General features: G+C 32.2%; 63 protein-coding genes, 2 pseudogenes and 1 other annotated feature (1 of these 66 only partly in view). Of the genes and pseudogenes, 55 read left to right on the top strand and 10 right to left on the bottom strand.

What is annotated here, in order from left to right; genetic code table 11:
• The first annotated feature begins 244 nt into the window (after positions 1-244).
• Positions 245-598, top strand: coding sequence for an acetamidase/formamidase family protein (locus D2K62_RS19390; RefSeq protein WP_332871747.1), 354 nt, complete (start codon positions 245-247; stop codon positions 596-598).
• Between the two features lie 98 nt (positions 599-696).
• Positions 697-1179, top strand: a complete 483-nt coding sequence (locus tag D2K62_RS19385) for an acetamidase/formamidase family protein (protein WP_369974624.1) — start codon at positions 697-699, stop codon at positions 1177-1179.
• Positions 1180-1704: 525 nt separating this feature from the next.
• Here D2K62_RS19385 and D2K62_RS04660 read toward each other — a convergent pair.
• From D2K62_RS04660 to D2K62_RS18880, 4 genes are all read right to left on the bottom strand, one after another.
• Complete coding sequence (locus tag D2K62_RS04660; RefSeq protein ID WP_117149154.1) at positions 1705-2187, bottom strand: DUF4825 domain-containing protein; 483 nt, start codon at positions 2185-2187, stop codon at positions 1705-1707.
• A 212-nt stretch (positions 2188-2399) separates the two neighbouring features.
• Positions 2400-2639 carry a hypothetical protein gene (locus D2K62_RS04655; RefSeq protein WP_117149155.1) on the bottom strand — a complete coding sequence of 80 codons (240 nt, stop codon included), beginning with the start codon at positions 2637-2639 and terminating at the stop codon, positions 2400-2402.
• 125 nt (positions 2640-2764) lie between these two features.
• On the bottom strand, positions 2765-3244 hold the full coding sequence (locus D2K62_RS04650; protein ID WP_232827958.1) for a GNAT family N-acetyltransferase: 480 nt from the start codon (positions 3242-3244) through the stop codon (positions 2765-2767).
• A 131-nt stretch (positions 3245-3375) separates the two neighbouring features.
• The gene (locus D2K62_RS18880; RefSeq protein WP_198663151.1) at positions 3376-3537 is read right to left on the bottom strand and encodes a hypothetical protein; all 162 of its coding nucleotides are present in this window, start codon (positions 3535-3537) and stop codon (positions 3376-3378) included.
• A gap of 404 nt (positions 3538-3941) precedes the next feature.
• Between D2K62_RS18880 and D2K62_RS04645 the strand changes: the two genes are divergently transcribed.
• From D2K62_RS04645 to D2K62_RS19365, 40 genes and pseudogenes are all read left to right on the top strand, one after another.
• Positions 3942-4166: a hypothetical protein gene (locus D2K62_RS04645; protein WP_117149157.1), complete on the top strand. Its 225-nt coding sequence runs from the start codon at positions 3942-3944 to the stop codon at positions 4164-4166.
• Positions 4167-4392: 226 nt separating this feature from the next.
• Complete coding sequence (locus D2K62_RS04640; RefSeq protein WP_117149158.1) at positions 4393-5163, top strand: SDR family NAD(P)-dependent oxidoreductase; 771 nt, start codon at positions 4393-4395, stop codon at positions 5161-5163.
• Positions 5164-5768: 605 nt separating this feature from the next.
• Positions 5769-6227 (top strand): GNAT family N-acetyltransferase, encoded by a 459-nt coding sequence (locus D2K62_RS04635; RefSeq protein ID WP_112180443.1) that lies wholly within the window; start codon positions 5769-5771, stop codon positions 6225-6227.
• 129 nt (positions 6228-6356) lie between these two features.
• Entirely contained in the window at positions 6357-6800 is a 444-nt protein-coding gene (locus tag D2K62_RS04630; protein ID WP_117149159.1) for a GNAT family N-acetyltransferase, read from the top strand.
• A gap of 105 nt (positions 6801-6905) precedes the next feature.
• A complete protein-coding gene (locus D2K62_RS04625) occupies positions 6906-7397 on the top strand; it encodes a GNAT family N-acetyltransferase (protein WP_117160986.1) in 492 nt (163 codons plus the stop codon).
• Positions 7398-7850: 453 nt separating this feature from the next.
• On the top strand, positions 7851-8024 hold the full coding sequence (locus D2K62_RS04615) for a Fe3+ hydroxamate ABC transporter substrate-binding protein (protein WP_117149161.1): 174 nt from the start codon (positions 7851-7853) through the stop codon (positions 8022-8024).
• Between the two features lie 294 nt (positions 8025-8318).
• Positions 8319-8753, top strand: a complete 435-nt coding sequence (locus D2K62_RS04610) for a DUF4181 domain-containing protein (RefSeq protein WP_117149162.1) — start codon at positions 8319-8321, stop codon at positions 8751-8753.
• Between the two features lie 160 nt (positions 8754-8913).
• Positions 8914-9324 (top strand): hypothetical protein, encoded by a 411-nt coding sequence (locus D2K62_RS19055; RefSeq protein WP_232824185.1) that lies wholly within the window; start codon positions 8914-8916, stop codon positions 9322-9324.
• A gap of 160 nt (positions 9325-9484) precedes the next feature.
• Positions 9485-10039, top strand: a complete 555-nt coding sequence (locus D2K62_RS04600) for an NUDIX hydrolase (protein WP_117149163.1) — start codon at positions 9485-9487, stop codon at positions 10037-10039.
• Positions 10040-10074: 35 nt separating this feature from the next.
• Entirely contained in the window at positions 10075-10377 is a 303-nt protein-coding gene (locus D2K62_RS19380) for a TIGR04104 family putative zinc finger protein (RefSeq protein ID WP_112180452.1), read from the top strand.
• Between the two features lie 153 nt (positions 10378-10530).
• Positions 10531-10965, top strand: coding sequence for a hypothetical protein (locus D2K62_RS04590; protein ID WP_117149164.1), 435 nt, complete (start codon positions 10531-10533; stop codon positions 10963-10965).
• A gap of 51 nt (positions 10966-11016) precedes the next feature.
• The gene (locus tag D2K62_RS18690) at positions 11017-11190 is read left to right on the top strand and encodes a hypothetical protein (RefSeq protein WP_157967357.1); all 174 of its coding nucleotides are present in this window, start codon (positions 11017-11019) and stop codon (positions 11188-11190) included.
• A gap of 57 nt (positions 11191-11247) precedes the next feature.
• Positions 11248-11835, top strand: a complete 588-nt coding sequence (locus D2K62_RS19375) for a nucleoside 2-deoxyribosyltransferase (protein ID WP_117149165.1) — start codon at positions 11248-11250, stop codon at positions 11833-11835.
• Between the two features lie 118 nt (positions 11836-11953).
• Positions 11954-12463, top strand: coding sequence for a GNAT family N-acetyltransferase (locus tag D2K62_RS04580; RefSeq protein WP_198663152.1), 510 nt, complete (start codon positions 11954-11956; stop codon positions 12461-12463).
• 80 nt (positions 12464-12543) lie between these two features.
• Complete coding sequence (locus D2K62_RS04575; RefSeq protein WP_117149167.1) at positions 12544-13029, top strand: HIT family protein; 486 nt, start codon at positions 12544-12546, stop codon at positions 13027-13029.
• Between the two features lie 127 nt (positions 13030-13156).
• The gene (locus tag D2K62_RS04570; protein ID WP_117149168.1) at positions 13157-13621 is read left to right on the top strand and encodes a GNAT family N-acetyltransferase; all 465 of its coding nucleotides are present in this window, start codon (positions 13157-13159) and stop codon (positions 13619-13621) included.
• Positions 13622-13817: 196 nt separating this feature from the next.
• Positions 13818-14069, top strand: a complete 252-nt coding sequence (locus D2K62_RS04565) for a hypothetical protein (RefSeq protein ID WP_117149169.1) — start codon at positions 13818-13820, stop codon at positions 14067-14069.
• A 205-nt stretch (positions 14070-14274) separates the two neighbouring features.
• On the top strand, positions 14275-14781 hold the full coding sequence (locus D2K62_RS04560; protein WP_117149170.1) for an RNA polymerase sigma factor: 507 nt from the start codon (positions 14275-14277) through the stop codon (positions 14779-14781).
• Positions 14774-15715, top strand: a complete 942-nt coding sequence (locus D2K62_RS04555; protein ID WP_117160985.1) for an anti sigma factor C-terminal domain-containing protein — start codon at positions 14774-14776, stop codon at positions 15713-15715. Before D2K62_RS04560 ends, D2K62_RS04555 begins: the two co-directional genes overlap by 8 nt.
• A 105-nt stretch (positions 15716-15820) precedes the next feature.
• Positions 15821-16360: a GNAT family N-acetyltransferase gene (locus D2K62_RS04550; RefSeq protein ID WP_112180463.1), complete on the top strand. Its 540-nt coding sequence runs from the start codon at positions 15821-15823 to the stop codon at positions 16358-16360.
• A 106-nt stretch (positions 16361-16466) separates the two neighbouring features.
• Positions 16467-16811, top strand: a complete 345-nt coding sequence (locus D2K62_RS04545) for a DUF6176 family protein (RefSeq protein ID WP_117161000.1) — start codon at positions 16467-16469, stop codon at positions 16809-16811.
• 146 nt (positions 16812-16957) lie between these two features.
• Complete coding sequence (locus D2K62_RS04540; RefSeq protein WP_117160984.1) at positions 16958-17515, top strand: GNAT family N-acetyltransferase; 558 nt, start codon at positions 16958-16960, stop codon at positions 17513-17515.
• A 39-nt stretch (positions 17516-17554) separates the two neighbouring features.
• Positions 17555-18022: a GNAT family N-acetyltransferase gene (locus tag D2K62_RS04535; protein WP_117160983.1), complete on the top strand. Its 468-nt coding sequence runs from the start codon at positions 17555-17557 to the stop codon at positions 18020-18022.
• 249 nt (positions 18023-18271) lie between these two features.
• Entirely contained in the window at positions 18272-19054 is a 783-nt protein-coding gene (locus tag D2K62_RS04530; RefSeq protein ID WP_112180466.1) for a class I SAM-dependent methyltransferase, read from the top strand.
• A 347-nt stretch (positions 19055-19401) separates the two neighbouring features.
• Complete coding sequence (locus D2K62_RS04525) at positions 19402-19926, top strand: DinB family protein (protein WP_112180467.1); 525 nt, start codon at positions 19402-19404, stop codon at positions 19924-19926.
• A 201-nt stretch (positions 19927-20127) separates the two neighbouring features.
• Positions 20128-20469, top strand: coding sequence for a VOC family protein (locus D2K62_RS04520; protein ID WP_112180468.1), 342 nt, complete (start codon positions 20128-20130; stop codon positions 20467-20469).
• Positions 20470-20623: 154 nt separating this feature from the next.
• Complete coding sequence (locus tag D2K62_RS04515; RefSeq protein WP_112180469.1) at positions 20624-21298, top strand: HAD family hydrolase; 675 nt, start codon at positions 20624-20626, stop codon at positions 21296-21298.
• A gap of 526 nt (positions 21299-21824) precedes the next feature.
• Positions 21825-22319, top strand: coding sequence for a GNAT family N-acetyltransferase (locus D2K62_RS04510; protein ID WP_112180470.1), 495 nt, complete (start codon positions 21825-21827; stop codon positions 22317-22319).
• A gap of 201 nt (positions 22320-22520) precedes the next feature.
• Positions 22521-22820, top strand: a complete 300-nt coding sequence (locus tag D2K62_RS04505; RefSeq protein WP_232827963.1) for an NUDIX domain-containing protein — start codon at positions 22521-22523, stop codon at positions 22818-22820.
• A 1054-nt stretch (positions 22821-23874) separates the two neighbouring features.
• Positions 23875-24423 carry a chlorite dismutase family protein gene (locus D2K62_RS04495; protein ID WP_112180472.1) on the top strand — a complete coding sequence of 183 codons (549 nt, stop codon included), beginning with the start codon at positions 23875-23877 and terminating at the stop codon, positions 24421-24423.
• Between the two features lie 306 nt (positions 24424-24729).
• Positions 24730-25302 carry a glycerol-3-phosphate 1-O-acyltransferase PlsY gene (gene plsY / locus D2K62_RS04490; RefSeq protein ID WP_112180473.1) on the top strand — a complete coding sequence of 191 codons (573 nt, stop codon included), beginning with the start codon at positions 24730-24732 and terminating at the stop codon, positions 25300-25302.
• A gap of 329 nt (positions 25303-25631) precedes the next feature.
• Entirely contained in the window at positions 25632-26174 is a 543-nt protein-coding gene (locus tag D2K62_RS04485; RefSeq protein WP_117160982.1) for a GNAT family N-acetyltransferase, read from the top strand.
• A gap of 90 nt (positions 26175-26264) precedes the next feature.
• Positions 26265-26521 (top strand) — a binding site (T-box leader).
• Positions 26522-26603: 82 nt separating this feature from the next.
• Positions 26604-27860, top strand: a complete 1257-nt coding sequence (locus D2K62_RS04480) for an MFS transporter (protein ID WP_117160981.1) — start codon at positions 26604-26606, stop codon at positions 27858-27860.
• 257 nt (positions 27861-28117) lie between these two features.
• Positions 28118-28894, top strand: coding sequence for a class I SAM-dependent methyltransferase (locus D2K62_RS04475; RefSeq protein ID WP_117160980.1), 777 nt, complete (start codon positions 28118-28120; stop codon positions 28892-28894).
• A gap of 107 nt (positions 28895-29001) precedes the next feature.
• Positions 29002-29502 carry a GNAT family N-acetyltransferase gene (locus D2K62_RS04470; protein WP_117160979.1) on the top strand — a complete coding sequence of 167 codons (501 nt, stop codon included), beginning with the start codon at positions 29002-29004 and terminating at the stop codon, positions 29500-29502.
• 309 nt (positions 29503-29811) lie between these two features.
• Positions 29812-30272: pseudogene (locus D2K62_RS19370) on the top strand (GNAT family N-acetyltransferase).
• 98 nt (positions 30273-30370) lie between these two features.
• Positions 30371-30742 (top strand): hypothetical protein, encoded by a 372-nt coding sequence (locus D2K62_RS04460; RefSeq protein WP_117160978.1) that lies wholly within the window; start codon positions 30371-30373, stop codon positions 30740-30742.
• Between the two features lie 92 nt (positions 30743-30834).
• Complete coding sequence (locus tag D2K62_RS04455; RefSeq protein ID WP_117160977.1) at positions 30835-31302, top strand: GNAT family N-acetyltransferase; 468 nt, start codon at positions 30835-30837, stop codon at positions 31300-31302.
• A 182-nt stretch (positions 31303-31484) separates the two neighbouring features.
• Positions 31485-32213, top strand: coding sequence for a phosphatase PAP2 family protein (locus D2K62_RS04450; protein ID WP_117160976.1), 729 nt, complete (start codon positions 31485-31487; stop codon positions 32211-32213).
• A 63-nt stretch (positions 32214-32276) separates the two neighbouring features.
• Positions 32277-32555 carry a YetF domain-containing protein gene (locus tag D2K62_RS19365; protein ID WP_117160975.1) on the top strand — a complete coding sequence of 93 codons (279 nt, stop codon included), beginning with the start codon at positions 32277-32279 and terminating at the stop codon, positions 32553-32555.
• A 418-nt stretch (positions 32556-32973) separates the two neighbouring features.
• Here D2K62_RS19365 and D2K62_RS04440 read toward each other — a convergent pair whose 3' ends face one another.
• Together D2K62_RS04440 and D2K62_RS04435 are read right to left on the bottom strand one after the other, a co-directional pair.
• Positions 32974-33924 carry a calcium/sodium antiporter gene (locus tag D2K62_RS04440; protein ID WP_117160974.1) on the bottom strand — a complete coding sequence of 317 codons (951 nt, stop codon included), beginning with the start codon at positions 33922-33924 and terminating at the stop codon, positions 32974-32976.
• Positions 33925-34050: 126 nt separating this feature from the next.
• Entirely contained in the window at positions 34051-35031 is a 981-nt protein-coding gene (locus tag D2K62_RS04435) for a calcium/sodium antiporter (protein WP_117160973.1), read from the bottom strand.
• A gap of 1613 nt (positions 35032-36644) precedes the next feature.
• Between D2K62_RS04435 and D2K62_RS04425 the strand changes: the two genes are divergently transcribed.
• Positions 36645-37205 carry a GNAT family N-acetyltransferase gene (locus D2K62_RS04425; protein WP_117160972.1) on the top strand — a complete coding sequence of 187 codons (561 nt, stop codon included), beginning with the start codon at positions 36645-36647 and terminating at the stop codon, positions 37203-37205.
• Between the two features lie 79 nt (positions 37206-37284).
• Positions 37285-38151, top strand: a complete 867-nt coding sequence (locus D2K62_RS04420; RefSeq protein WP_117160971.1) for an MBL fold metallo-hydrolase — start codon at positions 37285-37287, stop codon at positions 38149-38151.
• Between the two features lie 107 nt (positions 38152-38258).
• On the opposite strand, the gene D2K62_RS04415 is transcribed toward D2K62_RS04420, so the two are convergent.
• Positions 38259-38861 carry a TetR/AcrR family transcriptional regulator gene (locus D2K62_RS04415; protein ID WP_117160970.1) on the bottom strand — a complete coding sequence of 201 codons (603 nt, stop codon included), beginning with the start codon at positions 38859-38861 and terminating at the stop codon, positions 38259-38261.
• 84 nt (positions 38862-38945) lie between these two features.
• On the opposite strand from D2K62_RS04415, the gene D2K62_RS04410 reads away from it, so the two are divergent.
• Positions 38946-39422 carry a hypothetical protein gene (locus D2K62_RS04410; protein ID WP_117160969.1) on the top strand — a complete coding sequence of 159 codons (477 nt, stop codon included), beginning with the start codon at positions 38946-38948 and terminating at the stop codon, positions 39420-39422.
• Between the two features lie 208 nt (positions 39423-39630).
• Here the strand turns inward: D2K62_RS04410 and D2K62_RS04405 are convergent, their stop codons facing one another.
• Positions 39631-39834: a helix-turn-helix transcriptional regulator gene (locus tag D2K62_RS04405; protein ID WP_112180491.1), complete on the bottom strand. Its 204-nt coding sequence runs from the start codon at positions 39832-39834 to the stop codon at positions 39631-39633.
• Positions 39835-40137 (bottom strand): hypothetical protein, encoded by a 303-nt coding sequence (locus D2K62_RS04400; RefSeq protein ID WP_117160968.1) that lies wholly within the window; start codon positions 40135-40137, stop codon positions 39835-39837.
• Between the two features lie 357 nt (positions 40138-40494).
• Here D2K62_RS04400 and D2K62_RS04395 point away from each other — a divergent pair, with 357 nt between their 5' ends.
• The 9 genes and pseudogenes from D2K62_RS04395 to D2K62_RS04355 form a co-directional block, all read left to right on the top strand.
• Positions 40495-41319 carry an alpha/beta fold hydrolase gene (locus D2K62_RS04395; RefSeq protein ID WP_117160967.1) on the top strand — a complete coding sequence of 275 codons (825 nt, stop codon included), beginning with the start codon at positions 40495-40497 and terminating at the stop codon, positions 41317-41319.
• Positions 41320-41519: 200 nt separating this feature from the next.
• Positions 41520-41957 carry a MarR family winged helix-turn-helix transcriptional regulator gene (locus tag D2K62_RS04390; RefSeq protein ID WP_117160966.1) on the top strand — a complete coding sequence of 146 codons (438 nt, stop codon included), beginning with the start codon at positions 41520-41522 and terminating at the stop codon, positions 41955-41957.
• A 93-nt stretch (positions 41958-42050) separates the two neighbouring features.
• Positions 42051-43142, top strand: coding sequence for a YhgE/Pip domain-containing protein (locus D2K62_RS04385; RefSeq protein ID WP_117160965.1), 1092 nt, complete (start codon positions 42051-42053; stop codon positions 43140-43142).
• 195 nt (positions 43143-43337) lie between these two features.
• Positions 43338-43865, top strand: coding sequence for a hypothetical protein (locus tag D2K62_RS04380; protein WP_117160964.1), 528 nt, complete (start codon positions 43338-43340; stop codon positions 43863-43865).
• A 194-nt stretch (positions 43866-44059) separates the two neighbouring features.
• The gene (locus D2K62_RS04375) at positions 44060-44335 is read left to right on the top strand and encodes a hypothetical protein (protein ID WP_117160963.1); all 276 of its coding nucleotides are present in this window, start codon (positions 44060-44062) and stop codon (positions 44333-44335) included.
• Between the two features lie 48 nt (positions 44336-44383).
• A complete protein-coding gene (locus D2K62_RS04370) occupies positions 44384-45163 on the top strand; it encodes a hypothetical protein (RefSeq protein WP_117160962.1) in 780 nt (259 codons plus the stop codon).
• 26 nt (positions 45164-45189) lie between these two features.
• Positions 45190-45693 (top strand): NUDIX hydrolase, encoded by a 504-nt coding sequence (locus D2K62_RS04365; RefSeq protein WP_117160961.1) that lies wholly within the window; start codon positions 45190-45192, stop codon positions 45691-45693.
• Between the two features lie 67 nt (positions 45694-45760).
• Positions 45761-45946, top strand: a complete 186-nt coding sequence (locus tag D2K62_RS19360; RefSeq protein WP_117160960.1) for a YetF domain-containing protein — start codon at positions 45761-45763, stop codon at positions 45944-45946.
• A 94-nt stretch (positions 45947-46040) separates the two neighbouring features.
• Positions 46041-46175 (top strand): annotated as a pseudogene (locus tag D2K62_RS04355) (MBL fold metallo-hydrolase); the annotation flags it as partial.
• 245 nt (positions 46176-46420) lie between these two features.
• Here the strand turns inward: D2K62_RS04355 and D2K62_RS04350 are convergent.
• Positions 46421-47428, bottom strand: coding sequence for a DUF3231 family protein (locus D2K62_RS04350; RefSeq protein ID WP_117160959.1), 1008 nt, complete (start codon positions 47426-47428; stop codon positions 46421-46423).
• 317 nt (positions 47429-47745) lie between these two features.
• Here D2K62_RS04350 and D2K62_RS04345 point away from each other — a divergent pair, with 317 nt between their 5' ends.
• Positions 47746-47851: the start of a hypothetical protein gene (locus D2K62_RS04345; protein ID WP_117160958.1), read on the top strand. The gene runs 416 nt beyond the window's last position; the window shows 106 of its 522 coding nt (coding positions 1-106); its start codon is at positions 47746-47748; the stop codon falls past the right edge of the window.

Genomic DNA, 47851 nt, shown 5'->3' with positions numbered 1-47851 from the left:
CAAATCTAATAATACATAGAATTGAATGAATTGGATTAGTTGGAACGCCGTATGCGGTGAAAGTCGCATGTACGGTGTGAACAGGGGGAAAAGGGAGCGATAACTTCAAACCCTTACCTATCTGTATACAAAAGAATAATCTGGTTTGAAAAGAAGGAAATAGAACATATTTAGAGAACTTATTAGAGATATAAAATATCAAAAATTGATTGTATTTTAACTATTCTATAAAAGGAGTTTTCTAGTGACTACATACCATGTAAAACCTGAAAAACAGACACTTCACGGTTCTTTTTCCAAAAGTTTCAAACCAATATTAACAATAAATTCTGGGGACTCTGTTCGTTATTCTATTCTCGATGCACTATGGGGCTTAGAACCTTTTAATACAACAGGTAATCGCAGCGTTTTTGAAACAAAAGAATTAAAAGAAAATAGTGGTCACGCCCTTTGTGGACCAATAGCCATTAACGGTGCTAAGCCAGGTATGGTTCTTATGATTAAAATCAATGAAATTCGTCCAGCTTGCTGGGGATGGAAGTTTTGCAGGTGGCACAAATCAATTCAAAAAGCGACTAGGATTAGAAGAAGAAGATAGGTATCACTTAAATTGGGAGTTAGATACAATAAATATGATTGGAGTAAGTCAATTTAATCATAAAGTTTCTTTATCTCCATTTATGGGGACTATGGGGGATGCCTCCTAATGAGCCTGGAATTCATTCAACTATCTCGCCAAGATTTTGTGGTGGGAACATTGATTGTAAAGAGCTAGTGGAAGGTAGTATCTTATATCTACCAATTCCTGTACCTGGAGGAATGTTCTCTGTTGGAGATGGACATGCATTACAAGGTGATGGTGAAGTTAGTACTCAAGCTATTGAATGCCCAATGGATGTTGTAGATTTAACTTTCACACTTATAGATGACCTGAATATATCAATGCCTCGTGCAAATACACCAGCTGGTTGGATTACATTTGGCTTTCACGAAGACCTTGATGAAGCTTGTTTTATTGCACTGGAAGGAATGTTAGACCTTGTGGAAGAACTATACGGATATAGTCGAAAAGAAGCTTATACTCTAGCTAGTTTAACAGTAAATATGAGGATTACTCAAATCGTTAATGGAACCAAAGGCGTACACGCAATACTACCTCACGATTCGTTTATTAACTAACCAAAAATAAAACGAATTAATTTTTTTCTTCTTACTAATACTTTAGTCTTGTCAAAATTAACTTCACCTAACGAATTTGCGAGTATGTAAAGGATTGCACTTAAAGTTACAGGTGCTTTAGCTAAAGAAGGAGTTGTCGCTTCAACAGCTCTTATATTCTTATTCAAATTAAGAGCAGTTTAGTGCAATTGGAAAGGAGAGTTTATGAGTAAATTAGGTTTATATTTTACTATTGGTATCCCAATTTTTTGCGTTATTCTCCTACTTGGATTTTCTGGAATGATTGGGAACCCAGCATTTCTAATATTAGTTACTATCTTTATTTTCTTTTTACACTTTCTAAGAGAAAAACTAAAAATCAATTTCAAATTGTAAAAAGCTTTTCAATTATCGGGTGCTTCCAACGTTAGGATACGCTGCTTATCAAGCCGCAGCGGCAGAGGTATTAACTAACCTGCTACTTTACTTGAATAAAAATATAGGAGCAATCAAAGCGACAAGTCCTTCTTTTACTAAAGCACCGGTTTAGTTCAATAAGTAATTTACTTTATTTCCATCTTCTAAAGATTCTTGTATTAGTTTTTTTAGTTCATCTTCACTTGAATACTCACTTAATTCTTTACCATACCAATCTTGTAGATTTTCTTTGGTTAGTTGGTGTTCCTGATGTTCAAAATTAAATGTTACCCATTCAGCGTTTTGAACTAAAGCAAGTATAAACGTAGCATTATAAATTGCCGTTTCTTCATACTTTTTTTCTATCTCCTCTGCTTCTATCCCTTTATAATTTAAAATCATTCCATAAGGTTCTTCTTTAGTTTTAAGTTCAAAGTCTTTAAAGTGTTCACCATTTGGTAATTGCTTGACGATGTTTCCTACCGCACTGTTATCTCCAATGTACGAACCTTTAAATTCAAATATATCTTCATTAGCATTATTTGAATTGCAACCATTCAAGAATAATAAAATCAATAATGAAAGGAAGAAAAATCTAAGTGTTTTTGTCACTCTTTATCCCTCTCCTAATGATTAAATATCTACATGATAAATACTATCATAAAATATAAATCCCTTACTGAATTCGTCTGCCTCTATAGTTGAACAAGGAGTGCAATCCGTTATTCAAGGAAAGCACCCGTTACTCTAAGTGTAAACATTCACAATCCATTTATAAACAAAAAATAAAGACTGAATGACACAAAACATCATTCAACCCTTTTTTAATTTGTGATAAATTTCTTAAGTAACTTAATATCCGTATCATGCTCGGCTACTTTTACAGCTACACTTTCAACACTGGTTTGTTTTTCGGTATTACTAGCAACTTGCTCAGATACGTTATTTAATTTTTCTATAATAACTTGTTGTCCACCTTCAAGTCTTTCCAGATGTTCATTTATAGGCTGTAGCTTCTCGTCTAACATAGATGAAAACATTTGTATTAGCTCTTTATTCTCCATATCCTCACCACCTAAAATTATTATACCAACTATTAATTAGTTTGTCGTAACTTTTTTAAGATAATTCATTATAACTTGTTGTGTTAATGCACCACGTTATTGAAAAAACACTACTACATTTCATGCTATAAATTTTTAACCATAATCAAACATGGGTTTTCTTTGCCCCAAATTTCATTGATTTCTTCTAATGGATAAAAACCAGTTTTATAATAGAATTCTCTTGTATTCTTATAATTTTTGTCTGGATGTGAGTCACCCAAAGTCTTGACCATAAAGAATTTAATATTATTCTTAATTAAAACTTCTTGTACAGTTTCTAACAACTTTTTTCCAATACCACGATTTTGATACTCTGTTAAGATTCCCATTACGTATATCTCTGAAGTGTACTTGTTAATAGATTTGACGCTTATAAATCCGACTGGCTTATCTGAGAGGTAATAAACATAAAAATCTGTATTTATTACTTCATTTTCGTAATTGACAATAGCTTCTTCAATACCAAACCATTCTAGTAGTTGCCTCAGTATATAATTTGTGATTTTAGACTTTTCTTCATGGTTTATCAGTTGTTTTATCTCTTTCATACTATTTCCCCTCATTTACTTAACTACTTCTAACTAATATTTGCTTCTCTAATTTTATAGAAAAAATCTTCTTGAACAATCCTGCCAGTTAATGAAACAAGTTTGCATTCGTCTTATCAAAGTAAAGCCACCCGTTAGCAAAAAATCTATTTCTTTCTAATTTCCTTGATTTCATTACGAATTTCTTTTAAATATTCATTTCTTTCTTTTGATCTTTTTAGTAAAGTAACTACAAAATATATCCCAAATCCTAAAATACCAACATAAAGAAGGATATATATATAGCTGAAAAAGACAACTTGTTCCATTTCAATCACCCTTTCCTGCCAGTATTATTTTATCATATAAATTTAATATTCTTATTCAACTTTTCTGCCAGTTAGTAAACAAGCACATCTTCGTTAATGTGGATAATTATTAATTCATATAAATTTTCTTGAGCATCAATTATACAAAGAAAAAGATGCTTTTATTATCGTTAAGACCATCATACACACTCTTCCATAAAAAAAGGGAAGTATTACTTAAAAAAGTGTTTATAGTATTATGATAACTAATACACTTAATAATCGGTTTAGTTAATTGCTTGTATGTATAGGAAGAAATTAATTTGATGAATGAATAAACGAGTTTGCTTATTCCATTCTGTTAAATAATGGTTTTAAATGTTATGATTATATTGGCTATAGAAAAGAGATATGGGGGGATGGAATTGGACGCAATATACCTTGTTCTTTTGATCGTATTTGTAATAGTAATTGCTATTATAAGTTATCGTTTATATAAAAACACGAATAAAAAGAATGAAAATAATATATTAATTTTTATTAGTATCATTCTGTTGACTATTACCGATATCTTTTATTTAATTAAAATTATTGGTTTCATTGTTGTTCTATTATTAATTCTCATAAATAACAAAAAAAGAGTCAAATAAAGAATGTGTTAGTTTAAAATATAAATAGTTAAATGGGCCAAAATACAATGTGTATTTTGGCCTTTTCGTTATTGGTTTTTTATTCTATTATAATTAACTATTAATCAAATTTTACAAAATATAAAGTTTATCTGTAAATACACGTGGAATACATAGAGTGTAGATAAATATTTAATCTAATTAGATAAACTAAATCAATCATAATTCAGAAAGGATGTAAATTTCAATGGCTAAATTAGAAGGAAAAGCAGCACTAATAACAGGTGGAGCAGGTGGAATCGGTGTGGCGACTGCTGAAACATTTCTTAAAGAAGGCGCTAGTGTTTCCTTAGTCGATTTAGACCAAGCGGCATTAGATGAAGCACAAAAATCTTTACAACAGTATGGAAAAGTAATCACCATTAAGGCTAACGTGACGGATGAAGAAGATGTGAAAAGGTATGTGAAGGAAACGGTTGATACATTAGGTAGTATCGATATATTCTTTAATAATGCCGGAATTGAAGGAAAAGTGAAACCTATTGTTGATCAAACATTAGAAGATTTTAATAAAGTACTCAATATAAATGTAAGTGGTATGTTCTTAGGTTTAAAACACGTACTACCTATTATGTCAAAACAAGAGAGTGGTAGTGTCATTAATACCTCTTCTGTAGCTGGTTTGATGGGAACGCCAGGAGTAGCACCATATGTCACTTCTAAACATGCCGTAATTGGTTTGACAAAAACCGCAGCATTAGAAGCGGCAAGTTATAATGTCCGCGTTAATTCTATTCATCCTTCCCCAGTGAATACACGGATGATGCGTTCATTAGAAAAAGGATTTAATCCGGAAGATGCAGAGCAAGCAAAAGAAGACCAAGAAAAACAAATTCCATTAGGCAGATATGGCGAATCACAAGATATCGCAAACCTTGTGCTTTTCCTAGCTTCTGATGATAGTAGCTTTATCAGCGGTTCACAATACCGTATTGATGGCGGAATGGCTGCTTCATAAATTTAGTAACATTGAAGCTCATCAAATTAGTAAATATATAAGATATCAAAAGAAATAGCTATCCTACAGGTTGTGTAGGATAGCTATTTCTTTTTTATATTCATTTCGAATAAAGTCTAATAATACGTAAAATAGTTTGTTACAATTAAGTTAATAACCATTTTGTGGAATAGGGTGAGTTAAAGTTGAAAATGGTAAGCAGGATTCGAGAAAAATACAGAAGAAGTAATAAGTTGTTTTTGTCTTTGAGAGTTTTTTTTTAGCTTAATTTCTGTTTGTTTTGCTGTTAGGATTCTATTCCTATCTATCTCTGGGTTAGTAAGTTCAGATTATTCAACTGATTTTCCGAATTTACTCCTTTTTGGAATGTATTTACCCTTAGGTTTATCTTTTGCGGTTCAGGTTGTTGAAATGATTGTTACCAAGAAAAAGGAACATTTTACACTACTCCTTTTTGGTGCAATCTTCGTTTTGGCTGTATCTGGACTTATGTTGTGGTTTGAAACCGTGTAATACTATAGAAGGTATAGTCAAAGATTTTATATATTTATCTTTATTATTTCAAAAAATTATTTGCGAGAAAGAATTATAGGGGAGAGGGGAAAATGACGGTTAGATTAGACCAAATGAATTCAGAGGAATTTAAAAAGTATTTAAGTTTTGCAATTAAACATTTTGCAGATGAACAAATTAAATCTGGTAATTGGGAACCAAAAGAGGCATTTAGCAAGGCAACACAAGAATATGAAAGGTTATTGCCTGAAGGAAAGGATACTCCAAAAAATCATTTATTCACAATTCGTGATGGAAGCAATGAAGTTGGTGTGATCTGGCTCGCTCAAATCACAAATGAAAAAGGTTTTATTTATAGTATTAATATTTGGGAAGGAAATCAGGGTAAAGGTTATGGTGAAAAAGCTATGCAAGAGATTGAAATTTTGGCCAAAAAAATCGGATTGAAAGATATAGGGCTTCATGTCTTCGCTCACAATAACTTAGCACGAAGTTTATATGAGAAGTTAGGATACATAGAAAAAAATATAAAGATGGAAAAGACGTTATAAGTCATAATGCTATTTCAATTATCAGGGATGCTTAACATTCAAGGACTATTAAGTATTTAAGTTAAGGATAGTTGAAGAGAAACCCTTGTGTGGTGAGATGATAGTCGTTTAGAAAGGAAGAGATTATTAATGGCAGAAAGAATTGAACTTATGACAATTGAAAAATTGGAACCGTGTATCGAATTGTATATGAATGTTTTCAACAGCGAGCCGTGGAATGAGAATTGGAGTTTTGAAATTGCAAAAGAAAGACTTTCAGATTTAATCAATACACCTAAATTCTTTGGCTTTTCACTTTACATTGAGAATAATTTAATTGGTTTTATTGCAGGTAACAACAAAAGATCCCACCAAGGGTTAACATACTATTTAGCGGAACTTTGTATAGATAAGAAAGTTCAAGGTAAAGGTTATGGGACTAAACTGTTAAAATTATTGGAGCTTGAATTGAAAAATAAAGATACTAAAAATCTTTATCTAATAACTTCTAATAGTGGGGTTCCAGAAGCGTTTTATAAGAAAAATGGATACCAAGTAAACGACAATCGGTTAGTTATAAAGAAAAATTTATAACTAAAATAATTATTGTAATATTATGTTAAAATTAATATATGAACTAGCAGTTTAGTAGAAAATATAATAAATATAAACAAAGATTCGCTGTAAAAGGAGAAGCCGATGTCCATTCAAAGTAAAACTACTATAACGCTTGATTTTTATAAAGATGCGTACAAACCTAAATTACTCGATTATCATTTATCTGATGAACAAAGTAGATATGCGCCAGTTCCTTTTCAAGCATTATTACAATGTGAACAAGATAGAACGAGACATCCTATCGTTATATTATTTAATGGTGTACCAGCAGGATTTTTTGTCTTGCATGGATGGGAAGGGGTCAAGGCATATAGTGATAATGAAGACGCCATCTTAATAAGAGGATATTCAGTTAATTCGATATATCAAGGTAAAGGGATAGCAAAGAAGTCATTATTATTATTGAGTTCCTTTGTAAAAACAAATTTTCCAAGTAAGAACGAAATTATTTTAGCAGTAAACCATAAGAATACAGTTGCTCAACACGTCTATAAGAGTGGAGGATTTATAGATAAAGGAAAAAGAGTTATGGGTAAAAAGGGAGAATTATTTATTTTTCATAAAATTATTTAGATAATATTCAAACGGGATTAAGACGATGAAAGTTAAGGTGTAAAAGATGAAAAAAAATATTTCATTAAACTTAGTTTTACATATTATATTTTGGATAGGAACCATACTTACGTTATTTATCATATATAAGAATATAGATACTACGCTTTCTTCTATATTTATTATTGGATATGTCATTTATCTCTTTCTCTACTTACTATTTTCTATATACCTATTGATTGCGAATTCAAGGAAGTTGAATTGGATTCAATTAAGAAAAAGACTATTTACGTTTAGTCTATGGTTTATTTCTTTAAGTACTGTACGTTATCTTATTGATTATTTTTTTAAAAAATCAGAAATAGAGATTTACGATTTCGCTATTCCTTTAGGGTTATCAATTGGATTGGCTTTCTCTGATTTAATGACTTTTAACAAAAAGACTAAAGTATGATGTTTTTGGAGGTGTTACATATGTTGTGGGAGAAACCTAAATGCACCATTTGTAAAAAAGAAATAGGGGGGAATGACGTGGTCTTTGTGAAAATGCGTTACCCTGATCGAAAAGGTGTCACTGAAATAAAAGCATATTTACACAATGAAGGTGAATTCATTTGTGAACAATGTTTTAATAGTCAATTAAAATAGACTTTAAGGCGGCTTCAGTTGATTTTTTGAGGGGGAACGCATATTAAAAGGTATATTAACATGATTATTATTTTTGCATTACTAATTAATTCTATAAGATACTTCTCCTATTTTTCAGAGGGAATCGAATCTATATATTACTTAACGATGTTCATACTCAACGTTCTGGGTTTAATTGCAGCTTTAATATTTCTCTTGTTTCACAAAATAGATTCAACAGACAAGGTGTTAAATTTCAAAGGTTAATCAAATCAGACTAGTAAAAATTAAATTACAGTTAGGGTGGTTTATTTTATGTATGGATATGGTGTAGAGCCTATTATTTGGCTTAAATTAGTAATATTGTTAGCTGTTGTTTTATTATTGTGGGTTACGTTTAGCACAATAATGAGAAAATGGTTGCAAGTGGAGAGAAAGAAATTCTTTTCTTATAACCACATTAACGAAAAACATAAAAAGGTTGATTGGATAATCAGAATTGCTGCAATTTTAAGCCTTTTGTTAGGATTTGCAATAAACATCACAAGAGATCCATCAGATTGGTATTGGTTTTTACAATCTTGGTTTATATTAATTATTTTTGTTGTTGTTTCTCAGATAGGTAGAGCAGTTATGGAACGTAAGTATGCACAAAATCCCAATGCTTATAAACTAACAGTTAGTGAAATAATATTTATTCTTATATTATTCTTTACGTTATTTAAAACTGACTTTTTTGGATTAATATAAGGTGCGCAAAAAGTTTTTATTAAATGAAATAACAGGTTTAAACTTGTTTCATTAACTTAGAAAAGCGGTTTTTTCAAAGTTTGACAGACGAGACCTAGATAGAAAGAAAAGGAAATACGATAGTTGTAAAGCATATAAGGAAGGAGATTTGGAAAAACGAATGAAAAAAATTGTGATTATTATAATAGTCCTAATAATAGGTGCATTCGGATTTGTAGCTTTCAATCTAGCTCAGGATGAACTAGAAATTAATTTGGAAAACTCGACTAAACAGGAAATTTCAGGCTTGCACTTAACTTATGAGAATATTGAATCGAAAGTTCAAGTGCCATCCATCGCTCCAGGTAAAAAAATTAAAGTTACTGTTAATCCAATGAAGGATTCTGGAGGCGGTTTTGGTGAAGAGTCGTTAAAATTAGAATACAAAGATAACGAAGGCAATTCGCATACAGAGTATGTTATTGAGTATTTTGAAGAAGGTTATTCTGGAGAGGCTGATGTAGAAATAAAGTCCATTGATGAAAATGGGAAGCTCGAAATAATAATTAAATATTCTAGCACTGTGTTTTAAATAAAAAGTGATAAAAAGAATCCTCAAATGGTTAGTCCATTGCAAAATTGTAAAAGTATACAGTCACACTATCCTGTCTCGTTTGCTTGGACAAACGAGACAGGATAGTTTAAAAAGAAAGAAATGAAAACCTAAAAACACATTTCGGGGAGGGGTTTGTTTGAGGAGATGGAAGACTTTGAACTCGGAATATTTATATAAGACACCATTCGGTAATTTACGCAAAGATAAATGTGAACTTCCTAATGGGGTTGTAATAGATGACTACTATGTCAATGAATACTCAGATTGGGTAAATGCAATTGTAGTAACGAAAGATAATAAGATTGTGCTTGTAAAACAATACAGACACGCTGGAAAGGATTCTTTTTTAGAAATTCCGGCGGGTAAAATTGAAGCGAACGAGTCGTTTGAGCAAGGAATACTAAGAGAAGTTAAAGAAGAAACTGGGTTTTCCTCTAAGAAAAGGCCAATAAAATTGGGTGAATTTATGGTCAATCCAGCTACTCAAACAAATAAAGTTATTACTTACCTTATCGTAGATGCCTATAAGGAATTTGAACAAGAGTTAGATAACACTGAAGATATAGAAACTTTCTTAATTGATTTCAATGAAATGGGAGATTTACTAAGAAAAAACCAGATAAAATCACAATTGTTCACAGCAAATGCCTATTTTATGGCAAAGGATTTTTTAATTGAAAATAATAAGTGATCTGGAAATAAGACAGAGATGAAGGTGGATTCTGTTTGCAAAAATGTGAAAAATGCAATACAAAATTTAGTCGACGTAGCATCTATAGGTTGTTGTGGGGAACGATAGAAAAACCCTTAATATGCGTGAAGTGTGGTGCTGAACACTATATAACGATACGTGGACGACTTACAAATGCTTGTATAACTATATTGCCAATGTTAGTTTTTATGCAGTTTCTATCCCCTTTTAATAATATTTTACTAACTATGGGTATAGGCCTTTTCATACTATTCATTGGTTTTCTGCTAACCCCGTATTTAGTAACTTTTAAAGTTGATCGTAAAAATACTAACTAAAATTAATCAGTGCAATGTGAAACAAGGGATCGTCGATAATGGAATTCCTATTTTTGTGCTTAAGAAATTATTGGGATTTTATGTTAAAATTAATATGTGATCAAAGTAAAAGATTAGATGAAAAACTATAACTGTTAGGCAGGGGGAGGAGAATTGATTTACAATGCAAAAACACAAAAAGTTCTTCAGTTTCTATTATTTATATGGGCTGTAAGGGCATTGTTTACTAGTACCGATTATCCTGCAATGTATTATTTTCTAGTACCTTTTTCAATATTTATCCTTGCAACAGTATTTATCAATTTTCAGTTTAAGATAGTAGAAGATTCCTTGAATTATAAAATCCTACTATTCAAATTTATAGTTTATAAAAGAAACGTTGAACATAAACAAATCGATAGTATGAAATTTAAACGTAGTGGCTGGGGCAAGAGATGTGTAATTGTGAAAAATAATAAAGGCTTCAATTTTAAAATTTTTAATTTCTACCCAGAAAAAGTTTATAGTGATTTGATTGATTTCGCTAACTTATACAGTATTCCAATAACTAAAACAAAGGATTATGTAACTTTAGAAAAATTAAACTAACGGATGCGATTGTTGCCATTATCTTTTATTAAATGGGAAGGGGTAGTTAATTTGTTTAATCGATTGAAATCGTTTCTTTTTGGTATGTTGGGCGTACTTGTAGCAATTATAATTGTAAGTGTCGTTGGAAATGGCGTAATAGATTGGGGTACAATTGGTGCTTTATTTACTTTAATCTTCTTGATTTTTCTTTTTAGATTAGGCCTTCATTTATACAAAAAATAGAACAAACGTTGATCAAGTTCTATAATAAAATTCAAAAAATTGGAGAAGGAAAATAAAATGAAGTTTTATATTGCATCTAGTTTAAATAATATTGAAATTGTTAGAAACGTTGCTGGTCAATTAAAGCAAGCAGGTTTTATTCAAGCATACGACTGGACAGCGAACGAGAGGGCTGACAACTTAGAAAAGTTAAAAAAAATCGGTCAAAAAGAAAAAGATGGTGTCATAGAATCGGATTTTATTATAATAATTTTACCTGGTGGAAAAGGTACGCATATCGAGTTAGGAATAGCATTAGGTCTTAATAAAAGAATATACCTTTATTCTCCTAACGAAAAAATAAATGACCCTTCAACAGCTAGCACGTTTTATCAACTTCCAGAAGTAAACAAGTTTGTTGGTGAAATCGATTCTTTTATTTCGGATGTAGTGATTCGAGAAACAAAGTTAGTACAACAAGAACCCCCCCCTATGAGACTCTCCGTAATAAGCTATAGTTTTGATATATCATCACTACCTTTAATGTTGAATTCTGTTTCAATATTTAGTTGTATATGTATGTTCTCCACATTCATATATAGCCCAAAACTGTACATTCTTATTCAATCATTTTTGTTAATTATGAAGTTAGCATTTATAGATTAATCACTTTAATTGAATAAGAAAAAACGGCATTTCTCGTTAAATTCGCAGCAGTTTAATTGAAGAATAAAAAATAGAAAAAGAGGTTATACCACAATCTAGAAATGGAAAGGTAACTATCATGAAAATCACATTAGAGAAATTAAGCCAAGCTGATGCTAGAACGTTATATGAATTTGAACTTGAGAACAGAGATTATTTTGAAAAGATGGTACCAAGTCGTGGTCAGGATTATTATGATTGGAAAACCTTTAAGATACGGCACAAAGCCTTATTGGATGAACAAAATGATGGGCAATCCTATTATTATTTAATTAAGAATGAGAAGCTTGTGATTATTGGACGAATAAACGTAGTCGATATCGATCTATCTGATAACTTGGGTTATATCGGCTATCGAGTTGGAGAAGCATATACAGGAAAGGGAATTGCTACTAAAGCATTGAAACTGTTAATAGGAACTATTGAAAAGCAAAATATTCAACAGATTTTAGCGAAGACAACGACTAACAACCTAGCCTCACAAAGAATCTTAGAGAAAAGCGGATTTAAGCATATATCAACAAGTGATGAAGTATTTGAAATGAATGGAAACTATTTAAAGTTTACTTATTTCAAATGGACCATTTAAGATTTTTTCTTCAACTAACAGAGTCGATTACGATTTGTAAGAAAAATATAGTTTTTAACATAGATAAGGAGGGTGAATCTATGAGGGAAATAACTTTATCAAATGGAAAAACAGTTGAAGTTAGATGCTTAAGTTGTGCATTAACAAGTGGTTTGATTGAACCAGATGGTGGTGTCGTTTTTGAAACAAATTATTTTCATGCTCATCAAGATGTCGCATATCCAATTAAGGGCCTAATAATAGTAGCGTCTAAACGCCATATTAAATGTTTTGATGAATTAACAGAAGAAGAAATGATAGATTATATGCAGGTACTATCAAAGATAAGGAAGGCTCAACGAGACGTTTTAGGGATTGAATGCGTTTATTATTTCTATAATGAAGATACAACACATCATTTTCATACATGGATGGTTCCAAGATATGAATGGATGTATGAATTTGGACGCTCAGTTGAATCAGTTAGACCTATACTTCTTTATGCTCGGAATAAAATGAATACAAATGAAAATATCCAGGAAGTATTGGCTGCGATTGACTCTCTAGCGAATGAATTAAAGAAATGATTTTAGGATGTAATTAAACTAGTTGAATTAACTAAGAGGTTTGACGGTCTTTTGGTTGAAGTTATTGCCCTAACGGTTAGTTTAGGAAGGTCAAGTCAATATTTTAAGGTAGAAAAGGAGAACTAGAGTGAATATTGATTTTTTGTCTAACCATCCCAATAATATAAAAGAAGTTTCTGAGATGATTTATAAGGAATTTGTGGTAAAAACGAAAAGTGGTATGGAATATGAAGATGTTGTTAAACACTTTTCAAATACTAGGGACACTATACTTCCGATAACACTTGTCGCTTTAGAAAACGGAGAATGTTTAGGAACTGTATCTATATTTGAGAACGATTTAACGATAAGAGCTATGTACAAACCTTGGCTTGCATCTCTTTATACGAAGCCAGCTTATCGTGGCAGAGGTATCGGACAGCAGTTAGTAGCCAGAACAATAGACGTAGTTAAAGAGTTAGGGTTTAAAGAACTTTATTTAAGAACGGAAGATACATCTGAATATTATAGAAATAGGGGTTGGATTTATGTTGAAACAGTTTCAGATGATAAATGCGAAAAAATTAATGTATTTAAAATAAAGTGTATTTGAATTCAAGTAACTGGTTCTTGTTTGGTGTTCGGAATAACAATTGACTCACATAAAACTAAAAAGGAATAAGAAAATCCTTATGCATTCTTCCGTTAACGAGTGCTTTACTTAAATAAGAAATTGTAATTCTTGTTCGATTATTGCAGCAGGTTACTTGAAGAATGGTAAATTGAAAGTGGTTAGGAGGACTCGAGAAATGAAATGGAAATTAAGAATACCATTGTTACTTTTTATATTTGGATTAGTTTCTGGGATTCATCAATATTATCCAAATTTGTTTATTTTCAAAGAGAATGACTTTCTCAATAGCATTCAGTATATAGGAACATTAGGAGTGATTTTTTTTATACTTGAAAAAACAGAAATATCTGAAAAAAAGGTAAACTTTCTTATTGGCATTTTGTTAATAATTGCTGGATTTTTGATAGATTATCTTATGGTTAGATGATGTTTTCTATACCACGGCTGAGAATGTTTAACAAAAGATTACTCCGGAACTGAATAATTATTTATTACATAAATCTAAACGGTATTTATAATGCATTTTATTTTGAGATTAATATTTCAAGTATAAAATATTTTCAATTTTTCTGTACACTTTTTTACGAAAAATAACTCTTTATTAATGAAGGATGTTTGAAAAGGGGGAGGGTATGGATTCTCAGCTACTGTTGAAAATATACAAAAAACAAGCAAAAATGATTTATTTTTATTTGAAAAAGAATGGTTGTAGCCATGAAGATGCAGAAGATATTGTACAAGAAAGCTATATGAAATATATCACTTATAGTAGTGGCGTTCCTTCAGATAAAGCCCTCTCATATATTTTTACCATTTCTATAAATGAATATAAAAAAATTTTAAAGAAAAAAGGAAAAGAACAAGTGGTTGTAATTGATGATTATCGCTTTTGGAACAATTTTGCGAATGACCAAGATACCGAAACTAGTGTCTTAAATATCGATATGAATCATGAAATTGCACTTACTCTAGAACGTATACAAGGAATCTTTAAACAGCTTCTTGTATTAAAATATGAATTCGAACTTAGCTATAAAGAGATTTCAATATTACTAGGAATGAAGGAAGAAACGATTAGGACTTATTTATTTCGAGCAAGAAAAGAATTTCAAAAGAACTGGAGGCACCTTCATGAATGAAAATTCAGAGGATATTTTTGATGAGAAGAAGATAAAAATGGCCGTTAAAAAAGGTAAAAGGAAATCGATGATAACGATTATTTTCGTTTCTATCATCGTGTTTGTTATTTTAAACATAGCCAATTTTGCTATTTCAGCTTATTTCAGTCAAAAGGCTTTTGAGAAATGGGATGCTTATGTACGACTTAGCACGCCGAATGGTTATATCAGTGAAACAGTGGATTCAAGAGGTATTTTAGGCGGGATGAGCCATTATAAAATTTCAAAAGACATGAAAATTAAATCAATTGTTATTGAACAAGAACAATATCAATTCGGACTGAATCCATCAGTATTAGCTTCAAGAGGTTCAGGTGGCAGCATCGGAGTCACAGGAGACGATTGGCAATTTTCCTATAAAGAAAACGGGTGGAGAGAAATGTTGTTTTTTCATCCAGAGGTTGATTACAAAAAGTATAAAAATGATGAAGAGTTGATTAAGAACTTGGAAGGAGAAAAAATTTATGAGGTAGCTCTTTCCTTTGATCAGCCATATAAGCTAAGTGAACTGCCTTTCCCGCAGCTTCCAGAAATGACTTGGTTTTGGCTAAATACCTATAGCAATAGCCAATTAAACACGTTTCAACAAGAGGCAAAGGAATACGATTGGTCTGCAACATTTATTAATGAGAATAAAGCATTAGGTTTTTCTATAAGAAACGCTTATACGTCAACAACAGATATGGCATATGAATATGATGAGTTCTTAAAGCTGCTAAAAACAAGTCAATTCAGTGAACATGAGAAAGCCTATAATGCTATGGAAGGTATTAGCATAGACGATGTAGAATCATTGGGTGTAGTTGTTTATGGCACGAAGGATGAAATCGTAGAAATCATGAAAAATCCAATCATTGAAGCTTCTTCACTTGGAGGAATCATTGATAATTATTAATGCATACAATAGTGTCTTAATACATGGCACTGCCACAAAAAAGGTAATAGCTCTTCTTATTGAAGTAAAGGTATTTATATGAGAAAACTGAGAGGGAGAAAATCTATGGAATTTCATGAATTGGAAACAAATCGACTAAAATTAGTTCAAATAAATAAGGAACACACACGTAGCTATTTCGAAATTATGTCAAAAGATGATGTGACTAAATATTATGGGATGGATAGTTTGAAAAATATTGACGATGCCTCTAGATTAGTAGAGTCTTTTCAAAAGACATTTGAAAGCAAAAGAGGGATACGATGGGGAATTGTACTAAAGGAAACAGATGAATTTGTTGGTACATTGGGATTGAACAACCTTAACCCTTGGAGTAAGAGGGCTGAAATTGGTTTTGAATTGCATCCTTCATATTGGAACAAAGGAATTACGACTGGAGCAGTAAAAGAAGTATTACGTTATTCATTTGAAGATTTAGGCTTATTTAGAATTGGTGCTGTAACGTTTCCTCAAAATGAACCATCTATACAACTATTAATGCGATTAGGTTTTGCTAAGGAAGGTCTATTAAGAGGGTACCTTTATCAAAATAACCAGTCTCACGATGCCTTAATTTTTTCATTATTAAGAACGGATTTAAGATAATAGAGTTAAGCTAACATGAATGTGTAAGTTGATATTTGAAAGAGGTCAGTCTGCTCTAGGGTGCTTTAATGTATAACAGTCTAAAAAGGAGAGAGTGTGAATGTCACTGAAAGTAGAACTGTCAAAGTTCAAAGTTAAGCAAGGTAAATCAAGTGTTGTAGATGAATGGATGAAATTCTTAAATGATAATATGAAAGACGTTCTTCTGACTCTAAATGATGAAAAAATGTATGTAGAATCTATCTTTAGAGAGAAACAAGGAGAAACGGAATACCTATATTGGCATTCATTACAAGGAGAAGGCGGATCAAATGTTGAAGAATCGGCTCACGAAATAGATAAGAAACACTTAGAATATTGGTATAAATGTATTGATGAGGAAATCCCTCATATAGATATGGAATCAGAAGTGTTAATGGTACAAGAAAGTGTTCGCAAATCAATGAAATAGACATATTTATTTAACTATCAGTCGCAATAATCGAACAGGCTTTTGCTGCAATTGTTGAACTGACTATACAGTTTAGTTAAACAAAGAGAAGAATTGAAATTACTTTCTAAAAGTGGTCTCAGCAAGTAATTAGTGGAGGAGATTAAATGAAGATTGAGAAAGTATACGGTGATTTACCTATCATAGAAACAGAACGTCTTATTCTAAGAAAAGTCACTTTAGAAGACATTGAAGATATGCACCTATACGGTTCAAATGAGGAAGTGTCTAAGTATGTATCCTGGGATACTCACGAAACAATTTCTGATACAAAAGCTTTTGTTGAATCTATATTAAAAAAATATGAAAATAAACAGGTTTCACCGTGGGGGATTGAATACAAGGAAAACGGTAAATTCATCGGAACTATCGATTTTGTTTGGTGGGAACCTAGTCAACAAATTGCTGAACTCGGATATGTAATTTCTAAAGATTATTGGGGAAAAGGTTTAATTACTGAAGTTGCAAAGGAAATAATTAAATTCGGCTTTAATGAAATGGATTTAGTACGAATTCAAGCAAGGTGTGATGTAGAAAATATAGGTTCAGCACGTATAATGGAAAAAGTAGGAATGTCTTTTGAAGGTACAATTAGAAAAGGTATGTTTGTGAAAGGAGAACATAGAGATTTAAAAAGGTACTCTATTTTAAAAGAAGAGTTTTAATTATTTCAATGGAATTTGAGTTTAATAAGGGAGAATAAAATGGATATTAGGAAACTTAATAAAGGTGAAAAACTTCCTATTGAATTATTGTTACTGGCTGATCCTTCCATAGAAATTGTTGAGGAATACGTCAATAGGGGCGAATGTTTTGTAGCTGAGAGCGAACAGCAAATTGTTGGAGTTTATGTATTACTTCCAAAAAGACCAAAGACAGTTGAACTGGTAAATGTTGCAGTCATAGAAAAGAAACAAGCTAGAGGTATAGGGAAACAGTTAGTAATGCATGCACTCAAGATAGCTAAGACAAAAGGCTACAAAACAATTGAAATTGGCACTGGGAATTCAGGTATTGGGCAATTGGCTCTTTATCAAAAATGTGGCTTTAGGATAATTGGTGTTGATAGGGACTTTTTTGTTAAACATTATCATGAAGAAATTGTTGAAAACGGTATTCCGTGCAAAGATATGATTCGTTTATCTCAAGATTTAGTAGACGAGAAAAAATAATTCTTAACCAATTATCCGGTCGTTCCTTTTAATAAGGCTAAAGCAACTTTGTTTATACTAAGAAGCAGGATGTTATTGTGTTTGTTTTTTTATCTACAGGTAAAACAGCTCAAATACAAGTTGGATATATAACACAACAACTTTAAATGCAAAAAGATCTTAAAAAAGAAGATAAGAACAGTGAGGACAAATAACAAGCTAATAAATGTTAGCATTAAAAATGAAATCCAGAAAAATAGGGGGATTACTATGGATACAACACAACAAAATAGCAACGCTTGGGATAAAAAAGTTGAAGAAGGTTCTAGGTATACCCAATCTGTAAGTAGCGAAATCATTGAACAAAGTAAAAATGGTGAATGGGAAATTACAGTGACTACTGAAAAATCAGTCCCGAGGAATTGGTTTCCTAAATCATTAGCTGGATTAAAGATACTTTGTTTAGCGTCGGGAGGTGGGCAACAAGGACCAGTTTTAGCGGCTGCTGGTGCAGATGTAACAGTTATCGATATATCTAAAAAGCAATTGAAGCAAGATGAAAAGGTAGCTGAACGTAATGGATTAACTTTAAAAACGGTACAAGGTGATATGTCAGACCTTAGTGAATTTGAAAATGAATATTTTGATATTGTTGTTAATCCAGTTTCTAATTTATTTGTAAAAGATGTTCGTCTTGTATGGAATGAAGTGTCAAGAGTATTGAAAAATAATGGCATCTTAATTGCTGGATTTACTAATCCTTTATTATGGATTTTTGATGATAAACAAGAAAGAAAAGGTAATCTTGATGTTAAACATCCTATACCTTCATCTACATTGGACTATTTACCCGAGGACAAAGTTCAAGACTATATCAATTCAAGCCAAACAATAGAGTACGCCCATACTTTAGAAGACCAAATGAAAGGTCAAATTGACGCAGGATTCGTTATTTCAGGTTTTTATGAAGATGATTTTGGAGGTTCAAGGGTTTTAGATAAGTATATTAAAACTTTTATTGCAACAAGAGCTATAAAGTGTAAGGTTGATTAAAATACCTTGTTAGGCCGACGGATGGTTTTATTGTGATAAGACGAAAACAAGGGGCCTAGTGTGACCGCTGAACGAGATGAGACTGCTTTTGCTTGGTAAAATGAAACACTGCTCATTTCTTTGTATTTTTGGTGCTCACGAAAATGGATTTGAAGAAGATTTTAGATGTGCTGATTTCATGGTGTTTAAATTAAAAAAATAAGCTGATTATATTGGATTTTGTTCAACAAGCGGAATGTTTTACTTTAATAATGAGCAGAGCCTATATAAGCATCGCTATTAAATTAACAACCATGAAAGATTAAGGTTAAAGTGTGAATATTATAAAGCTAGGGAGGAAATCTGGGATGTTTAAAGATTTAAAAGGTGAAGCAACTATGTCACCAACTGTGGGGTTATTATATTCCACTGTGAAAGAAAATAGCCAACGAATAAAATTTATTGTTGATGGTATGTCACAAGAAGAAGTAGATTACAAAGGACCAAATTACAACTTTAATAGTACCGCCCAGTTAATCAAACATATCATGTATGTTGATCTTAATTGGGTTTATAGAATAAAAGGACAACCACTTCCTGATTCCCTAAAAGAGCATTATGGACCTATGATAGATGCAAATAATAGACTTCCTATGGTCAAAGGGAAATCTTTGAACGATCTTATATCTGAATATGATGGTGTATTAAAAATGTTTAAAGATACATGTACACAATTAACAGATGCTGATCTAGATAATGTTGTCACTTTTGGACATGAAAACGAAAAGCAAGCAACCATTCGATGGGGCATATGGCATATGGCTGACCATAACCGTTATCATCAGGCTCATATCAATCAGCTTAGAAAGTGGTACCACGAAAATTTAAATTAAAGATGCAATTCTATAATCAGTGTGTCCTTTCTACAAATATAATGTATTTTCATGTTTAAAGTAATGTACTTAAATAAACGGGGCTTTCCTTTAACAAGGAATTCCACCCTTGTTCAACTATAGGGCAGGTTAATTGAACAACGTTGAAACTACCTAATATTAGAAATAAGCTATTAAATTCTTTAAAGGGAGTGTAGTTATATGTTTGAAAGGATAGACACTGTATGTTTAACGGTTAGAAATGTGGAGCAATCAAGTATTTGGTACCAGGAGTTAGGTTTTAAAGTAGCATTCAAAGGAGACGGTTATCAAGTATTCACGATTGGGAATAGTGGAGTTCCATTAACTATTGAAGAAGGAAGTGTATCTTCGCAAGAGAACTCAACTTATCCGATTTTTTTCACTACTGATATTAAAAATACATATTTAAAGTTAAAAGAAAAAGGTGTAGAAGTAACTAAATTAAAAGATGATGGCGACAATAAGTTTTTTGATTTTTACGATTTAGATAATAATAAATTGCAAGTTTGCTTTTGGGAGTAAAGCAGAAAATCCCTATACTTCAACGATCGGGTGCTTTAGTACAACATGGAAAAGGCATTTTTAATCCAATTAACGAGCAGTAGTGTGGAAGAAGAAGGGCATAAGGCTTTATTAGCTGAACAAAATAAAAAAGGAGATTTAAGGGGGAGTTTTAATGTCTATTAAAGCATTATTTTTAGACTTTTATGGAACTGTTGTACACGAAGATGGAGAGGTGATTTTAAACATATGTAATCAAATTAAAGAAAATTCAAAGACTGAAGCCACTTTAACTGAGATAGGAGGCTTTTGGTGGAAGGAATTTTCTAAGTTATTTGAAGAGAGTTATGGTGAAACTTTTAAAACACAAAGAGTATTAGAAACTATCTCTCTAAAAAATACACTTTCTCACTTCGGATCAACGCTAGATGATAAGGCATTAAGTGAATTAATGTTTAATCATTGGATGAAACCCTCTATTTTTGAGGATTCTTTAAAATTTTTTGAATACAATACCATTCCCATATACGTACTCTCTAATATTGATACTTTTGATATAAAAACGGCAATTGAATTTCATAAATTAAAAGTCAATGGATTGGTTACAAGTGAAGATGTAAATTCCTATAAACCACGCCCTGAAATGTTTCAAAAAGCTCTAAAATTAAGCAATCTATCAAAAAATGAAGTTATTCACATTGGTGACTCTCTTTCTAGTGATGTAAATGGTGCGATGAAGATAGGGATTAAGAGTGTTTGGATAAATCGAAATAAAAAGGTATTTAAAGATAAAGCTAAGCCGAACTATGTTATAAATCAGCTAGATGAATTGCTTGATTTAAAGGTTTAAGTGTAGACTTATTTGAATTCCTTGTTTAACGGGTGCTTTAGTTCAACAAGGGTAGTAGAATATTGTGCTAAATTAGCAGAATTGTTAAAAAATTGATATGAGAGGAATAGAGAAAAAAGGAGGAATTTTTCTTTTGAAAAAAGGTCTTTTTTATATTTTAGTAATTTTTTCAGTACTACATATCATTTCTTTTATTTATTCAATAATTCAATACGATAATATCAGAATACTTGATTTGGCGTCTACAATAGCATTTTTATGGACTGCAATTATAGTAAGGGAAAAATTGTCGATGGATAATTCTTATTAAAGACACAGGTTTGTTAAAAATAACTGAGAATTAAAATTGGTAACTTCTTTAATTAAAAAGAAAAAACAGATAAAGCCTTGGAACGTCGCTCCTCAAAATTGGCAATATCTCTGTTCAACAAACGGGTGCAAGAGTGGAAAAAGATGCAAGAATAGATGTCTTGATAAACTTAAAAACGTGAATATATAATCTAAATACAAAACAAGGAGAGATAATTTGAAAAAAATTCGGGAAGCAACAAAAGAAGATATGATAGATATATATATGATGGGTTATGATGTTTGGGGAGATAACATGTCATCTGAAGAATATGTAACTATGTGCCAGGATTCTAGTAAGTATAAAAAGGGGAAATGGTACGTTCTTGAAGCAACAGATACAAAGGAATTATTAAGCTCTCTCATCGTATATGAACTAAATCCTTCAGAAGACATAATTGTAAAAGGTATTGGTTCAATTGCTACTCCTTTAACATTTAGAAAAAAGGGATATGCTTCTTTATTAGTCAAAGAAACGATAAATGAATTAGAACAGGAAGAAGACTGTAACAACTTCTTCCTGTATAGCGATATTGGGGCAGATTTTTACAAAACATTAGGTTTTATTGAACTACCTAATGAAGGACAAAAATATAAAGACAGTGATTGTATGTATTATTCAAAAGAAAATGCTATCGACTCCATATCATTTGAAATCCCAGACTACTTTTAAGAGCCATCCTTATTGAAGTAATAGATTCTTTAGTTTACCAAGCTGTTACTGCCGTTATTGTTAACGTAGCAGGAATGAATGTTTAATAAGCTATTAGAAAAATTTTGTGTCTAATAAAAAATATCATAGGGATTTTGGGGTATATGGAATATGTGTGAAGGATGGGAAACTATTGGTGATAGATAAGAATGTGGTGCTTATATAAACCGATATGACCTTCATGGAGGAAGCTTAGAAGATGGTGAAACTTTATCCACTGCTATGAAAAGAGAGTTCCTTGAAGAAACAGGTCTTGAAATTGAAATTGAAATTGAAATTGAAGAAAATATTGGAGTTATCGATATCAAACTCTCTTGGTTGTGGAGAGATTTTACGGTATCGGAAAAAGATGTATCGTTGGAAAATGCTTCACCACTTGTACTAAAAGCTTTTGAATGGTTAAGAACTAATAATCTAAGTATTGATGCTAATATTTATGAAGATTGGAAAGATTTAAAATAACTAAGTTTCCTAATTTAATTACTAACGGACAGTTTAACAGAGAAATCAGTTACTCTCTTTCTCTTATGAACTTACCTCAATCAACTTATCTATGGAGATGATTATTGTGAAAGTATTTCTTGGTCATGTTAGTTTTTTCATTGTTCTTATATTTCTCTCCCTGGTATCGTTTGTTATGATATTTGGCGCAGGATTTGGTGGAGATATTAACATACTCGTATTATTTACGCCTTTTACCTTCAGTGTGTTTTGGCTCATTGGTTACACGTGGTTTATTCTTAGAACAAATCCAGATAAGATAAACTGGGTACTTCATCCGTCTGAAAATTGGGGATTTATCATTTTTCTTCTTTCAGGTATTTTTACTGCATATTGTTTATTTCTAACATTATTTTTCGGGTTCATACCGATGTTTGGGTCCTCGATAATAATACTTATTATTTGGTACTGGTTACTTTATAGATATATAAAGAACAAAAACAAAGGTAAATATACGCAGTGGCTGCCGAGTACGATTTTATTTATCCTTGCTTTGATATATGCCATTCAAATGTTTAGGTTTTATCTTATTAATACTTGAAATATTGAATTCAGTTTAACAAGGGATCGCCAAATATGGCGATCCTATTTTTTATATTGAATATTATTTTTACATTTTATGTTAAAATAAACATGTTAACAGTACTACTTCAGGTAGTTTAACGCAAAAAGGATTTCAGGATGATTACAGCCATTGAAATGTACCACCTCTGACAAAGTATTTACCACCAAATGACAAGAAATGTACCAAATAATGACAGGTTGTTTACCACTGAACTCTTACTGATTATAGGGTAACAGTAACTCTTGTATTACAAAGTAAACTAAATACTGTGCAACAATACCTTCATTGATAGGTCACATTGTAAAAGCGATTCATAAGTATGGATACTGACAACTGGTTACTTAAAATAATTGGTAGATTTACTTACAACAAAATAGATATGTTTTCCAGATTATAGTAGTATGAACTTATATTATTAGGTTCTCATTTATTGAGAGATTGGAGTAGAAAATGTCAAAAATAGTTTCATTTGTTGGTGGATTTCAAGGACCATGGAAAGTTGTCCGAATTGAAAATGTAGTTGGAAAACCCTTGGAACCAGTTGAGAAAATCCAAATAGTTGATGGTTCTATAGAAATTCCTTCTTTCAACACAAATTGGATACTACGGGGTGTAACAAGCAACTTGCGTTATACCACAAGTCAAGAGAAAGAACATTTAAATAAACATTCACCGACACTTGGTAGAAAAGAAGATACTTGTGCTGCATTGATACCAATAAAGAAATCAGTCGAATGGTGGGAGCTTGCACAGGACGAAAGACGTGAGATTTTGGAGGAACAGTCTCAACATATTAATCTAGGACTACGATACTTGCCTGCCATTGCACGAAGATTACACCACTCGCGTGACCTTGGTGAACCTTTTGATTTTGTCACTTGGTTTGAGTATTCTCCAGATTATTCTAGGGAGTTCGAAGAGTTAGTATCAAGTCTTCGTACTACACTTGAGTGGAAGTATGTAGAGCGAGAAGTTGATATTAGATTGGTTTTAGACTGATTTTCCATAAGATAAACCAATAATCGTTTTTAAAAGTATAATTTAAAAATAAGAAGGCGTTAGTGATATAACCTTAAATTTCAAAAAAGCCCAAATATGCATTATTTTATGCATTTTGGGCTTTTTAGTTATTCAGGAATGCTTTTTATTTCATTGGTAAATGTATTGGCGATGTTTGGTAAAACACTTGTCATTTGGTGGTAAAAAACATGGCGTAGGTGGTAAATTTACTTGGCTGTAATCACAGGAAAAAATACAAAACAAATAGAAACGCAATAACAAACTAAGTGAGGAGATAATACCACTTTGAACATTTTAACTTTGATTTTAAGTTATTTATTAGGCTCAATTTCATTTGCTTTAATAATGGGTAAACTATTTTATAAGAAAGATATTCGAGGTTACGGTAGTGGTAATCTAGGGGCAACTAATACTTATAGAGTTTTAGGCTTAAAAGCAGGATTAATTGTTGCAGTTGCTGATATATTAAAAGGTACACTTGCTTGTTTACTGCCATTAATACTCAGTTCTACGGTTAATCCTATTGCATGTGGTTTATTAGCAATATTAGGACACATTTTTTCTGTGTTTGCCAGTTTTAAAGGTGGAAAGGCTGTTGCGACGGCAACTGGAGTTTTTTTATATTTAACGCCTTTAGGTGTTTTGGCTGGTTTTGTTGTGTTTGTGTTAACTTTGTTATTTTCTAAGTATGTATCACTAAGTTCAATGTTAGCTAGTCTAGCATTATTTATTTATAGTCTACTATTTGAAGATAAAGTTATCATAGCACTTTCTATACTAATAAGTGTATCAATAATCATTCTCCATCGACAAAATATAAAGAGAATTCTAAATGGAACAGAGAATAAAATAGTATAAAAATATTTAGTATTATTAGTTAAGCTAATGGGTTCTCCTTCAAATAATAATTACACCTCTTGTTCTATTAAACCAGTAGTTTACTGGAATCTGAACTTAAGTGTGTAAGAATTGAAAATGAAAAGAGGACTTTCGATTAAGGTCCTAGGATAAAAAGTAATATTATGTAAAATGGATATTAGGGCTATTAATTTAACGAAGCAGAAGAGTTCAACTATAGGGTGCAAATGTTAAACATGTCGCCGTTAAAAATGAATCTATGAATATTGAAAGAAGTTAAATATCTGAAATAACATAAATAGAATAATAAGAAAAGAAGGTATTATATTATGTTGTTAAAATTAGAAACTGAAAGGTTAATATTACAACGATTTAAAAAAGAAGATGCAATTAGAATAAGAGACTTAGCAAATGATAAAGAGCTAGCAGATATTCTAGGTCTTCCTCACCCATATGAACTCAAAGATGCAGAAGAGTGGATAGCAATCCATCCGGAGCAAATAAAAAATGGAATTGAATATCCTTTAAAAATTACTTTGAAAGAGTTAAGTGAAGTAATAGGTACTATTACTATTAGGGTTGATAAAAGAAATAATAAAGGTGAACTTGGCTACTGGATAGGAAAGGAATATTGGTGTAATGGTTTCGCAACGGAAGCAGTAAATAAAATAATTGATTTTGGATTTAATCAGTTAAACTTGAACAAGATATGTGCTTCAGCTATTTCTAGAAATATACCTTCAACCATAGTTTTTGAAAAAGTGGGTTTACTAAAAGAGGGTAGATTAAGGCAAAATAGATTCCTTCTTGATAAGTATGAAGATGTTGCTGTGTACGGTCTTTTAAGAGAAGATTATGTAAAAGGTTATTAAAGAAGAACATAGCAGATATGTTGTATATCGACAGTTTTGTTAATAATTTGCTTTACAATAATTATTAACGTTGATATTATAAAAACAATATCAAAGGCAATGAAGAGAAGAGTAGGTAAATCAATTCTTTACAGAGAACTCCAGTTGGCTGAAAAGGAGTAAGAATATGTTTATTGAACCAAGTCTCTGAGCATTACATTGGAACCTGACAAGGGGATAGTGTAACAGGAGCTCCTGTTATAGAGCTAGGGTATAAGTGTTTTATTGCCGTACCTGACAAGGTTAATATGGTGACATATTAATAAACTGGGGTGACAACACGACGATTATATAATCTCGTCCCCAAGACGAAAAGTCTTGGGGGTGGGATTTTTTTGTTGGTCAAAATATATCTTAAGTCAGAAACAACAATATACGAGGAGATTTACTATGAATATTAGAAAAATAGCTGATGCATGGAAGTATCCATCTATTTTATTATTTGGTATAGGGATTTCAAGTATTGGCTCGTGGATATATTTTCTTGCACTAAATCTAATCGTTTTTAATATGACAGGTTCTCCCCTTGCAGTAGCAGTGTTTTATATTATAAAACCTTTAGCTACGGTATTTACTAATTTATGGGCAGGGAGTGTCATTGACCGCATAAATAAAAAGCATCTTATGATTGCTTTAGATTTAATCCAGGGAACTCTGATTACTTGTTTAGGATATTTCACTTATACAATGTGGATAATTTATTTGCTTGTCTTTCTTATTAATATGGCTTCGTCTGTATATGGTCCAACTTCGGTTAGTTATATTACAAGGTTAATTCCAACCGAGCAAAGGCAAAGGTTTAATTCATTGAGAAGTTTACTCGATTCTGGTGCATTTTTACTTGGGCCAGCAATTACAGGGGTTCTATTTATGATTGGCACGCCTCTATACGCTATTTGTATTAATGCGATTGCTTTTTATTTTTCAGCGTTAGTCACCTTATTTATGCCTAATGTTGAAAAAAGTCGCGTTAGCAAATCATTAGATCAACGATTATCATTTAGCTTATTAATGCAAGATTGGAAAGAAGTATTGCAGTTTAGCCGACAGTTTTTATATGTCATGACTGTTTATTTTTTATTTAGTGTTTTCATTGTCATACAAACTGCTATTGATTCACTGGAAGTAGCTTTCTCAAAAGAAGTTATTTCTTTATCAGATAGCGAATATGGTTTCCTTGTTAGCATTGCAGGTGCAGGGATTCTGATAGGCTCGTTGATGAATGTCCTATTCACAAAAAGATTAGCAGTTTCTTTACTCATTGGAATAGGTTCAGTTACGGTATCGGTAGGGTACATTATTTTTGCATTCTCTACTAATTTCTTAGTTGCATCCATTGGGGTATTTATACTAGCCGTCTCACTTGCCTTCGCAAACACTGGTTTTTACACCTTTTATCAAAACAACATTCCAGTTGAAGTCATGGGACGGATAGGAAGTATCTATGGATTTGTGGAAGCTTTATTGGTAATAGTGATTACTTTTATATTTGCTGTAACATCTCAATTAATATCCATTCAGTTTGTTGTTGTCTTTGGTGCAATTTTTATGTTTTTATTAACGCTAGCATTAATGTTACTTAGTATGCAACCATCAAAGAGTAAATACTACAGAACTACTCCAGAAGAAGTCAAAGAAATAATTTAATAAACCTAGCTTTTATGTACCTAAAACTTATCCAGGTAATTACAAGTATTTAAAAATATACCTGTCAATTTAGTTTTGCTACTTTTTTCTAATTAAAATAGGAATATTATGTTAAAATTAAATTAACGTTTTGTACTCGAAAGAAGTTAGCCATAAGGTTAGGAGCATACGGATTATGCAAGGATTTGAAGTATTCATCTTGATTCATTTTGCAGTTTAAATGCTAGTTTTGATAAATCGAGAGATGAGGGATTGAAGTGGGAATTGATTTTCATAGTAAGAAGAATCGTATTACTTACACAACTCGAAACGCTGATAACTCTTGGATTAAAGTAATGAAGGGACTTGTACCTATTGAGAAGATTTCAAATGCTTTGGATATTGGTTGCGGTGGAGGGATTTACTCTAAAGCTCTATCGGACATGGGAGTGGATTCTGTTACTGGTGTTGATTTTTCCGAATCAATACTTGAGGGTGCAAGAGAAAACTGTAAAGAATATAAAAATATTTCTTTCCAGCATGGGAATGCTTTTGAGACAAATTTAGACAGTGAAAGTTATGATTTATTACTTGAAAGAGCTTTAATACATCATATTAAAGATTTGCACTCTTGCTTCATAGAAGCATTTAGATTGGTAAAGGATAATCGATATTATATTATACAAGACCGAACTCATGAAGATTGTTTATTGGAGGGAAATGATAGCCACATAAGAGGGTATCTCTTTGAACTGTTTCCAAGATTAGTTGAAAAAGAAACCAACCGAAGACATAGAAGCCAATTGGTAATGGAAACATTAAAAGAAGTTGGATTTAAAAACATCGAAGAAATTAAACTGTGGGAAACAAGAAGAGTTTATGATAACAAAGAGCATTTATTAAAAGACTTAAGCGAAAGAACTGGGAGAAGCATCTTACATGAATTAAACGATGAAGAATTAAATTTATTAATCACTCATATTGAAAAGTCGTTATCAATAAATACTAATATAATTGAAAAAGATAGATGGACGATATGGAAGGCAATTAAATAAAAATGCATTATTTTGATCTAAAGTGCCAGCTGCATTGATAAGGCGAATACAACCTTGTTTAATGATTTTCTTTCTCGTAAATAAGAGAGGATAGGAGAAAAATCTATATGATTCAAATTATGAAGGCTAATGAAAGCCATGTTGAAGGAATTTCTAATATATGTATTAAAGGATATTGGGCGACATATGGGGAAACGCATTCAAAAGAGTGGATTGAAAGAGTTATTAGAGAGTTTTATAATCACGAGAGAATATTAAGAGAAGTAACAGAATTTAATCGTGATTGGGGTGGATATTTTGTAGCTATTGAGAATGGAAATGTAGTTGGTGCAGCAGGTGGAGGTATGATAGGTGATGAAATTGGAGAATTATTCGTCATATACCTTGACCCTTCAAGAAGAAATGAAGGAATTGGCACTGAATTACTGAATGCTGTAACGAAACAGCAGAAAACGGAATATGGAGCAACAGAGCAGTGGGTGTCTGTTCAAAAAGGTAATATGAAAGGAATTCCATTTTATCAAGCAAAAGGCTTCAAATTTCAATATAAAAAAGTTACAAAAGAGAATCCGACCTATATTAAATTAAGACATTGTAGGAAAATATAAAATTATTCTTTATTGAACTAATGGGATCTTCAATTACGGCGATCCTATTTTTGTATCTATATATTAGTTGGGATTTTATGTTAAAATAATTATATAAACAGTTAGGGGAATAAAGATGAGTTTAATAGTACCTTTTCTTATATTAGCAGTTTATTTGATTTTTCTATTGGTCAAAAAAGCCACGCATCAGGAATGAAATTTATGTTATTAGGATTAAGCATTATTTTATTATTTATAGGTTTAATAATTTCATTTGTAGGTTTTGCAAACGAATATATTACTATAAGTTGAGATAGATGAGGTGATATTATGGAAGTAGAAGTAATTGAAAAACTAATAACTCTTGACGAGATAGAGTTATTAAGAGAACCTTTAGAAAAATTACATGAATATCATAATAGTAAATCTGAATATTTTTCAGGTGATTATCCAAGGTTAACATTTGAAGATCGGATTCGCCATTATAGAGAAAATGCGAGATTTGGAGAATACAGGATTGAACTATTGTTTGAGACAAATACAATGCATTTAATTGCTTTTTCGGTAGTTTATGCCAAGAAATCAAGTGGAAGATAGAAGTTTTATATGTTGATGAAGGTTATCGCAGTAACAACTTAGGAACAAAACTTATGGATAATGTAATTAAATGGTTTAGTGAAAAAAATATATACGATATTGAACTAAAAGTGGTGTACGGGAATCAGGCTGTATCATTTTATGAAAAGTTTGGATTTTTGCCTCGTTCAGTAATTATGGGGACTAAAACATAATAATAGTAAACAACTTATTCAACTAAAAGGCAGGTTGCTTCAGAACAATAGTTATAGTTGAAATAGTATATGCAATTTTACCATCGCTTCTAATTACAATGTACCAAGAGACATTTGCAAGTGGTATTAATGCTATTTCATACGATGGTAACGGTGATTGCGGTTTTGAATATGTGGATGAAGACTTTTTGAATGCGGAATGCCATCTCGTATTACACAATCGAGGTAATGAAACTGTGACATTTGAATTAGAATTTTTAGATTCCTCAATTATGGAAGCTGAAAGGCGAATGGAGTCACTAATGAATTTATCTGGTCCATATAGTATTACGGTAGAAGCTAATCAAGAAAAAAATATTGATTTAGACAAATTACTAGATGTATCAGATGTTCCAAAACATTTTGATGGTGGAACATCTAACGCTATTAATATTAAATTGATAGATGAGGAAACTGAACGTATTTTATAGTTCACGAATGATGCTGGATTGTTTAGGATATTTAATACTTTTCTTCCATAAAAAAATAAAATCGATAATAATTATAACCTAAAGGAGGTAACATGGTAATCAAGTCTGCGATAGCTAGTGATGCACCAGTAATTCATGATTTAATGATCAAGGCATTTATAGAATATAAAAATGAAAATCCGCAATCAAGCGCTTTAGAAGAAACTGTACAGTCGGTTTCTAATGCTTTTGTACAAGGGGAACAGGCATTGATTGCTTTTGAAGAGAATAAACCAGTTGGTATGGTACGATTTCAAATTAAAGACGAGGGTTTATATTTTTATCGTTTGTCAGTTATTCCTGAAAAACAAGGAAAAGGCATTGCAAAAAAGATATTAACATATTTAGAGGAACACGCAAATAAAGTTGATGTAACTACTATATTATGTAAAGTCCGTCTGTCAATGCCTAAGAATATACAACTATATAATTCCATAGGTTATGCCGTTTATAGTGAAGAAGTTTTACATAATCGAAAGGGTATCAATATTAAAGTTATTTCAATGAAGAAAGAACTATAATTATTTAACTAACTGCTAAAATAGTTTCCAAGGGACCGTCGATTCAGGCGATCCTATTTTTGTGCTTGAATAATTAATGGATATCTATGGTGTTTCTCACTGTTTTCAATGTTTGTTTTAGCTATACAAAAAAAGGGAATTGGATATAGATACATGAATTATATAACTTTAGGAGGATCTGAATGCTTTTCAAAGGAACCAACATTAAAAATCCCTCGAAAATGTCCATTGCCCTCATCTTAGTTGGCTTTGCCACGATATTTGGGAGTTTCTATTTTTTTCTTTCCTTAGCAGAAGAAGTTGTGGAGAATGAAAGTTTTCAAATTGACGAAGTAATTAATCAGTTTATCGTTTCAATTAACGCACCTTGGCTAACTAATTTAATGGGCTATATTACGGAAACAGGATCGGTTATTTGGATTACTATAGGAACAATTATTGTTGTTTTATATTTATTAATCTTTTCGAAAAAAAGTAACTGGATGGCTACTTTTCTTATCATTAACATGGTAGGAATCAGTGGATTAACCAAAGGATTAAAACTACTGTTTGAACGTGAGAGACCTGAAGTGATTGCTCAGTATGATGGCACTGGATTTAGTTTTCCAAGTGGACACTCGACAGGTGCTGTAACGTTTTATGGCTTTATGATTTACTTAATCGCTGTCAGTAGACTTAGTCGATTTTGGAAGTGGATGATTAATCTTTTTCTCGGTTTTTGGATTGTTATTGTGTCCCTAAGTAGAGTGGTGATAGGTGTACATTATATAACGGATATTATTGCAGGACTAATCTTTGGCCTTGCGTGGCTACTTGTTTGTATAGCAGCACTTGAAGTGATGCTTTGGAGAAAAAGAAAAGATAAAAAAAGTGATCTTATCCTAAATGAGAGAGGTTTTTTAAAAAGATAATTAAATGTAACTAATCTCACTGAAATCATAGAGTTTCGATTAAAATAGTATTCATCAGCACTTATTTATCCATCCCTTGTTGCAATTTGGACCAAGGCGAAACCGATTTATCTTTATTCCCAGGGGGAGTTCAACCAAGAAGCCTTGAGACAGGAGCGCCTCAAGTTTGAAGACGTAAGTTCGGCTGTGCGAAAACAAGGATTAGTGTCTTTTCAGCAGCTTGATGCGCTAATATTGGAAGGTGACGGTACCATTACCGCGGTGATGAAAGGGGATGGCAGTGTGCCGGAATCAGTTAGTGATGTTTTGTGGACGAAAAAAACCGAAAGAACGCTTAAATAAAACGTAGCTTTAATTTTTCATTTATATGTTGTCGTAAAGTCTTTTACGGCAATAATGGAAGACAGTTAAATGCAGATTTAATAAAGATAGATCTATTTATAGTTCACTTTTTTTCTAATATATTTGATATAGTACTAATCATTGAAGAAGCATTTAGCTTATATGTGATTACGGACACTGAAATGTACCACCTCTGACATGTGTTAGCGTAACATTTTAATATATTATAAAATAGAGGATTAGTTCCGTAATGGACTAACCCTCTCCATATAGCTATTGAACGATTGCGACAATAGTCATCAGGAATTTAATGGAAAAGGTGCCAACCACTTTCGCCTGTTGTCGAACTTTGACATGTAACAGGACTGTGAATGACACCTTTTCTGGCATGGAATATTCCTAAGACAGGAATAACCTCTTAATTTCTTATGAGGATAAAAATCATGTAGGCAATATAAGCAGCTGCCAACAAGCCTCCTTCAACTTTACCTATTCTAAAGTTGGTTCTTGAGAAAATAAGTAAAATAATTGTTAAAACATTCATCAAAAGGATATCAAAGAATATTTTATTATCTACTGCAAGTGGAGAAATAACCGATGAAATACCGAGCACGAATAAAATATTAAAGATATTGCTTCCAACGATATTCCCTACAGCAATTTCACTTTCTTTTTTTATTGCGGCAGTAACTGAAGTAATTAATTCAGGTAAGGATGTACCAACTGCAACAATTGTTAGACCTACAAGGGTTTGACTCATACCAAACGATAGGGCAATATCCGTAGCACTGTTTACGACTAGGTCTCCACCGAAAATAATTGCTCCGAGACCACCAACTGTCAAAAGCGTATTTTTACCCATTGGTACTTTTTCTTGAATGGTGTTTTCTAGCTTATCCCGGCTATTTCTAGCAACCTCAAAGATATAGTATAGGAAGATAGCAAAGAACAGTAAAAAGATTAATCCATCACTTCTCGTAATAAAGTTATCACCTAATTGCTGAAGGGTAACATCACTAATAAGGAATAGTAACGCAATGCCCCCAAGAAATGTAAAAGGAATTTCTTTTCTGATTGTTGCATTCTCAACCTTCAATGGAAAAATTAGTGCGGCAACTCCAATGACAAATGTTATATTGAAAATATTGCTTCCAACAACGTTACCTATCGCAACTCCTGCATTCCCTTCCAATGCAGCAACAATACTTACTGTTGCCTCCGGCGCACTAGTTCCAAAGGCAACGATAGTTAACCCAATTAAAAGTGGAGAAACTCTAAGGGCAGTGGCAATTTTTGAAGCGCCATTCACAAAAAAGTCTGCTCCTTTAATTAGTAAAACAAAGCCGATAATTAACAAAACATAAGTCATTTATTATATTCCTCCATTATAGTAAGCGGTCATAAATTATTCAGATATAGAAGTGATAGAGACAATTGAGTATGAAAAAATCCAATTAAAAATAAGTGATGGTTTTCGTATAGACAGCTTTACATGTTAATTTCTTATTAGTATAAAAATCGTATATAGAATATATGAAACCACTAGAAAGATCCCTTCATATTTTCCAATTTTAAAGCTTGTTCTTGAAAAGATAAGCACGGCGACTGTTAGTAAAATCATAATAAAAACATCAACAATTAATTTACTTTCGATACTAAGGGGATGAATAACAGCTGTCGTACCCAGCACGAATAAAATGTTAAAGATATTACTACCGACGATGTTTCCTAGCGCAATCTCACTTTCCTTTTTAAGAGCTGCGGTGACAGAGGTCATTAATTCTGGTAAGGACGTACCGATTGCAACAATCGTTAAACCAACTAAAGCTTCACTCATTCCAAAAGAAAGTGCTATATCAACAGCATTGTTAACTACCAGTTCTCCACCAAAGATAATTCCGATCAGTCCACCAATAGTTAATAAGATGTTTTTCGTCCATGAAGTGGTCACTTGCTCTTGCTCCACTTCTTCCACTTGTTTCTTTGTTTCTTCTTTGTTCCTCACTCGATTTCTTTTGGCAACTTCAAAAATGTAGTATAAGAAAATGACAAAGAACAGTAAAATGATCAGGCCGTCACCTCTAGTAACGAGGTTTTGACTAGCTCCTTGAAGTGCTATATCACTAACTAAAACCAGTAATACTACACTTACTAACAAGGTGTACGGTAATTCTTTTCTAATTGTTTCATTCTGTACTTTCATCGGATAAAGGAATGCAGCCACTCCAAGTACTAAAGTAATATTCATAATATTACTTCCAACAATATTCCCAATAGCTACACCAGGATTTCCCTCCACTGCAGCAATGATACTGACTGTAGCCTCTGGTGAACTTGTTCCCAAAGCTACAATAGTTAGACCAATTAACAATGGGGAAATATGAAGGGCTCGTGCAATACTTGAGGATCCATCTACAAATAAATCAGCCCCCTTGACCAATAATACAAATCCTAAAATTAATAAAATATAAATCATCAAATCCAACTTTCCTAATTTGGTTTCTTGTTCCTTTTATATTTTTTACTAAAGTAGTGTCCCTCATTCATTAAGAGTAAACACAAAAAAACCTTTACCGATGTGGTAAAGGTTTTAGAATAGAGCAGACCTTTACCTAAGTGCGGCAAAGGTCTTGCTAACAACGTATCGTTGCCAACAAAGCCGAGAGTTATGAAAACTCCGTAATGACGACTTTGCTGTAAAAGCTACTCCCCTAAGACAATTTAACTTGTTACTAAATCTTATACAAACTGTTTGATTTAGTCAACTCTTTTTTATACTTTTCATTTAATTATGTTAGTTAAAGGAGGGGATGATAGGATTGCTCCTTAAATTCGTTATTGCTCTGTACTGTGTTTTTACAATAGTGATATTTTAAGGACTGGTAACTGTTGCAATCATACGCCACGTGCCTTATCTTCTTCGCCGTTGGTTGTTACTTATTCCACCTCATTAATAAAACAAGCGGTATTCCATCGTTCCCAATTCGTAATATTTGGATAAATACCGAAAGATTATTTTAAAGTATCACTAGAAACGGGATATAATAAAACTTGGACGAACCACTACTCTGTTTAAGCCAATCACCTTAAAATGTAGGATTGCCTGAGAAGTAAAATATATCTTGTGCTTTTTTGAAGGTCGCTATATGATATATCCACATGAACTAAAATGTTTGAAATTTCAGTTAAAGTGAGGTGGGTATGATGTTGGTGTATTTAATTGTTAGCCAAGTTTTATTCATTTGCTCGTTATTGCCGTGGGTTATTATTTGGGGAATGTCGTTTATGAGTTTTGACGCTGGTATTGGTCTTTATAATTCATTGTTTGTACTAACTATTACAGTGTACCCGTTGGCTATAATTATTTGTTCTATTTTAGCGTGGGTTTTCCGAGTCAAAAAGAAACGGTTTGCTATAATTATAAATTTAGTACCGCTGCTGTGGGTGATAAGCTTTATTAGTTTTATGTATATAGTTGATTAATTTGCTATTTATGACGCTATTCTTTTTATAAGGATTGCGTTTTTTATTTTTAAAAAACTCAATCAATCTAGCATCGTCGAGAAGCAGAGGACGGTTCTCTTCTTACATATTTCATAAAGTGGGGCAAAGAAATGTCCCCTGCTTCTTACCCGATTTTCTTTGGGGATGGATTGTGTGCATTGTGGAAGAAGGGATAAACTTTTTCACTACTGCCCAATAGAAAAATTATATTCAACAATCAGACGTGATTACGAGAATATAGCAATCATATCACTCATAGAGAACACATAAGCTTCTCATCCTCCGATACAAACTCCTTGCAAAGAGCTTGGATTTTTCTTTTTCTATAGAATCGTAAATATCATTTAATAACATGTTAAAATATGCGTAAATGAAAATAGAAGATGCCGTAATGGCTAAGACAGTTTCTTGAAATAATTCGCAGCTCTGCGGTAAACACATAGACACCAAGTGGTCAACCCCTAGGCAATAGCTGGTAAAAAACATGGCAGAGATGGTACATTTATGTGGTGGTAATCAATATGGTCTTGTTTAATGTTTTAAATGAATTAGAGCAGTTAAAAATATATTTCAGGAGATAGTGAAATGAAAACAAACAACTTACCGAAAGTTCAATTAAGAGAATTAACACTTGCAGACGCGGAAGACCGTTATCAATGGTGTTTAGATAAAGAATTGACAAAACATTTGAATATGCCAGATAAATATCCACCATTTAACAGAGAAGAAACACGAAACTGGATTAGCATGTGCATAAACAAGACAAACGGATATGAACAAAAGGCAATCCTATCAGAAGAGGGAAAACACATTGGATGGGTTGATTTAAAGAACATGGATAGATTAAACAAACATGCTGAATTAGGGATTGCTATTGGCGATAAAAGTTATTGGGGCAAAGGTTTTGGGCTAGCTGCAATGAAAGAGATGCTCTCATGGGGGTTTAATGAACTGGATTTAAATAAGATATGGCTTAGAGTTGAAGTGGATAATGATAAAGCAATTAAATCCTATAAGCGTATGGGTTACGTAGAAGAAGGGATTTTAAGGCAAGACCGATTAAGGAATGGAGAGTTTGTTGATCGCCTTCGAATGAGCATGTTAAGGAACGCGTTTTTTCAAAGGGTTAATGATAAAAGTGAATAATAAAACAGAACCATCAAAACTTAGTTCACAATGATAAAATGGTTAGTCTAATAGGTTAGTAGTAGAAGGAGGGACATGGATGCAACAGTTAAAAAGAATAGGAAGTTCATTTTGGTATATGACACCCGTTTCAGAGACAGACAGACCTACGTTAGGAATGGTTGTTGGCACTGAAATGAACTTGATGATAGATGCAGGTAATTCAGATGCGCATGCACGTTTGTTTTTAGAGAAGTTAGGTGAACATAATATTTCGAAGCCGGATTTCGTTGCAATAACCCATTGGCATTGGGACCATATTTTCGGAATGTCGGCACTAAAAGATTCTTTGTCAATTTCATCTTCAGAGACGAAAAAAGAAATTAATAAACTGACCGATTACGAATGGACAGATAAGGCTTTAGACGAACGGGTTAAAGAAGGAACAGAGATTGAATTTTGTGCTACTTGTATAAAAAAGGAATATGGTGAAGAAAGAAATATACAGATTCATTTGCCTAAACTAACATTCGATAAACAGCTTGAAATAGATCTTGGTGATGTGACTTGTGTATTAAAACATGTGGGAGGCGACCATGCACAAGATGCTGTTGTAGTTTATATTAAGGAAGAGAAGATATTATTTCTAAATGATAGTATTTATCCAGATATTTTTTCCTCCAAAAATAACTATACATCGAAACGTACGTTAAAATTGATAAAAGAATTAGAAGCATTTGATGCAGAAACATATATCCTTTCACATTCAGAAAATATGAATCGAAATGAGTTTTTGCAAGAAATAGAATTGTTAAAAGCAGTTGGGTTCTATACTGAGACGTATGAGGGTGACGCTGAGAAAATAAAATCAGAGTATAAACAAATGGTAAATAGAGAGTTAAATGAAGACGAATTAGAAACAATAGAATATTTTATTAATGGATATGAAATGGATAAAGAACTTTAGTAAGTTCAACCAAAATAAAAAGAATTACATTTAAAAGGGCGCAACCGTAAAAGGTTTCCGCCCATGCAATTATTGGAATTGAAAACAGAACAAACAAACTGTACTTATTAATTGTAGTTACAAATCCTTCGTAAATATTCTCTGATTTCTTTTTCAATAACGTGATCGTCGTATAAGTTGGCGTAAATGACAGATTCAAATACTAAGCCGTGGATGAATATCGTTAATGAATTTGCACTGTCTTCAATACTTATAAGATTTTTAATGTACCCTTCTGTATGAAGCATCCTTAATACTTCCTTTGCAAAATTAAGGTTTACTTCTCGAGATTTATCCTTCGTCTCGTGGTATTCTGGGTTCATTGTTGCCATTACGGAAAATTTCATCCAAATATCATTTTCCATTTTTTCTTCTTCTGTATTTGCTTGCACAATTTGTTTTATCATGCGAATTGCATTTTCAAACACATCCTGATCCTTCTGCATGACCTTTTGCATTCTTTCCTCAAATCGTTGATAGATAACATCCATTGCGACCATATATATGTCTTTTTGTTTTGGAAAAAAGTATTGAACAGAACCTAAAGAAAGGCCTGCTTCTTTGGCAATTTCACGTGAAGTTGCTTTTTCGAAACCTGAATGGTGAATAATGCGAAACATTGCTTCTACAATTTGATTTTTTCTTTCAGCATGATCTATTTTTTTAGGCATAGGATAACTCCTTTGATTTTTTAAGTCAGTTGTATTATAATGTTTGTAAGTCAAGTGACTTAATAAAATGAGTGAGGTAATTATATGGAAAACCTTTATCTTCAGTTTCTTTTTGTGTTTTTTGTAAGTATGGTTCCTTTTCTTGAAGTATTTCTAACAGTTCCGACAGCAATCATTGTTTTTAACTTTCCGCCTTTTGTAGCATTAATAGTAGCTATTCTCGGAAATGCGTTTAGTGTCTTTCTATTTATGTTTTTTGGAACTGAAATTAACAAATTATTTAATAAGATATATAATAAATTTCGAAAGAGCGAAAGTACGCCTAAGAAAATTAACCCTCGAATAAAAAGTACCTTCGATCGATTTGGTGCAAACGGAGTATGTTTTTTATCATCTATTTTGTTTAGTAGCCAGTTAGGTGCTGGTGCAATAACAACTCTTGGGGCTTCAAGAAGTCAAGTGTTTATTTGGACAAATATAGGAGCTAGTGCAGTAGCGGTAGTGATGGCAATATTATCTGTAGTGGCAGAAGAATTAGTTTCATCACTAGTGAATCTATAGTGAATTATAAAAGAAAAGTAGAGTTGAAACAAGCTTAATCCTATAATTAGGTTTGGCATGTTCCAATTTGTAGAAAGTTAAAAAGACATCAATCTTGTTTGAAAAACAACTACCTTTATTGGTTTCATTAGCTCGAATTAGTGAAAGATTCAGCATTTGATAACGTGTTGAGCAATGCATTAAAAGACCTCGATATGAGGCCTTTTTATCACTTTCTAATAGAATTACTTATGAAAAGTTGATCTACTGAGGTGTCCAATACAGAGGCTAATTCAAACGCTAATTGTAACGTAGGGTCATATTTATCATTCTCAATTGCATTTATTGTTTGTCTGGATACTTTACAATGTTTAGCCAGTTCTTCCTGTGATAATTTAGCTGATTTTCTTAATTGCTTAATGTTATTTTTCATTTAATCACCATATTTTTTTCTGTAAAAAATTAATGTTGCCAGATATATAATGGAAATCACTGTCAGCAGAACTATCGGCGAATTTACATTACTATTATAAGAAGTGTTCCCTTGAATAGTTAGATAAATTGACTCTCCAACTTCTAAAAGTAACATACCTATAACTACGATAAATGCATATGATTGAGCCTTCGTCTTGATAAAATTCCTTCTTTCATCACCCTTTTGAGAAAATGGTGCAATAAAAATCAAAATTCCGCAAACTAATAATATAACAGAATACACAATTTTAACCCAATCCATTTTTGCTTCCTCCTCGTTAAAATGTAAAAAGTATTTGACATTTATTATTATAGCAACAGATTAAATAATGTCAAATACTTTTTACATTATTTAATTATAATTAAAACAACAATCTTTTAGAAAACAGTCAAATCACAAAAGAACTGGATGAATTAGTGGAAGTTTTATAAAATAGAAAGTAAAATGTGAAAATAATTTAATAGAAAGCATATGTTTTAAATTAAATTGGATATGGTATTATTGTTGGGAAACCCACCTTATATGATAAAAGGTTACCAATGTACTCTCTATTTCAGGGAAGCCATTTGGGTTACATTTGGATAAAAATAAATTTAATTCATCTTAGGAGGTAATAATGTGAAAAAATGGGAATTAACAAAACAGTTTGATTCTTCTCATGGTACGGTTCGTTTTGAAGTGATTGGGCAAGGTCCTCCATTGGTATTAGTTCATGGAACTCCATGGTCATCATTCAACTGGAGACATATTGTTCCGGCATTGAGTGAGTGGTACACAGTTTATTATTATGATTTATTAGGATATGGTCAATCTGAACAAAAAGAGGATCAGAATGTTTCGTTAGGTATTCAAAATGAAATTTTAACAGAACTTCTTCAATATTGGGAGTTAGATTCACCAATTATTATCGGTCATGATTTTGGTGGTACGATCGCTTTGCGAACACATTTATTAAATAAAGTTCATTTCAAAAAAATGATATTAATGGATCCAGTTGCAGTTGGACCATGGGGTTCTTCCTTCTTTTCACATGTTAATAAACATGAAGAGGCATTTAGAGGAGTTCCTTCATTTATACATAAATCGATAGTTTCAACTTATATTCAAGGAGCACATTACAGTAAAATGAGTGACGAGACAAAAGAGGGGATTACACAATATTGGTTAGGAGAACACGGTCAGCCTGCATTTTACAGACAGATTGCCCAAGCAAACCAAACTTACACAGATGAAGTGGAAAATCTTTATAATGAAATTAGTATTCCAACTTTGATATTGTGGGGAGAAAAAGATGAGTGGGTACCCATTGAAAAGGGATATGCTCTACGTGAAAAAATTAGTGAATCCAAATTCAAATCTATTCCAGATGCAGGTCACTTGATACAAGAGGAAGCTCCCGCTATCGTATTAGGGCATATCATTAAATTTTTAAATGAAACTTGATTATGCATGATAACTTTTAAACTATGCAATTAGCGATCATATTAAAAAGGCACACATTAAAATGGGTGCCTTTTTTTGTGTTTGCTTTTATAGTAAGATTGTGAAAGTAAAATAGATTACAATTGACAACAGTTAATTTTAATCATATACTAGCATAGGCTATTAATGCATGTGCTAGTATTTAATAGGAGGTTTTAGTAATGCCTTTTGATATAGAGCAAAACTCAATCGGCTTCTTATTATCAAGAACTTTTTATACATATCAGAAATATCTAACTAATTTACTTCGAGATTATTCTATAACTCCAGAACAATTTGGCGTAATTCATCAATTAAGGAGACATCCAGGGATATCTCAAAAAGAATTGGCTGCTTTGCATGGAAAAGATCAAACAAGTATAGGTAAAACGTTAGATCGTTTAGAAAAAAAGGAATTGATAATACGTTCTAAAGATCCATCAGATAGAAGAGCTATTAAATTATTTATATCTCCAAATGGAGAAGATATCTATAATACTGTTTCTCCAATGGTACAAGATTTAAATAATCAACTCAATCAACTTCTAACTGACAACAAGTCAGAACAATTAATAGAATCTCTTAATGAGATATTCAACAATTTATCCAGTTCAAAATGAGCTGGAGTTTTTTACACTAAATACATGCATAACCTATTATGTCCTATGCATGTATTATTACATCGTATTTTCATCATGAGAGGAATGTTATAAATGGGTATTTATTCAACTTTTAAGGACTTTTTTAAAATTTTTCAAACAAAACTGGGCTTGGTATTTGCTATTGGTCTTCCATTGTTTTTCACTGTTATTTGGATGACAGGATATGATGGAGCAACGGAAAGAATTGATCAATTAACAGTTGGGATAGTTAATCAAGAAGGTGCGGATAGTGAGACAATTGCAGAGTCGATTGAGACTTATGTTCCATTTCAAACCGAACAATATGCTGACCTATCTAAAGCACAAGAGGAAATGGATGATGGGGAATTAGTTATGATCGTTTCAATTCCTGAAAACTTTATTAATGACGCCAATGATGGGAATTCGGAATTAACGTATTATATTAATCAAGCAAATTCAGAAATCGCCTTAGCTATTGCTGAATCATCTGTAGCACAAATTACATCAAGTATTAATGAAGGTGTATTTACAGATACAGATGACGCAATCGTAAGTACTAATATTGTAAAGACTAACAGCATAAATAATTTTGCAGTGACAATGCTTCCAATGATATTAGGGTTTGTTACGTATATTGGTGTTATGACTATGAATATACAATTTAACCTCTCTTCTATGTTTATCCAAAAGAACCATACAAAATATCAAATATTTTGGGGAAGACAATTATTGCTACTTCTTGTATCAATTTTTGGTTCATTAATTGTTACAAGTGTTGCCATGCTGTTCGCAGATACAGTAGCTTCTTTTTGGCAGATGTGGGGATTTCATATATTAGTTTATATGGCTAGTATAAGTGTTACACAAATGTCATTTGCTTTATTTGGTGGTTTGGGAGCATTATTTAATACAGCTTTAGTTCCCTTACAACTTATGACAGCAGGTAATATCATCCCAGCTGATATGCTAACAGGTTTTTACCGCCATTTAGGCAACTTTTTACCAGCATCTAATGCGATCCAAGGGTATATGAGGTTAATTTATAGTGGTGCTTCTATTAGTCCTTTTATTATGAATTTGTTGTTAATCACAGTTGTCACATTCGGCGTATCACTTCTTCGTTTATATTCGAGTGAATTATCATTTAAACAGAAAATCAAAGCTAAACCAGAAACTACTTAAAAATTACAAAAGCAGACTATTTATAGTTAGTTATATGTTTAAAAGCCAAAATATTATTTACGAAGGAAGTTGGGGATTTCAATTTATTGAAACTTCTCAACTTCCCTTTTCGTAGTGTGAAACACTAATTTAACATATTTTTACTTTGTGTTATCATAAGTAGTATAGTAAATACGGTGATGAAGGGGTGATCTTTTGAAGAAACTTCTGCTATATATGGGGTTAGTCTTAATTTTAGTTGGGTGCACGAATGTAGAGAATGAAGAAGAACAAACACAGCCTGTACTTAGTTTAGAAGAACAAATAGAAGAAGTAATGAATCAACATGATTATCCACCGCAAACTATTGTCAATTATGAAATTAAAAATGATTTTATTTATGTATTCACAGATACGAACAGTTCATTAAATGTTGCAGTTCTAGAATACTTGACTGATTCAATAGAGTGGATCATGGATTACAAATCTATCGAGAAGATGTCTATACTAGATCCAGAATACGAAAACATGCCGGTTCTAACTGTTGTAAAAACCGAAGACGCTAATATAGCTAGTGTTAAAGTATTGGGAGAACCTGCAAAAGGAATTCAATATTCTAAAGAAGTTACCGATGACTATGCAATATATACTAAATATTGGATACACTTCACAGAAATGAAGGAAGAGTATGCTGACTTCGAAAATCAAAACCTTCCTGTTAATTCAATCGAATTTATTGAGTGAAAACTTATAAAGAAGGCTATTGTGACGAAAAAAGTTAGACTTTTATCGGAGTAGAAAATCTACTTCGTTTTTTTACGTCAACCTCGTCCAAAGTCGGAGTATTTATCCTGTTTTATTCTACTAGGATAATTGTTGAATTTAGTTTAGCAATGACAGTATTTTATTAACTATTTAACTATCTAGGGGAGATAATTATGTATACAGATAACATTTGGAACAGGGTTTTAGATAAATTGAATTTTAAAGACATAAAGCATGATCACATAGCTAAAATTGGTGAAGTTGCCTGGCACACAGTTTATAAGTTAGACAGAATAGATAGCGATGACCTTGTCATAAGAATCAAGAAGAAAATAGCTTACGGCGAGTTACAACACTTTGATGAGAATGAGTTAATTACGGAGTATGAAGCTACTAAGGCGTATTATGAACAGGCTAATAAAAGTCATCAAAACATTTGTCCTACATAATTTAGATATTTTATAGAACCCGACATAGTTTTCACAGCAGAAACCTATATGGGAAAGGGACAGGAAATAGCATTGCTGGAACAAACAGATGGATTTGCTTATGGTGAAAAATTAGGCCAATCTTTTAATCAAATACACACAAGTAAGTCAGAAATAAAAGGCTTTGGAAATTTACACTGGAATGGGACGTATCTTAGTGGAGAAAATCAGCAAGAAAGCAAAATAATATGGGAGAATGATAATAATAATTATCTTATGGTGTTAGAATCATTAAATGAATCTAGATTGAGTTTTAATAGGGGAATAGTTAATAGAAAGATAAAAAAATTGATTGGAAACAGAAGGAATTACGCTCAAACAATATCATTAGTAAATCGGGATATAACTCCTGAAAACTTAATATTACATTCTGGAAGAGTATCAATAATTGATCCTTTACCAAAGTTGGATTTTGATTTAAAATTCGCAGCTTATTTTGTTTTTTGCTATCAGTTTCTGTTGCCGTCATATTCCAATGTCCCAAGGTACTTACATAATGCATATGAAGAGAATAAAGGTATTCTAGGAGAAATTGCTGAAGGTTTTAAACAAGGTTATTTCTATTCTTTCAGTAAGGATGAATATATAGTTCAAGAAAAAAGATTAATGGATGAATATATTTTATGGATGTTACTTGAAACATATGAGCATTATGAAATTCTAAATAATACGCAGCCAAGCCATAAAGTGTTACAACAAATGGGAAGTAAGGAAGTTATTCAAAATAGGTTAGTTTTATACTTAAATGAGTTAGAAATATTATGTTCTTCATTTAATTATGACACATAAAACATTTTTAAAGGGTGGATATTCTTATGCCAATATCGGATTACTATAAAAAACTTCGTGGGAAAGTGGGTACAGAATTAATATTTATGCCAAGCGTTGCGGCAATTATTAGGAATGAGGATAATGAAATTTTGTTTCAATATCCTAAAGAAAGTGAACACTGGAGTTTACCATCGGGAGCAATCGAACCAGGAGAGACACCTGCGCAAGCACTTATTCGTGAAGTTTGGGAAGAAACTGGATTGACGGTGAAACCATATAGATTAATAGGTTTATTTGGTGGCGAGGATTTTCGGTTTACCTATCCTCAAGGTGACCAAGTAGAATATAATGTGTTTGTTTTTGAATGTATAATAATTAGGGGAGAGTTAACGCCAATTGATGGTGAATCTGCTGATCTACGCTTTATTAAGGAAGAGTGCAAACCGAAACTTGCTTTACCATATCCAGAAAGTATATTTAAATCGTCCCAAGCAACTAGCGTTTATTTTCAATGGAAAGAAAACTGGCTTAATGATGCAATAAAGTAGTCATTATGGAAGAAGGGGACGGTTCTCTGCTTCGGAAGCAAAGAACCGTCCCCTTCTTCACGTTTCTCTGCTTCATTCCAAGGCGAAACCGGTTTATCTCTATTCCCAGGGGGAGTTTAACCAAGAAACCTTGCGACAGGAACGTCTGAAGTTTGAAGACATAAGTTCGGCTGTTCGTAAACAAGGACTAGTGTCTTTTCAGCAGCTTGATGCGCTGATATTGGAAGGTGACGGTACCATTACGGCGCGGTGATGAAAGGGGATGGCGGTGTGCCGGAATCAGTTAGTGATGTTTTGTGGACGAAAAAGTCCGAAAGAACGCTTAAATAAAACATAGCTTTCATTTTTCATTTATATCTTCAGATACGAAAAAAGAAACTAATAAACTGACCGATTACGAATGGACAGATAAGGCTTTAGACGAACGGGTTAAAGAAGGAACAGAAATTGAATTTTGTGCTACTTGTATAAAAAAGGAATATGGTGCAGTTTATACGGTTTAAGTAGAAGATAAGTGAAAATAAGAAAAAACTCTGCACCTTAAAGAAGCAATCCCATCTTTCTTCAACTATAGGGGTGGTTCACCTCAATAAGTGTTCGTATTGAGCAAAAAAATTCAAGTGTGTGAAAAGGTAATCTTTTTTGTATCTGTTTAATTAGGAATGGGATAAAGTCTATGTTAGAGCTAAGCCATATATTATAATGACCATTTCTTTATCCCATAAGCTTATTTATTCGCCAAGTTTTCTCGGTCATCAGCTAAAGGCGGTTGTTCCATCCATCCGTATTTTATCAAGAGTTCTGCTCCATCCTCTGCGTATAACCCTATCTCAGCAATTAGATTTGTGTATTTTAGCGCTAGATCTCTTCTTTGGGTAACAGCTAAACCCGCCCCATAAAAACCTACTGCCGCTGAAACCAATGTGACAATATGAAACAACATTAGTTTCTCTGAAAAGGGCGAAACCGTTGAATCTGTAATTTCTGACACCCATGATTGGGAAGAGCTTAAATCTTCTTTAGATAAAAGAGACCTCATTTTAGTGAATTGGCTTTTGCATATTTTTTTTCCTTTATTCATATACTTTTTAACTTCTTTTGATGTACAGACTTGTTCAAAACCAATTTCTAAGACAATTTTAACTACTGTCTTTTGCATATTATAGCTTAACCCACTAATTTCCATTGCATTTAGTGGTCTTTTCTTCCCAAACCATCCAGTTAAATAGCGTTGATTATTTACAAAATCAATTTGGTTTGGTGTACTAATGTGAGCGGGCTTACTATAGATTCCTTTACTCAACATTAATTTTACGATCCGTTCATAGAGTTCCGTTGTATCTTTATTACATTGAATGAAGTAGCTTATTTGGTCGGCACGTGCTGAAGTTCCTAATGCTCCAGCGTACCCAGTCAGCCCGTGTAATGTCATAACGTGCATATACACTAACATAAAAGTATCAGTAAATAATGGGGGAGCATTAAGGTCCACATCTTCTTTTGTAAACCCCTTTGGAATTGGGTAATTCTCCTCAATAAGAAATTTGTTGATTTTTTTAATATGGGATTTTGCAATGCTAATTGAAAATTCAAGTAGATCCTTGATATCCTTATCTTGTACCTTCTCAATAGAATGAGTAAGAATACAAATTGACATAGTATCGTTCATATATTGTGTCCAAAGATTTGCTATCTCTGCTGAAGTAAGTTGAACATTATGATTAACCTTGTCCATAAAAAACCTCCATAATTAACTTTGAAATGTATTTGTAACTTCCAGCCTTAATATGATCTTATGGACATATGTTTATACTAATTTCTTTGTTTATGGGTGTTTAGCTTGAACAGGAAAACACATTTTGATAAATTTGAAATATAAACAACACATGATTGAGTTGCATTTGAAAGGACTGAGTAACCAAAAAACAGCAAAATAGTTTCTATTTCAAGAAATACGGTTTAAAAAAAGTCGATCCCAGCTGTTACAAGTCCGCCAATGTATAAAACGAAAAGGTGTCTTTAAAATTATGATAGTAAAAAGGGAAGATTTTTTTGAAGAAAGTTTTACTATGTATTGGTTTAGCGTTAATTTTTGCTGGGTGTACGAATGTAGAGAATGAAGAAGAACAAACACAGCCTGCACTTAGTTTAGAGGGAC

The sequence above is a fragment of the Paraliobacillus sp. X-1268 genome, from assembly GCF_003426095.1.
Lineage (GTDB): Bacteria > Bacillota > Bacilli > Bacillales > Amphibacillaceae > Paraliobacillus_A > Paraliobacillus_A zengyii.
This window is presented reverse-complemented; position numbering and strand designations above follow the sequence as displayed.

Bases quoted from the DNA above. Each gene is read 5' to 3' on its own strand.
- D2K62_RS19385 (WP_369974624.1), top strand. From the start codon at position 697: ATGCCTCCTAATGAGCCTGGAATTCATTCAACTATCTCGCCAAGATTT.
- D2K62_RS04655 (WP_117149155.1), bottom strand. From the start codon at position 2,639: ATGGAGAATAAAGAGCTAATACAAATGTTTTCATCTATGTTAGACGAG.
- D2K62_RS04650 (WP_232827958.1), bottom strand. From the start codon at position 3,244: ATGAGGGGAAATAGTATGAAAGAGATAAAACAACTGATAAACCATGAA.
- D2K62_RS18880 (WP_198663151.1), bottom strand. From the start codon at position 3,537: ATGGAACAAGTTGTCTTTTTCAGCTATATATATATCCTTCTTTATGTT.
- D2K62_RS04640 (WP_117149158.1), top strand. From the start codon at position 4,393: ATGGCTAAATTAGAAGGAAAAGCAGCACTAATAACAGGTGGAGCAGGT.
- D2K62_RS04635 (WP_112180443.1), top strand. From the start codon at position 5,769: ATGACGGTTAGATTAGACCAAATGAATTCAGAGGAATTTAAAAAGTAT.
- D2K62_RS04630 (WP_117149159.1), top strand. From the start codon at position 6,357: ATGGCAGAAAGAATTGAACTTATGACAATTGAAAAATTGGAACCGTGT.
- D2K62_RS04625 (WP_117160986.1), top strand. From the start codon at position 6,906: ATGTCCATTCAAAGTAAAACTACTATAACGCTTGATTTTTATAAAGAT.
- D2K62_RS04615 (WP_117149161.1), top strand. From the start codon at position 7,851: ATGTTGTGGGAGAAACCTAAATGCACCATTTGTAAAAAAGAAATAGGG.
- D2K62_RS04610 (WP_117149162.1), top strand. From the start codon at position 8,319: ATGTATGGATATGGTGTAGAGCCTATTATTTGGCTTAAATTAGTAATA.
- D2K62_RS19055 (WP_232824185.1), top strand. From the start codon at position 8,914: ATGAAAAAAATTGTGATTATTATAATAGTCCTAATAATAGGTGCATTC.
- D2K62_RS19375 (WP_117149165.1), top strand. From the start codon at position 11,248: ATGAAGTTTTATATTGCATCTAGTTTAAATAATATTGAAATTGTTAGA.
- D2K62_RS04580 (WP_198663152.1), top strand. From the start codon at position 11,954: ATGAAAATCACATTAGAGAAATTAAGCCAAGCTGATGCTAGAACGTTA.
- D2K62_RS04575 (WP_117149167.1), top strand. From the start codon at position 12,544: ATGAGGGAAATAACTTTATCAAATGGAAAAACAGTTGAAGTTAGATGC.
- D2K62_RS04565 (WP_117149169.1), top strand. From the start codon at position 13,818: ATGAAATGGAAATTAAGAATACCATTGTTACTTTTTATATTTGGATTA.
- D2K62_RS04560 (WP_117149170.1), top strand. From the start codon at position 14,275: ATGGATTCTCAGCTACTGTTGAAAATATACAAAAAACAAGCAAAAATG.
- D2K62_RS04555 (WP_117160985.1), top strand. From the start codon at position 14,774: ATGAATGAAAATTCAGAGGATATTTTTGATGAGAAGAAGATAAAAATG.
- D2K62_RS04550 (WP_112180463.1), top strand. From the start codon at position 15,821: ATGGAATTTCATGAATTGGAAACAAATCGACTAAAATTAGTTCAAATA.
- D2K62_RS04540 (WP_117160984.1), top strand. From the start codon at position 16,958: ATGAAGATTGAGAAAGTATACGGTGATTTACCTATCATAGAAACAGAA.
- D2K62_RS04535 (WP_117160983.1), top strand. From the start codon at position 17,555: ATGGATATTAGGAAACTTAATAAAGGTGAAAAACTTCCTATTGAATTA.
- D2K62_RS04530 (WP_112180466.1), top strand. From the start codon at position 18,272: ATGGATACAACACAACAAAATAGCAACGCTTGGGATAAAAAAGTTGAA.
- D2K62_RS04525 (WP_112180467.1), top strand. From the start codon at position 19,402: ATGTTTAAAGATTTAAAAGGTGAAGCAACTATGTCACCAACTGTGGGG.
- D2K62_RS04520 (WP_112180468.1), top strand. From the start codon at position 20,128: ATGTTTGAAAGGATAGACACTGTATGTTTAACGGTTAGAAATGTGGAG.
- D2K62_RS04515 (WP_112180469.1), top strand. From the start codon at position 20,624: ATGTCTATTAAAGCATTATTTTTAGACTTTTATGGAACTGTTGTACAC.
- D2K62_RS04495 (WP_112180472.1), top strand. From the start codon at position 23,875: ATGTCAAAAATAGTTTCATTTGTTGGTGGATTTCAAGGACCATGGAAA.
- D2K62_RS04485 (WP_117160982.1), top strand. From the start codon at position 25,632: ATGTTGTTAAAATTAGAAACTGAAAGGTTAATATTACAACGATTTAAA.
- D2K62_RS04480 (WP_117160981.1), top strand. From the start codon at position 26,604: ATGAATATTAGAAAAATAGCTGATGCATGGAAGTATCCATCTATTTTA.
- D2K62_RS04470 (WP_117160979.1), top strand. From the start codon at position 29,002: ATGATTCAAATTATGAAGGCTAATGAAAGCCATGTTGAAGGAATTTCT.
- D2K62_RS04460 (WP_117160978.1), top strand. From the start codon at position 30,371: ATGTACCAAGAGACATTTGCAAGTGGTATTAATGCTATTTCATACGAT.
- D2K62_RS04455 (WP_117160977.1), top strand. From the start codon at position 30,835: ATGGTAATCAAGTCTGCGATAGCTAGTGATGCACCAGTAATTCATGAT.
- D2K62_RS04450 (WP_117160976.1), top strand. From the start codon at position 31,485: ATGCTTTTCAAAGGAACCAACATTAAAAATCCCTCGAAAATGTCCATT.
- D2K62_RS04440 (WP_117160974.1), bottom strand. From the start codon at position 33,924: ATGACTTATGTTTTGTTAATTATCGGCTTTGTTTTACTAATTAAAGGA.
- D2K62_RS04435 (WP_117160973.1), bottom strand. From the start codon at position 35,031: ATGATTTATATTTTATTAATTTTAGGATTTGTATTATTGGTCAAGGGG.
- D2K62_RS04425 (WP_117160972.1), top strand. From the start codon at position 36,645: ATGAAAACAAACAACTTACCGAAAGTTCAATTAAGAGAATTAACACTT.
- D2K62_RS04420 (WP_117160971.1), top strand. From the start codon at position 37,285: ATGCAACAGTTAAAAAGAATAGGAAGTTCATTTTGGTATATGACACCC.
- D2K62_RS04415 (WP_117160970.1), bottom strand. From the start codon at position 38,861: ATGCCTAAAAAAATAGATCATGCTGAAAGAAAAAATCAAATTGTAGAA.
- D2K62_RS04410 (WP_117160969.1), top strand. From the start codon at position 38,946: ATGGAAAACCTTTATCTTCAGTTTCTTTTTGTGTTTTTTGTAAGTATG.
- D2K62_RS04405 (WP_112180491.1), bottom strand. From the start codon at position 39,834: ATGAAAAATAACATTAAGCAATTAAGAAAATCAGCTAAATTATCACAG.
- D2K62_RS04400 (WP_117160968.1), bottom strand. From the start codon at position 40,137: ATGGATTGGGTTAAAATTGTGTATTCTGTTATATTATTAGTTTGCGGA.
- D2K62_RS04390 (WP_117160966.1), top strand. From the start codon at position 41,520: ATGCCTTTTGATATAGAGCAAAACTCAATCGGCTTCTTATTATCAAGA.
- D2K62_RS04385 (WP_117160965.1), top strand. From the start codon at position 42,051: ATGGGTATTTATTCAACTTTTAAGGACTTTTTTAAAATTTTTCAAACA.
- D2K62_RS04375 (WP_117160963.1), top strand. From the start codon at position 44,060: ATGTATACAGATAACATTTGGAACAGGGTTTTAGATAAATTGAATTTT.
- D2K62_RS04370 (WP_117160962.1), top strand. From the start codon at position 44,384: ATGGGAAAGGGACAGGAAATAGCATTGCTGGAACAAACAGATGGATTT.
- D2K62_RS04365 (WP_117160961.1), top strand. From the start codon at position 45,190: ATGCCAATATCGGATTACTATAAAAAACTTCGTGGGAAAGTGGGTACA.
- D2K62_RS04350 (WP_117160959.1), bottom strand. From the start codon at position 47,428: ATGGACAAGGTTAATCATAATGTTCAACTTACTTCAGCAGAGATAGCA.